Here is a 46,298-nt window from a genome sequence, read left to right on the forward strand (position 1 = left end):
GGGGTCCCGAATGAGTCATTCGCGACCTCCGAGGAGCGCCGGAACTCGCCCACCCGGCCACCACGCCGAGCCGGCGCTAAGCCTTCAGCCGCTCCGCCGCCACCTCGATCGCCCCGGCCAGATCGTTCACCCACACGACGTCCCGGCCGGCGAGGTTCTCCCACCCCGGCCCCGCCAGCACCACGCCGACCCCGCGGCCGCGCAGCCGGCGGACCAGGGCGTCGTCGATCGTGCCCGCCGACATCGACCACAGGAACACCGCCGCCGGGTCGAGTTTGGCCGTGATGGCCGCCGTCGTCTCGGCCGGGACCAGCTGGCCGAGGTACACCGCCGGGATGCCGATCTCCACCAAAGCCGCCCGCAGGACCTCCATCGGCAGGCTGTGCCGCTCGTCCGGGCAGCACGCGAGGACCACCGCCCGGCCGGGCGGGATGTTCGCGAACCGGGCGCTGTAGCGCTGGAGCGCCAGCGAGATCTCGCCGGTCAGCGCCCATTCGGACTCGAAGCAGACGTCGCCGCGCAGCCAGCGGCCGCCCAGGTGCGTCAGCACCGGCACGAGCACGTCCGTCCAGGCCCGCGAGGGGCCCAGCGCGTCGAGCAGCTCGTCCAGCAACGCCGCCAGCGCCGCGAAATCAAGCCCCTCCGCGGCGCCCTCCAGCTCCTCGATGCGGCGGCCGGCCGGGACGTCCGGCAGCGCGTCGGGCAGACCCGAAAAGACCGCCGCGGCGGCCTCGCGGGCGCGCAGGCCCCGGTCGATGAGCCGCTGCATGTGCTGCAGGCGGCGGACGTCGGCGTCGGAGTAGCGCCGGTGGCGCCCGTCGTCGCGCAGCGAGGGACCCACCCCGTAGCGCGCCGCCCAGGTGCGCAGCGTCACCGGCGAGACGCCGAGCAGTTCGGCGACCTTGCCGGGCGTCCACGAACCCCGGCCACCCACCGCCTCGACGTCCATCGACACCACGTCCTGCCAGCCGAACCCCCCGGATCGAAGTTTATCCGGCGCGCATCCGGCGACACCCGGGGTGGAGACCCGGGCGCCGCCGGATGCCGGACCCGCGCCGAGGGGAGGCGGCGGGCCCGGCGGGGCGGCGCGTGGCAACACCACCCCGTCCACAGGAAAGTCGCTTCGATGCGGCAGCGATCGGTTCGGGTCACCGCCGCGTTTTCATTCGTTCAAGTGGACAAGCTACACCCCATATGCAACGGTTGCGAATCGAATAGCCTGAACGAGGGAGGGCGGCGGATGACCGCGACGATGACGCCGGCCGACCGGCTGGACGCCTGGGGCCGGCGTTGCCTGGCCGAGGCGCACGGGTTCGTGACCGAACGGGCGGCCGAGCACTTCGCCGGGCGCAGCGAGGGGGCGCTCGCGGAAACGGCGGTGCCCGAGTTCGTCGCGGGCGGGAAGTGCCTCCGGCCACTGTTCGCCTACGTCGGCTGGCGGTGCGGGCAGCCGGACTCCGACGCCGCCATCCGGGCGGCCGCGGCGCTCGAGCTGCTGCACTGCTTCGCCCTGGTCCAGGACGACGTGATGGACGGTTCCGAACTGCGCCGGGGCCGGCCCGCCCTGCACGTCCGGTTCGCCCGGTGGCACGAAGAGCAGGGCTGGGCCGGCTCGGCCACCCGGTTCGGCGAATCGGCCGCGACGCTGTTCGGCGACCTCTTCCTGGTCTGGTCGGAGCAGCTGCTGCGCGAAAGCGGCCTGGACCCCGCGCGGCTGGCCCGGGCCTGGCCGCACTACGACGCGATGCGGGCCGAACTGGCCGTCGGCCAGCTCGCCGACCTGGTCAACGACGCCCGGGCGCTGCCCAGCTGGGACACCCTGCTCGACGTCCTGCGCCGCAAGTCCGGCAACTACACCGTGCGGCGGCCGCTGGAGTTCGGCGCGGCGCTGGCCGGCTGCGGCCCGGAGCTCACCGCCGGGCTGTCGGAGTTCGGCGGCCTGGTCGGCGAGGCGTTCCAGCTGCGTGACGACCTGCTGGGCGTGTTCGGCGAGCCGGCCGTCACCGGCAAGCCCGCCGGGCAGGACCTGCGCGACCGCAAGGCCTCCAGCGTCGTCGTGCTCGCCGCGGCGATGGCCGGACGGCGCCGCCAGGCCGAACTCGCCGAGCTGCTCGACCTCCCGGTGATCGACGACGAAGCGGTCGAGCGCTGGCGGGACCTGATCGTGGCCACCGGCGCCCGGGACCGCCTGGGCGAGCTGATCCGGGAACGAGCCGACAAGGCCCTGGTCGCGATCGACCCCGCGGTGGTTCCGGAGCCGGCCGCCGACCTGCTCGCCGCGCTCGCGATCCGCTGCACGGACCGCGTCCGATGAAGACCGTGCCCGGACCGGCGGACCGCGTCGTCGTCGTGGGGGCCGGGCTGGCCGGCCTGGCCGCGGCCCTGCACCTGGCCGGACGCGGCCGCGAGGTCACCGTCCTCGAGCGCGACCCGGGCCCGGGCGGCCGCGCGGGCCGCGTCGAGCGCGACGGCTACCTGCTCGACACCGGCCCGACCGTGCTGACCATGCCGTCGATCCTGCGGGACACCTTCGCCGCGGTCGGCGCCCAGCTCACCGAGGAACTGCCGCTGACCCGCCTCGACCCGGCGTACGTGGCGCAGTTCGCCGACGGCAGCACGCTGCCCGTGCACTCCGACGCGGACGCGATGACCGAGGCCGTCCGCGAGTTCGCCGGCCCGGCCGAAGCCGCGGGCTACACCCGCCTGCGCGCCTGGCTGACGAAGCTGTACCGCGCGGAGTTCGGCCGGTTCGTCGACGCGAACATCGACTCCCCGCTCGGCATGCTCCGCCCGGAACTGGCCCGGCTGGTGGCCCTGGGCGGGTTCGGGCGGCTGGACGGCCGGGTCGGGCAGTTCCTCTCCGACGAACGGCTCAAGCGCGTGTTCACCTTCCAGGCGCTCTACGCGGGCGAGTCCCCGATGCGGGCCTTGGCGCTGTACGCGGTGATCTCGTACATGGACACCGTCGGCGGGGTGTACTTCCCCACCGGCGGGATCGCCGCCCTGCCGCGGGCGCTGGCCCGGGTCGCGGCCGACGCCGGGGTCAAGTTCGAGTACGGCGACGCCGTGGCCGAGCTCGAACGCCGGGGCCGCCGCGTCACCGCCGTCCGGACCGCCTCCGGGACCCGGTACCCCTGCGACGCCGTCGTCCTCACCACCGAGCTGCCCGAGAGCTACCGGCTGCTCGGACGGCACCCGCGGCGGCCGGTGCCGCTGCGGGCCGCGCCGTCGGCGCTCGTGGTGCACGCCGGCGGCCCCTCGGCGCACCCGGACGTCGCCCACCACACGATCTCCTTCGGGCACGGGTGGCGGTCGACGTTCGACGAGCTGATCACGCAGGGACGGCGGATGAGCGATCCGTCGCTGCTGATCACCCGGCCGACCGCGTCCGATCCGGGGCTCGCCCCGCCCGGACGTCAGCTCTACTCCGTGCTCGCGCCGGTGCCCAACCTCGACCGCGGCCCGGCGGACTGGGCGGCCGGGAGCGGCGCCTACGCCGAGGAGGTCCTCGACGTCGCCCGGGCCCGGTTGCTGCCCGGCTTCGAACCGGAGTTCACGCACGTGCTCGGCCCGGCCGAGTGGGCCGAGCGCGGGCTGGTCGCCGGGACGCCGTTCAGCTACGCGCACTCCTTCGCCCAGACCGGCCCGTTCCGGCCGCGGAACCTCCCGCGCGGGACGGACAACGCCGTGCTGGCCGGCGGCGCCACCGTGCCCGGCGTCGGGGTGCCGACCGTGCTCATCTCCGGCAGACTGGCCGCCGACCGGATCACCGGAGGGACCCGATGACCCGACGTGAACTCGACGCCGCCGGCATCCGCGCACCGGGCCTGCGCTCGGCCTACACGTGGTGCCGCGAACTCAACGCCCGGCACGGCCGCACGTACTTCCTCGCGACGCGGCTGCTGACCCCGGCCCAGCGGCCGGCGATCCACGCGCTCTACGGCTTCGCCCGCTGGCTCGACGACATCGTCGACGAGCCGGCCGCGGACGCCACCCCCGCCTCGCTCGACACCCGCCTGCGGGAGGTCGAAAAGCGCTTCCTCGCCGACCTCGACGCGGGCGCGAGCGACGACCCGCTGCTCACCGCGGTGATCGACACGGCGGCCCGGTACACCCTCGCCAAGGCGTACTTCGAGGCGTTCTTCACCTCGATGCGGATGGACCTCACCGTCGCCGGCTACGCCACCCGCGCCCAGCTCGACACCTACGTGCACGGCTCGGCCGAGGTGATCGGGCTGCAGGTGCTGCCGGTGCTCGGCACCGTCGCCCCGCGCGAAGAAGCCGAGCCGCGGGCCGCCGCGCTCGGGAAAGCCTTCCAGCTCACCAACTTCCTGCGCGACGTCGCCGAGGACCTGGAGCGCGGCCGTGTCTACCTGCCGGCCGACGAACTGGCCGCGGACGGCGTCGACCGCGACCGGCTGACGTGGTGCGCCCGGCAGGGGCGGGCCGACCGGCCGGTCCGGACCGCGATCCGGAACCAGATCGCCGTCACGCGCGAGGTGTACGCCCAGGCGCGGCCCGGGATCGCCATGCTGCACCCGGTTTCCCGCCCGTGCGTGGCCACGGCCGCGACCCTGTACGGCCGGATCCTCGACCGCATCGAGGCCGCCGGCCACGACGTCTTCGCCGGGCGCGCGGCGGTGTCCCGGGGGCAGCGGCTGCTGGTCGCGTGCGGGGCGGTCGCGCGGACGCAGTGGGCGCGGGTCCGGCACCCGGCGCCGGCGCTCCCGGTGGCGGTGGGCTGAGGTGGGTCAGCTCGAATACCTCGTCGTGCTGGCGGCGTGCGTCCTGGTGACGCTGCCGCTGGAGCTCGCGGGAGCGCGCGTGTACCGGCAGCCGCGGCGGCTGGTCCGCACGGTGCTGCCGGTGGCGCTGGTGTTCCTCGTCTGGGACGCGCTGGCGATCGCGGGCCGCGTCTGGGACTACGCGCCGGGCCGCGTCACCGGGATCCGCGCGCCGTTCGCCGTGCCGCTGGAGGAGGTCCTGTTCTTCGTGGTGATCCCGATCTGCGGGCTGCTGACCTACGAGGCCGTCCAGCTCACCACCGTGTTCGTGCGGCGGCTCGCGAAGAAGGAGGCACGCCGGTGATCCCCTGGGGCTACACCGTGCCCGCGGTCGCCGCGGTGGCCGTCGTCGTGCTGCTCGAGGTCTTCGTGCTGCGCACGGGCCTGTTCCGCCGTCCGGCCTACTGGATCGCGATGGCCATCGTGACCGCCTTCCAGATCCCGGTGGACGGCTGGCTGACCAAGCTGTCCGACCCGATCGTCCGCTATTCCCCCGAGCACATCACCGGCTGGCGCTTCCCCTGGGACATCCCGGTCGAGGACTTCCTCTTCGGCTTCGCGCTGGTGACCGCGGTGCTGCTGGTGTGGGAACGAACCGGCCCCCGCGAGGAGCGCGCATGAACCAGATGGCCAAGGACGGCCTCCCCCGCGGCGCGGTGCCGTCGGCCTTCGACACCGAAGCGCGGTGGTACGACCGGCTGGTCGGCGCCAATCCCGGCTACCACGAACACCTCCGGCTCTCGGCGCGGCGGCTGGAGCTGCCCCGGGCCGGGGCCGGCCTGCGGCTGCTGGACGCCGGCTGCGGCACCGGCGCGTCGACGGCCGCGCTGCGGTCGATCGCACCCGGAGCGGAGATCACCGCGTTCGACGCCTCCGGGGAAATGCTCGCGCGCGCCGAAGCCAAGCCCTGGCCCGGCAACGTCACCTTCGTGCACACGCCGGTGGAGGAACTCGCCGGGATCTCCGGCCCGTTCGACGCGATCCTGGCGGCGTACCTGCTGCGCAACCTCAGCGATCCGACCGCCCAGCTGCGGCGGCTGCGCGGGTTGCTGCGTCCCGGCGGCCGCATCGCGATCCACGAGTACTCGGTTCGCGACTCCCGGCGCGCCCGGTGGGTGTGGAACGCGGTCTGCGCGGGCGTGATCATCCCGCTCGGGAAGGCCACCACCGGGGACGCGACCCTCTACCGCCACCTGCGCCGCAGCGTCCTCGAGTTCGACGGGATCGCCGCGCTGGCCGGCCGGCTCACCGACGCCGGCTTCACCGATGTCCGCACCGGCACGATGCCGGGCTGGCAGCACGGCATCGTGCACACCGTCCTCGGCACCAACCCGCAGGAGCACCCGTGATCCCCGGCACCGACCGCCGCATCGAGACCCGGCCGGCGCCGCCCGGCCTGCCCGACGCCGGGCGGCTCGGCCGGCGCCCGACCGCGGCGGTCGTCGGCGGCGGCATCGCGGGCCTCACCGCGGCCACCGGGCTGGCCGAGCGGGGCGTCGCGGTGACGCTCTTCGAGCGCGACACCCACCTCGGCGGGCGCGTCGGCGGCTGGGCGGACCGGCTGCCGGACGGCACCGGCGTCACCATGAGCCGGGGCTTCCACGCCTTCTTCCGCCAGTACTACAACCTGCGGGCGCTGCTCATGCGCACCGATCCCGGGCTCGACCGGCTGGCCCCGCTGGCCGACTACCCGCTGCTGGACGCCCAAGGCCGCACGGACACCTTCGCGGGGCTCCCCCGGACGCCGCCGTGGAACGCGCTGGCGTTCGCCTGGCGCAGCCCGACGTTCACCCCGCGCGACCTCGTGCGTCTCAACGGCCGCAACGCCCTGCCGCTGGCCACGGTGAGCGTCCCGGAGACCTACCACCGGCTCGACGACATCGACGCCGCGAGCTTCCTCGACGCGATCAACTTCCCCGAAGCGGCCAAGCACCTGGCGTTCGAGGTGTTCTCGCGCAGCTTCTTCGCCGATCCGCGCGAGCTGTCCGCGGCGGAGCTGGCGACCATGTTCCACCTGTACTTCCTGGGCTCCAGCGAAGGTCTGGTGTTCGACGTGCCGACCGAGCCGTTCCCGCAGGCGCTGTGGGATCCCCTGGCCGGCTACCTGGCCGACCGCGGGGTGATGATCCGGACCGGCACACCGGTGGCGTCCCTCGAACGCACGTCGGACGGCTTCGCCGTCACGACGGCCGAGGACACCGCGCAGTTCGACAGCGTCGTGCTCGCGTCTTCGGTGCGCGGGCTGCAGGCGATCGTCGGCTCGTCGCCCACGGTGGGGACACCGGAGTGGCGGGCGGCCGTGGCCGGGTTGCGCACGGCACCGCCGTTCCTCGTCCGCCGGCTCTGGCTCGACCGGCCCGTCGACGCGGCCCGGCCGCCCTTCCTGGGCACCGGGAGCGTGCCGCCGCTGGACAACATCAGCCTGCTGGACCGGTACGAGGGCGAAGCCCGCCGCTGGGCGGCGCGCACCGGTGGCTCGGTCGTGGAGCTGCACGCGTACGCGGCCGAGACCGACGACCGCGAGACGCTGGTGAAGGCCGTGGACGACCGGCTGCACGCGATCTACCCCGAGACGCTGGGTGCGGGGGTGACGGCGTCGATCTCGCTGTGGCGCGAGGATTGCCCGCTGTTCGGCCTGGGCGACTTCGCGCACCGCCCGACGGTCTCGACCCCGGACCCGGCGCTGGTCCTGGCCGGCGACGGCGTGCGGATCGACCTGCCGGTGGCGCTGATGGAACGCGCGGCGACGACCGGCTGGGCCGCGGCCACCACGCTGCTGCAGGGCTGGGGGCTCGCCGGGCACCCGCTGCGGTCGGTGCCCAACCGCGGCCGGATCGGCGTGCTCAACCGGCTCGCCGCGACGAAGTTCTTCAGCCGATGACCGCCGTCATCGTCGGCGCCGGGCTCGCCGGGTTGGCCGCCGCCGTCACCCTGCACCGGGCCGGCGTGCCGTGCACGGTCCTGGAGGCCTCGGACGACGTCGGCGGCCGGGTCCGCACCGACGTCGTCGACGGCTTCCGGCTGGACCGCGGCTTCCAGATCCTCAACCCGGCCTACCCCGCGATCCGGCGCCTGGTCGACGTCGACGCCCTGCAGCTCGGCCGGTTCTGGCGCGCCGTCCGGGTGTCCGACGACGACCGCCTCTCCCTGCTCGGCCACCCTCTCGACACGCCGAAGGCGTTGCGCGACATCGCGGCCCGGCGTTATCTGTCGGCCAAGGACCTGGCGGCGCTCGGCGCGCTGTCGGCCCGCGTCGCCGCGGGACCGGCCCAGGCGATCATCGACCGCGACGACCGCACGACGCTCGCCGAGCTGCGGCACGCGGGGGTGTCCGCGCGAGCGGTGGAGACGGTGTTCCGGCCGTTCCTCTCGGGCGTGTTCCTGGAGGGCGAGCTGACCACGTCGGCCCGGTTCTTCCAGCTGGTGTGGCGCAGTTTCCTGCGCTCGGCCCCGTCGCTGCCGGCGCTGGGCATGGGCGAGCTCCCGAGACAGCTGGCCCGCGGCCTGCCGACATCGGCCGTCCACTTGGAGACACCGGTCGAGGAGATCGGTCCGGGCGAGGTCCGCACGGCCGACGGCACGCGCTGGCCGGCCCGCGCGGTCGTCGTCGCGACGGACGGCTCCACGGCCGCACGGCTCGCCGGAGTGGCGGAGCCGCGCTGGAACAGCGGGACGACGTGGTACTTCGCACCCCCGCGGTCCCCATTGCGCGAGCCGGTGATCGTGATCGACGCGCGCGGCGGGCCGGTGGTCAACACGAGCGTGGTCAGCGAGGTGTGCCCGACGTACGCACCGCCGGGGACGGCCCTGGTGAGCGCGTCGGCGTTGACGGCCCTGCCGGAGGGCGAGGTCCGGCGGGCACTGGGCCGGATGTACCGCACGGACGCGACGCGCTGGCCACTGGTGGCCCGCTACGAGATCACCCACGGCCTGCCGTCGATGCCCCCGCCGCATGCTCTTCGGCGCGATGTCCGGCTGGGCGACGGGATGTATGTGTGTGGTGATCATCGGGACACGAGCTCGCTGCAGGGGGCGCTGGCATCCGGCACCCGGGCGGCGCGGGCGGTGCTCGCGGACCTCGGCCAGGCGGCGCGTCCCGGCCGCTGAGCCGCGCCTCGCGCCAGCCCTGCCCTCCGGCACCCGGGCAGCGCGCGGTGCTCGCGGACCTCGGCCAACCGGCGCACGCGGCGCTCGCCAACCCCGGCCAACCGGCGCGTCCAGGCCGCTGAACCCGCCGCACGAGCGCTGCCGGTCGGCCGGTCCCGCGTAAGGCCGTCCGGAGCACCCCGGGCCGGAAGTCGCGAATGACCCATTGCGGACCCCAGGCGTCGCGAATGAGTCATTCGCGACCCCGGGGATCCCCCGGCCGGGCGCCCGAAGCAGCGCTGCGCGTTACGACATTCGGGCGGAAATTCGCTCCCCGCGCTGCAAAAACCGCCGCGAGGCCCAAGATCACCCGGTACCGGCCGTGCCAGAGCGTCGCTGAACCGAGTGAACCCCGCACCACGGCATTCGGTGCCCCGGCCCATCCGAACCATGGTTTCCGTAGCCCGGAACCGCACCCGTACCCCGTTGAGCGCCTTGACATGCGGCGCTCCGAGTGACGCTTTCCCGGCCTGCTAACGAAATCCCGCGCTTTCCGTCTTCCCGAGGCAACCCGCACCAATCCGGCCTTCGGAAGGGAAGTCATGTCGCGGAGATCCTTGTTCGTCGCACTGACCACGGTCAGTGCCTTGCTCACCCCGGCCGCCGTCGCGGCCGCGGCGCCGCCGGGTGTGGATCCGGCCACCGTCGATCTCACGCTCTCCGCCGGGCAGAGCACCACCGTCACCAAGCACGTCACCACCTCCGCCGTCCCCCCGAACCCCGATCTCGTGCTGCTCGCCGACACGACCGGCAGCATGGCCGGCGCCATCGACAACGTCCGCACGAACGCCGGTGCCATCACCGGGGACGTGCTCGCCGCGCAGCCCACCGCCCAGTTCGGCGTCGCCGAGTACAAGGACTTCACCGACTCCGTGCCCTTCAAGGTCAACCAGGGCATCACCGCGAACACCGCCGCCGTGCAGGCCGGCATCGACCAGTGGTCGGCCAGTGGCGGTGGCGACCTGCCCGAAGCCGACCTCAACGCGCTCTTCGAACTGGCCAGCGGCGCGGTCACCTTCCGCCCGGACGGCACCCGCATCATCGCCTGGTTCGGCGACGCGCCGTCGCACGATCCCAGCGGCGGGCACACCCTCGCCCAGACCATCGACGCGCTCAAGGCGGCGAAGATCCGGGTCGTCGCGGTCAACGTCGGCGCACTGGACGCCGACGGCCAGGCGAGCGCCATCGCCACGGCCACCGGCGGCGTGCTGCTGAACAACGTGCCGTCGAACCAGGTGTCGCAGGCCATCCTCGACGGCATCAAGTCCATCGAGGTCACGGTCACCCCGAAGGTCACCAGCTGCGACCCGCAGCTGACGCTCACCAACGCCCCGGCGAGCGTCAAGGTGCCCAGCGGGGACGTCGCGACGTTCACCGAGACCGTCGCCGCGAAGGCCGACGCCGCGCCCGGCACCTACCACTGCACGGTCGACTACCAGGTCGACGGCGTGTCCCGCGGATACGTCGAGACGACGACCGTGCGGGTGCTCGGCCTGAGCATCAACGACGTCACGGTGAACGAGGGCTCCGGCGGCGCGCCGGTGCCGGCGACCTTCACCGTGTCGCTGCTCGGGGGCGCCAGCCCGAACCCGGTGTCGGTGCACTACGCCACCGCGAACGGCACGGCGACCGCTCCGGCGGACTACCAGGCGGCGAGCGGTGACGTGACCTTCGCGCCCGGCGAGACGACCAAGCCGGTGACCGTCCTGGTCAACCCGGACACCGTCGACGAGCCGGACGAGACGTTCACCGTCACCCTGTCCGCGCCTTCGGGCGCCGGGCTGGTGGACCCGACCGGCGTCGGCACGATCGTCGACGACGACCGCGACGGTATCTTCTCCTGCACCGGCACCGCCGCGAACGTCATCGGCATCACCGCGGCCGTGGCGAACCCGGCGAACCTGCCCTGCGCCGACGACAGCAAGACCGTCCTCGACGCGACCCTCAACGCCGGCCTGATCAAGGTGCAGACGCACGCGCTGACCTCGTCGACCGACCTGGCCCCCGACAACCAGTCGGCGGCTCCGGCGGCCGGTGACCACGCGCAGGCGTCGGCCAAGATCGACAAGACGGTGATCAGCACGGTCGGGCTGACCATCGAACTGGGCGTGATCCAGTCCCAGGCGGCGGCGACCTGCCAGCCGGCCCCGGGCGGGCTCGCCCCGGTGCTGACCGGCAGCTCGAACATCGCGTCGCTGAAGATCAACGGCGTCTCGGTCACGGTGGGCTCGGCGCCGCTGACCATCGCGCTGGTCATCGGCTCGCTGAAGCTGAACGGCCAGACCATCGCGAACGGCGTCGTGAAGCAGCAGGCCGTCGCGCTGGAGACCCCGCTGGCGAAGATCGTGCTCGCGGAGTCCCAGGCCGACGTGCACGGCACCGCCGCGCACCCGGCGGGCAACCCCTGCAAGCGCTGATCCGGTGAACCACCCGGGGCGGGCGGCTGCCGCCCGCCCCGGGCCTCACAGCTCGCGGGACGTCGTCGCGCCGGTCGTCACCAAGAGCGCGCTCCACGCCGCGGCAGGGCTGATGTTGAGCAGCACCGCACGCCCGCCGAACTCCCCGGTTTCCCGGGCGCTGGAGAGGTTGAAGAAGACGTCGTTGGGCCCGAGGTGGCCGAAGCGGGCCAGGTTGTCGAAGCACGCTTTCGCGATCGGGACGCCGATCGCCTCCGACCAGTTCCGGAACGCCGCCGTGGACAGGTTCTGCGCGAGGTAGCACGGGACGTCGGCGGGACTCAGGCCGTTGCGGCCGAGGAGGCGGGTGACCAGGGCCCGCAGCCGGTTGCGGGTCTCCACGGCCAGCCGGAACGAGTAGACCGCCGGGTCGGTGCACTCCTCCCGCCAGCGCGCGAACTCCTCGTCGCGGTACTCGACGCGGAACAGGTCCGCGTAAGCCCCGTTCGTCTCCAGCAGGACGTCCCGGATCCGGAGTTCACCCTCACGCCGCAACAGAAGCGCGCCACCGCTGTCGCCGTTCACCGTGACGGGGTGGCGGTAGCGCCCGGGCGTCGCGGGCTTGCTCCCGTGCAGGACGAGCACGCTCCCCAGCTCCGGATCGGCGCGCAGCAGCCCGCCCGCGGCGAGCAACGCCGGGGTGAGTGACGCACACCCGAGGCCACCGACCGAAAACGCCATCGCCCGCTCCGCGCCCAGCATCGCCTGCAGCCGGGTCGCTTCCGAGCTGACCAGCGTCTGCGGGGCCCGCGGCTCGACCGTCAGGACCACGTCGACGTCGTTCGCGTCGAGGCCCGCGGTGGCCAGCACCCGCTCCCCCGCCCGGGCGGCCAGGTCGGCCGCGGTCAGCGTGTCGTCGGCGGGCACCCGGTCGATGCCGAGCGCGGCGCAGGTCGCGCGTTCGGCGTCGGACAGCGAGGGCAGCTCGGCGACCGGCAGGAAGGTCTCCGGCAGGTACCACGCCGAGGCGGCGAGCGCGATCACGGCAGTTCGGTGAAGGCGCCCAGGATTTCGTCGGCGAGCGCGTCGAGGCGCTCCTGGCCGACGCCACCCGCCACGGCCAGCCGCAGCGCCCCGTCCCGCACCGCGCTGGTGACCACCAGCGGGAACCAGGACGCGACCGCGCGTTTGAGGTTCACCGACAGGTCCCAGCGGGTCCGCAGCAGGCGGACGCCGGAGTCGAACGCGGAGGTGTCGCTCGGCCCGTGCAGCACCAGGACTTCCGGCTCGGGCAGGGCCCGCAACCGGGCGGTCCCGGGTGAGTCCGGCGAGAGGTGGCGCAGCATCCCGTAGCCGACGCCGTCGTTCGGCACCGAGCGCGCGCGGTCGGCGATCTCCGGCAGGCAGTCCCGGGCCGTGGTGCCCGGCCCGACCGGCAGCACCAGCGGGTGCAGCGTGGTGAACCAGCCCACCGACGGGCCGCGCCCGGCCAGCCGGAACGGGTTCGGCGTGGCCTCCCCCTCGGTCATCACGAACGCGCTCGGCGCGCCCTGCCACCGGGCCAGGCCGCAGGACACCGCGCACAGCGCCGCCTCCCGGCCCTGCGCGCCCCCGGCGGCCAGCAGCGTGGCGACGCCCGAGTCGTCCAGGGTCCGGGCGGTGATGCCGTCGCCGGGCGCGCCGCCGATCGCGCCGGCCGCCGCACCCGCCCGCAGGGTCGCCGTCCAGTAGGTCAGTTCGCCGGACAGCTCGTCCGAGGCTGCCATCGCCCGCAGGTGCTCGGCCCATTCCCGCCACCGCGGCGGCCGGGGCGCCGGTGCCGGGAGACGGCCCGCCGCGAGGTCCGCGAGCAGCACGTCGAGGTCGTCGAGGACGACCACAGTGGACATGTTGTCGAAGACGAAGTGGTTGACCAGCAGGACGAGCAGGCCGCCGCGGGCGCGGCCGCGGTCGTAGTGGCGGACGCGGAACAGCGGCCCGCGCGCCGGATCCATCTCCGCCTTCAAGGCCAGGCAGTCGTCCGCGACGATCCCGAGTTCCTCGTCGGTGGTCAGCGGCGGGAGCACCTTGGTGTCGAACACGTCCGCCGCGGTGAGGTCCGCGACTTCGAGCCGGGCGCCCAGTGCGTTGCGCCGCAGCCGGTAGCGCAGCGGTTCGTGCAGGGCGAGGAGGTGCCCGATCGCCGTCCGGATCACCGCGCCGCCGATCTCGGGGGTGGTCTCCACGGTGTGGACGTCGACGAAGTCGCCGACGTCGTCCGGCATCCGGTCCAGGAAGCTGAGCATGATCGGGGTCGGCGGGATCGCGCGCGGCGGCTCGGGGGCCGGTGCCGAGGACGGCGCGACCACCGGTGCCGGGCCGTCGACGACCGCGGCCCGGGCCAGTTCGCCGAGCGTGCGGCACTGCAGCAGCTGCTGCGGGGTGAAGTGGACGCCGTCCTTGGCCGCCCGCGCGGCCACCCGGACGCCGAGGACCGAATCGCCGCCGAGGTCGAAGAAGTTGTCCTTCGGGCCGACCGGGCCGCCGCCGGTCAGCAGCTCCGCGCAGATCGCCGCGAGGACCCGTTCGGCGTGGCCGGCGGTGTCACTGTCCACAAGGGATGGTTTGGTCATGGCGGGCTCCCGGTGGGTGGGGGCGGGGACCGGCTCGCCGTCGACGGCCGGGAGGGCGGCCAGGGGGCGGCCGGGTTCGCGCAGCACGGCGTCGAGCAGGCCGGGCAGGAGGCGGGCGAGCGCGTCGGCCGTCCCGCGGTCGAAGAGGGCGGTCGCGTACTCGAAGTAGCCGTCCATCGGCCCGTCCTGCTGGTCGATGACGCCGACGGTGAGGTCGAACTTCGCGGTACCCGGCGCGATCCCGGCGACGGTGCCGGCGTCGGAGAAGCGCGAGCACTCCAGCCCGCCCAGTTCGGCGGTGTCCTGCGGGACGTTCTGGTAGGTGTAGGCGACGTCGAACAGCGGCTGGCGGCCGGGTTCGCGTGGCCCGCACACCGCCGAGACGATTTTCTCCAGGGGGATTTCCTCGTGGTCGAGGACGTGGGCGACGGTGTCCGCGCAGCGGCGGACCAGGTCGGTGAACGACAGCTCGCCCTCGACCCGGGTGCGGAACGGCGGCAGATTGTTGAAGTACCCCATGAGGTCGTGCGTCGCCGGGTGCGTCCGGCCGGAGGTGGCCACGCCGACGACGACGTCGGTGAAGCCGGCCCAGCGGTGCAGCAGCGCGTCGACCAGCGCGAGCATGGTGACGAACGTCGTCACGCCGTGTTCGCGGCTGAACCGGCGGGCGGCCTCGGCGGCCGGTTCGGCGATGGTGAACTCGACGAGGTCGCCGTCGAAGGACTGGGCGGCCGGGCGGGGCCGGTCCAGCGGCAGCTGCGCGGCGGGCAGGCCGGCCAGCTCGGCGCGCCAGAACCGCAGGCCGCGCTCGAGGGTCTCCCCCGACAGGCGCCGGCGTTGCCAGGCCGCGAAATCGGCGAACTGGAAGGGCAGGTCCGGCAGCTCGGGTGCCCGCCCGGCCAGCCGGGCCCGGTAGAGCTCGGTGAAGTCGCGGAAGAAGATCGTCGGCGACCAGCCGTCGAAGACGATGTGGTGGTAGGTCCAGAGCAGGACGTGGTCGGCTTCGGCCAGGCGCACCAGGGTGATCCGGACCAGCGGGCCGGTGGCCAGGTCGAACGGGCGGACGGCCTCCTCGCCGGCCAGCCGGTGCGCCGCCGCGGCTCGCTCCGCTTCGGGCAGCGTGCTCAGGTCGTGCACGACGAGCCGGGGTCCGGGTTCGGCGAGCCGGGTGAACGGCACGCCGTCGTCGTCGGGGATGCAGGTGCGCAGGATTTCGTGGCGGTCGAGGAGGTCCTGCACGGCCCCGGCGAGCGCGGCTTCGTCCAGGGGGCCGGACAGCCGGAGGTCGTGCGGGATGTTGTAGAGCGCGCTGCCGGGGTTGAGCCGGTCGAGGAACCACAGTTGCTCTTGGCCGAACGACAGCGGCAAGGGGCCGCCGCGCGGCAGCACCGCGATGGCGGGGACGTCGCCGGACGGGCCCCGCTCGGCCCGCACGGCCTCGATGCGGGCGGCGAAGGCCCGCACGGTCGGGTGGCCGTACAGGTCGGCGAAGGTCAGCTCGACGCCGAAGTCGCGTTCCATGCTGCGCAGCGCGGTGATCGCCGCGATCGACGTCCCGCCGAGGGCGAAGTAGTCCGACCCGGGGTCGAGTTCGTCCTCCCCCAGTGCCCGCGCCCAGGCTTCGGCGACCCGGCGTTCGGTGTCCACATCGGACACCACGGCGACCGGTTCCGGCGCCCGGGTCTCGACGGACGGCGAGCCCGGCGGCCGGCACCAGCAGCGGACGCCTTCCAGCGGGTAGGCCGGCGCTTCGATCCGCGGCACCGGCGTCCCGGCGTAGTGGCGGTCCCAGTCGAGCCGGACGCCGAGCCGGTACAGCGTGGCCGCCTGCCGCAGCACCGCTCGCCGTCCGGCCCCGGCGATCAGCTCGACGCAGCCGAGCTCGGGCGCCAGCCGGCGCATCGTCCGCGAGAGCACGCCGCCGGTGCCGAGCTCGACCAGCACCGCGCCGTCCCGGACGAACCCGCGCACCGCTTCGGCCAGCCGGCCCGAGTCGAGCGCCGGCCCGACGGCCCGGCCCGCCGCGGCCGCCAAGCCGTCCTCGATGGACAGTTCGCCGCGCGCGATCCGCACCGACAGGTTGCCCGCGCCGGACCCGACGAGGTGAGTGTCGGGCAGGCCCAGCGACCGGGCCAGCCGGTGCAGCGCGTGGTGGACGGCGACCAGCCGGGGGCCCGGCTCGCCGGGCAGCGGGTCGTCGCCGAGGACCGGCCACGCCGCGCACAGGTCCGCCCAGAGCTCGGGTTCGACCCCGCCGTCCCCGGAGAACAGCAGCACCACGGGTGGGTCGTCCGGGGCGGGCGTGTCCGGGACGGCGGCCGACCTCAGGGCCGTGGCGAGCGCGGCGGGCTCGGCGGCGACCACGGCGATCCGGACGGGGTGGTCGTCGCGGCCGCGGTTCATCGCGTGGCCGATGGCCAGGACGTCGTGCCCGCTCGATTCGGCGAAGTCCGCGAGTTCGTCGCGGTAGCGGGCGAGCGCGGACGCCGTCTTCGCCGAGACGGTCACCAGGTGTTCGGTCCCGTCCGGTTCCGCGGGCTTCGGAGCCTCCGGGGGCTGCTCGACGACGGCGTGCACGTTGGTCCCGGTGAGCCCGAACGAGCTCAGGCCCGCCCGCCGCGGTGTGGCGTCCTCCCAGGGACCGAACGCGGGGTTGACCCGCACCGGGCCGCCGAAGTCGATCAGCGGGTTGGGGGTTTCGAAGTGCGCGGTCGGGTACCGGACGCCGCGCCGCACGCTCAGCAGCACCTTGACCAGCCCGGCGACCCCGGCGGCGTTGTCGAGGTGCCCGATGTTGCCCTTGATCGAGCCGATCGCGCAGGACGGGGTGGTCACCCCGGCGTCGAGGAACGCCTGGCGGAGGGCCTCGACCTCGACGACGTCGCCGAGCGGGGTGGCCGAGCCGTGGCACTCGACGTACCCGACGGTGGCCGGGTCGACGCCGGCGTCCCGCCAGGCCGCGGTGATCACCTCGGTCTGGGCCGCCCGGCTCGGCGCGCTCATGCTGGCCATCCGGTAGCCGTTGTGGTTGACGGCGATGCCCTTCAGCACGGCGTGCACGTGATCGCCGTCGGCGAGCGCGGCGGCCAGCGGCTTGAGCACGACGATCCCGCCGCCTTCGCCGCCGACCGCGCCGGTGGCCTTCTCGTCGAACGGGCGGCACCGGCCCTCGGGGGACTCGACCCCGCGGACCGGGACGTGCCCGGCCTCGCGGATCGGCACCGGCCGCACGCTGATGCCGCCGGCCAGTGCGAGGTCGGCGGCCCCGCTGCGCAGCAGGGCGACGGCGTGGGCGACGGCGACCAGGCTGCCGCTGCAGGCGGTGTCGAGGACGAGCGCGGGCCCGGTGAAGTCGTGGCGGTAGCTGATCCGCGCGGCGAGCGAGGCCGCCAGGATGCCGAGGATCTGCTGCGGGTCTTCCTCGTCGAAGAGGTCTTCGTAGTCACTGCGCGAACTGCCGAGCACGACGGCGGTGCGTGAGCCGCGCAGGGCCTGGGGCGCGTAGCAGGTGTTTTCGAGGGCTTCGTGGGCGAGTTGCAGGATCAGCCGCTGGTGCGGGTCCATCCACGCGGCTTCGGCCGGCGGCACGCCGAAGAAGCGGTGGTCGAAGCGGTCGATCCGGTCGAGGTAGCCCATCGGCAGGTAGCCGGGGCCGGGCGCGAAGCCGTTCTCCCGCAACCGTTCCCCGGCCGGCTGCCCGGTGACGTCGCGCCCCGCGGCGAGCAGGTCGTGGACGGCAGCCAGCCCGTGGGCGCCCGGGAGCAGGGCGGACACCCCGATGATCGCCACGTCGTCGGTGCGCACCGGTTCCGGCCTCCTAGAGTTCGTAGTCCTGCGGCGGGTTCAGGCCGCGATCCACGGCCCGGCCCAGTGCTTCGAGCGTGGGGTGCTCCAGCATCAGGGCGAGAGCGCCGACGGTGGGGTTGTCGAACAGCGCCCGCGGCGGCAGGGCGGCACCGAAGTCGGCCCGCAGCCGCGCGGTGACCCGCAGGCAGAGCAGCGAGTCGCCGCCGAGGGCGAAGAAGTCGTCGTCGACGCCGACGTGGTCGACGGAGAGGACCTCGGCCCAGATCCGGCTGAGAGCCCGTTCGGTGGCGGTACGTGGGGCGAGGTAGGGCGGCTCGCTCTCGGGGGGTGTGGCGGCCGCGTGTTCGCGCGGCGATGCGGCGGCGCCGGCCGGCTCGGCGGCCAAGCCGCTCACCAAGGCCGACTGCCGATCGGCCGGCCCTGCCGGTTCGCGCAGCAGGTCCACGAGTTCTCCCGCCAGAACCTCGACCGTCCCCCGGTCGAACAGCGCCGGGTCATATCCCAGCCGCAAGTTCAGCGGCTCGTCGTCGCGCGCGCTGCCGTGGGCGATCAGCACCAGCGGATAATTCGTGATCTCGACCGCCGTCACCTCCGCCACGTGCAGGCCGCGCTCGGCCAGGGCGTCGCGGTCGAACGGGTAGTTCTCGAAGACCACGATGCTGTCGAACAGCCCCGTCCGGGCCGGCAGCCCGCTCCAGCGGCGCAGCGCCGCCAGTGACACGTGCCCGAAGCGGCGGGCCTCCGCCTGGTCCGCCTGCAACCGCCGGAACCAGCCCGGCCCGTCTTCCGCGACCGTCACCCGGACCGGGACCGTGTTGACGAACATCCCCACCATCCGGTCCACGCCGGGCAGTTCGGGCGGGCGGCCGGACACCACCGCGCCGAAGCAGACGTCCGGATCGCCGCCGTGCCGGGCCAGCAGCCGCGCCCACGAGCCCTGGACGACGGCGTTGACCGTCAGCCGGTGCCGTCGCGCGAAGGCGACCACCCGGCTCGAGTCCACTGTGGACATTAAATGTTCCACTGTGGACGTCGAGCGGGCGCGATGGGCGCGGCCCGGCGGGCGGTCGTACGGCAGCCGGGTGGGAACGAGCCCGGAAAGAGCCTTTCGCCAATGGGTTTCGGCGGCCGCCGGGTCCTGGCGGGCCAGCCAGGCGAGGTGGTCGGCGAACGGGCGGCGGCGTTCGGGGGCCAGGCCGGAGAGGTGCGCGAGGACGTCGGTGAGTACCTCGAAGACGCTCCAGCCGTCGAGAACGACGTGGTGGAACGTCCACAGTGTCCGGACCCGGGTGTCGTCCAGCCGGACCAGGGTGACCCGCATCAGCGGCGCCGCGGTGGGGTCCAGCCCGGCTTCCCGGTCGGCGGCGAGCAGCTCGGCCTCGTCGTACGATCGCCCGTCGTGCACGGTCACCGGCAGGGTGACGGCTCGGTGTACCACCTGCACCGGCTCGCGGACGCCGGTCCAGTGGATCGCCGTCCGAAGGGCGGGGATCTCGTCGACCGCCCGCCGCCAGGCGCGTTCCAGGGCCGCGGGGTCGTCGACGCCGGTCAGGGTGAAGCAGACCTGCTCGAGGTAGGTGCCGGGTTCCGACAGGCTGTGGAACAGCATCCCGGCCTGCATCGGGGTGAGCGGGTAGACGTCCTCGACGTGCCGGCCGTCGCCGAGGACCCGGTCGAGTTCGGCCTGGCTCGCCGCGGTGAGCGGGAAGTCGGACGGCGTGCGGCCGCCGGCGCCCGGCTCGGCGCAGTGGGCGGCGATCTCCCGCAGCGCGGTCAGCGTCTCGCCGGCCAGCCGGGTGACGGGACCGGAGTCGTGCGCGCCCGGGGAGTAGGTCCACTCGAATTCGAGTTCGCCGGCCGCGGTGACGGCCGCGGTGACATCGAGGCGCGAGGTGCCGGTGACGTGCGGCGCACGGCTCAGCCCGATGGCGGAGGGAGCTCCGCGGAACAGCGCGCCGGACTCCGGCTCGGCGTCGAAGCGGCCCAGGTAGTTGAACGCCGCCACCGGACGGGATTCCGGCAGTTCCGCCTCCCCCAGGTACCGCAACGCCCCGTACCCCAGCCCCCGGTCCGGGACCGCGCGCAAACACTCCTTCACCGCCTTCAGCACCGCACCCCACCCACCGTCCCGGGGCACCGCCACCGGGCACGGGTACAGCGCCGTGAACCAGCCCACCGTCCGGGACAGGTCGACGTCCTCGAAGACGTCCTCGCGGCCGTGCCCCTCCAGCTCCAGCAGCACCCGCTCCCGCCCCAGCCAGCCGCCCAGGACCCGGCCGAGCGCGCTCACCAGCACGTCGTCGATGCGCGTGCGGTAGGCGGCGAACGTGTCGCGCAGCAACGCCGCCGTCTCGTCCGCGGCGAGCCGGACCGTCACCGCGCGAGGGGGTAGCGGGTCGCCGTCCGGCCCGGCGCCCGGCGCCGTCCGGCGCCAGAACCCGGCGGCGAACCCGCCCGCCGCCACGTGCCCGGCCAGCCGGCGGGACCAGTCGCCGAACGACGTGGTCCGGGGCGGCAGCTCCACCGGCCGCCCGGCGCGCGCCGCCGCGTACGCCGCGCGCAGGTCCGCCAGGAGGATCCGCCACGAGACGCCGTCGACGACCAGGTGGTGGGCGGCCAGCAGCAGCTGCGAGCCGTCCAGGACCGCGGTGAACAACGGGCCGCCGTCCAGTTCGAAGAAGTCCATGGTGGACACCGGACCGACGCGGAAGGCCGTGAACGGTTCCGTGTACTCCTGCCGCCACTCGCGGCCGGCCCGGCGGAAGCGCAGCCGGAGCGCGTCGTGGTGGTCGACGAGCGCCGCGACCGCGGTCCGCAGCGCCGCCTGGTCGACATCCGCGGCGAGGTCGGCCGACACCCATTGGGTGAAGTGCCCGGGGTGCTCGGTGATCGTCTCGAAGAACCAGTGCTGGATCGGCGACAGCGGCACCGGGCCGGCCGGCCGGGGCGCCTCGCGCGCCGCCGGTTCCTCCCACACCCCCGCCGCGGCCAGCTCGGCCGGGGTCTGCCGGAGGAAGACGTCCTTGGCGCTCAGCCGCAGCCCCAGCTGCCGGGCACGCGCCACGACCTGGATGCCGAGGATCGAATCCCCGCCCAGTTCGAAGAAGTTGTCCCGCGTGCCGACGTGCTCGACGCCGAGCACCTCGGCCCACACGCGCGTCAGCAGCTCCTCGGCCGGGCTGCGGGGCGCCGTGCGGACGCCGGCGGCTCGCGGCCGCGGCGCCGGCAGCGCCCGGCGGTCGACTTTGCCCTGCGGCGTCAACGGGAACCGGTCGAGCAGCACCAGCGCGCCGGGGACCAGGTGGCCCGGCAGGCTCTTCCCCAGGAACTCCCGCACGGCGCCGGGCTCGACCGGACGGCGGGGCACCACGTACCCGGCCAGCCGCTTGTGGCCGGGGGTGTCCTCGCGCGCCACCACGACGGCCTCGGCGACGTCCGGGTGCCGCCGCAGCGCCGCCTCGACCTCGCCCACCTCGATCCGGAAACCGCGGATCTTGACCTGGTCGTCGGACCGGCCGAGGAAGTCGAGGACCCACTCCTCGCCGGCGCGCCAGCGCACGACGTCGCCGGTGCGGTACAGCCGGGTGCCGTCGCCGAAGGGGTCGGCCACGAACCGGTCGGCGGTCAGGCCGGGCCGGTCCAGGTAGCCGCGGGCCAGGCCGCTCCCGCCGACGTACAGCTCGCCGGGCACGCCGGCCGGCACCGGCGCGAGGTGGCTGTCCAGCACCAGGCAGCGCGTCCCGGTGATCGGCCGCCCGATCGGCACCGGCCGCCCGCCGTCGCCCTCGCGGACGCGGTGGCAGGCGGTGAACGTGGTGCCCTCGGTCGGCCCGTAGCCGTTGACCAGCTCCAGGTCCGGGCACCGGCGCAGGACCGCCGCGCACTGCCGCGGCGACAGGACGTCACCGCCGGAGACCAGCCGGCGCAGGCCCGCGAACACGCCGGGGTCGGCCGCCGCCACCTCGTGGAACATCCCCGCGGTCAGCCACAGCGCGGTGACGCCCTCGGCGCGGACGAAGGCGCCGAGAGCCTCGACCGACGGCACGTCTTCCGGGTCGATCGCCAGCCGCGCCCCGGACAGCAGCGCGCCCCAGATTTCCAGGGTCGAGGCGTCGAAGGACAGCGGCGCGTACTGCGTCGAGACGTCGTCAGGCCCCAGCCGGGCGGATTCGTCGGCGCACAACCGGGTCACCGAGCGGTGCTCGATCAGCACGCCCTTGGGCCGGCCCGACGACCCGGAGGTGTAGAGCACGCAGGCCAGGTTCTCCGGCCGGACCCGGCGCGGCGGGGCGTCGCCGGGCCCGCTTCCGTCGTCCGAGAGCAGCACCTGGGCCCCGCGGGGGACCCGGTCGCGTGCCGCACGGGTCGTGACGACCGTCGCGGCGCCGGAGTCGTTCAGCAGCAACGCCAATCGCTCGTCCGGGTAGCGCGGGTCGAGCGGGACGTAGGCGCCGCCGGCCTTCAGGATCGCGAGCATGCCGACGACCGCGTCGATCCCCCGCGGCACGCACAGGCCGATCCGGACGTCCGGGCCGGCGCCGCGGGCGATCAGGGCGTGGGCGAGCCGGTTCGCCCGGCGGTCCAAGTCCCGGTAGGTCAACGCGGTGCCGGCGCAGGTCACGGCGAGGGCGTCCGGGCGTTCGCGGACGCGCACGGCGAAGACGTCGAGGACGGTCCGGCCGGGCCCCTCCACCGGATTGCGGCCGACGGCCAGGAGTTCGTGTCGTTGCGCGGGCGCCGGGAACGGCAGCCGGGACAGCCGCCGGCCCGGGTCGTCGGCGATGCCGGCGAGGAGTGTGCGCAGGTTTTCGGCCAGCCGCCGGATGGTGTCGGCGTCGAAGAGGTCGGTGCTGTATTCGACGGTGGTGCGCAGGCCGCCGTCCCGCGGCTCGAACTCGAGGGTGAGGTCGAACTGGGCCGAGCGCCGGGGCAGGTCGAACTCCTCGACGGCCAGCCCGTCGAGCTCCGGCAGCGCCGAGGGCGCGTTCTGCAGCACGACCATGACGCTGACCAGCGGCGACCGGCTCGCGTCGCGGTCCGGGGCGAGCAGCTCGACCAGGCGGCCGAAGGGGACGTCGTCGTGGGCCATCGCGTCGAGCACGGTCGAGCGGACGCCGGTGAGGAAGTCGGCGAAGGACGGGTCGTCGTCGAGCCGGGAGCGGATCACGACGGTGTTGACGAAGAAGCCCACGAGCCCGGCGAGCTCGTCCCAGGACCGCCCGGCCGTGACCGTGCCGAGCGCGATGTCGCGCTGGCCGGTGTAGCGCGCGAAGAGGACCTGTGCGGCGGCGATGAGGGTCATGAACAGCGTGGCGCCGCGCTGCCGGCCGAGTTCGGCGAGCCGGGTGGTCACGGCCGGGGGAACGGTGAAGCGGTGCGTCGCGCCCGCCGTCCCGCGCACGGCGGGCCGCGGGCGGTCGGTGGGCAGCTCGAGTGCCGAGACGCCGGCGAGCTGCCGTTCCCAGTAGGCGATCCGGTCGTCGAGCTCCGGACCGGCGAGCCGCTCGCGTTGCCAGGCGGCGAAGTCGGTGTAGCGCAACGGCAGCGGGGGCAGCTCGGCGCCCGGGTCCGAGTAGAGCAGGCCGAGCTCGTGGGCGAGCACGCCCATCGACCAGCCGTCGGTGATGATGTGGTGCAGGACCAGGACGAGCAGGTGGTCGTCCTCTCCGAGGCGGAAGACGGTGGCGCGGAAGAGCGGGCCGCGGGCGAGGTCGAAGGGCCGGTGCACCTCGCGTTCGACGCCGTCGGCGGCGCGGACGTCCGGCCGGATCTCCGGCGGCGGCCCGACGACCTGGACCCCCCGCCCGCCGACGGTGGGGAAGGTCGTCCGCAGCGACTCGTGCCGCTCGGCCAGCGTGGTGAGGGCGCTGGCCAGGGCGTCGACGGAGAGGGGGCCGCGCAGGCGGAACCCGGCGCTGGTGTGGTATTCGGCGCTGCCCGGGGCGAGCTGGTCGAGGAACCAGAGCCGTTGCTGCCCGGAGGAGAGGGGAAGAGCGGCGCCGGGTGCGGTGCGGGCGGGCGCGTGCCCGGGGTGCGCGGCGGGGAGGGCCGCGGCGAGCCCGGCAACGGTCCGGTGTTCGAAGACGGCTTGGGCGGGCAGGGCGGTGCCGAGGCGCCGGTTGAGCGTGCCGGCGACGCGCATGGCGAGGATGGAATCGCCGCCGAGCTCGACGAAGTCGTCATCGGTGCCGATGTGGTCCAGGCCGAGCGAGTCCCGCCAGACTTCGGCGACGAGCGCCTCGGCGGGGTTGCGCGGGGAGGTGCCGTCGGGGCGGCCGGGGTCGGGCAGGGCGCGGCGGTCGAGCTTGCCGTTGGCGGTCAGGGGAAGGGCGGCGAGTTCGACGAACCGGGCGGGGATCAGGTGCTCCGGCAGGCGGCTGCGGAGGTAGGAGCGCAGGTCGGTGCCGAGATTCGGCTGGATTTCCGACTCGGCCTCCGCGCCGGACTTCGGCCCAACCTCCGCCCCGATCCCCGCGCCGGACTTCGGCCCTGCCCCGGCCACCAGCGCGGCCCCCTCCCCGCCGGTCTCCGGCGCCGTCCTCCGCACGACGTAGGCGACCAACTGGTCATCGCGGCCGTTGCGGCGAGCCACCACTGCCGCTGCCGCCAGGCCCGGGTGGGTCAGCAGGGTCGCCTCGGTGTGCGCCGGGTCCACTCGGATGCCGCGGATCTTGACCTGGTCGTCGGTGCGGCCGAGGTAGTCCAGCAAACCGTCGTCGCGGTGGCGGACCTGGTCGCCGGTGCGGTACATCCGCGATCCCGGCGGTCCGGCCGGGTCCGCGACGAACGCCGCCGCCGTGGCGCCCGGGCGGCCGAGGTAGCCGCGGGCCAGGCCGGCTCCGGCCAGGCAGAGCTCGCCCGCCCGGGCCGGGCGCAGTGCGGCGTCCCGTACCTCGGCGCGGGTTCCCGCGATCGGGTGCCCCAGCACCGCCCGGCCTTCCGGCACGGTGTCGCACAGCAGACTGTCCACTGTGGTCTCCGTGGTTCCGTAGGCGTTCCAGACCACGACCCCGGCGGCGCGCAGCTCGGCCCCGAGGTCCGGATCGACGGGCTCACCCCCGGCGATGACGAGGCGCGGCCGCGCGGGGCCGTCCAGCAGGCCGGCGAGGATGAGCATCCGGAGGTGGGAGGGGGTCACGTCGAGCACGTCGATCCGCGCGGCCTCCAGCGCGGCGACCGTCTCCCGCGGGTCGAGCCGGTCCAGGACGTGCAGTTCGTGCCCGGCCAGCATCCACAGCAGCGGAACCCACGAGGCATCGAACGACAACGCCGCGGTGTGCGCCACCCGCAGCCGCCCACCGGCGGTCGCGAACAGGCCGTCGCGGTGGGCGGCGAACAGGGCGAGGAGGCCGCCGTGGGTGCCGAGGACGCCTCTCGGGCGGCCGGTGGAGCCGGACGTGTAGAGGACGTAAGCGAGATTGTCCGGCCGGATCCGCGGCGGGGAACCAGCCGGGAAGTCGCCCTCCAGGAACACCGGCACGCACCGGCTCGGCAGCGACGCGGCCAGTTCCGGCTGGGTCAGCACCAGCGTGATCCCCGCGTCCGCGACCAGCTCCGCCCGGTGCCGCGGCGGGTGCGCCGGGTCCAGCGGCACATACGCCGCCCCCGCCTTCAGCGCTCCGAACAGCGCCACCACCAGCTCGGCCCCGCGCTCCAGCAGGAGCCCGACGCGGGTCTCCGGCCCCGCGCCGCACGACGCCAAACGCCAAGCCACTTCGTCGCTGCGGGCCGCCAGTTCCGCGTAACTCAGCCGGGTCCGGCCGCACACCAGCGCGGTTTCCGCCGGCGTGCGCGCCGCCTGGTGGGTCAGCAGATCGCCCACGCTGTTCGATGGTCCAGTCATCCCCAGAATTCCCCGTGCACGATGCCGGAAATCCCGGCGGTGACGAACTCCGGATACTTCCAGCGGCTTCCCGCCGTCGGCAAGCCGCCGATCGAGGGATCGGCCGTCACTGTCCATAATTGCTGCCGATTATCACGGAAATTGATCGTCCAATGAGGACAGAAGGCAATTACGCCGTTCGGCGCCGTCCGCGCACCCGAGACCGTGTTAGCTTCGAATGAGGGGCATCGCTCGAGGGAGGGCGCGTGACAAGCGGTCAGCCGGTGAACGCCGACGACATCCTGGCCGAACTGACCCGGTTCTTCGCCACCGCCACCGCCGGGACCACTCCCGGCCCCGACGAAGACTACTTCGCGCTCGGCCTGGTGAATTCGCTGCTGGCCCTGAAACTGGTCACGCACGTCGAACGCCGCTTCGGCATCGAAGTCGCGACCGAAGACCTCGACCTCGACAATTTCCGGACCATGAACCGCGTCACCGCCTTCGTGCTCCGGAAACGGACCACAATGGACGGCTATCCGGCGGGGTGAGCCGCGGTCGGCAGCAGTTCGAACGTTTCGGCCGCCAGCCGGTCCGCACCTTCGCGGAAATCCGCGTCCAGCTTGCGGAACAACGTCTCGGCCTCGATCGCGGGCCAGTCCCGGGGCAGGTGCCCGGCCGGCAGGTGCGGGTCCCGGCGGACGACGTGCAGCCAATCCGAGTGCAGCACCAGCCGGCGCGTCAGGTCGTCCGGGAACGACGGCTTCCCGCCGTCCCACTTCTCCAGGAAGTCGTGGTAGCGCGAGGCGATCGTCGCGGTGTCGAACGCCTTGCGAACGAGCTCGGCCGCCTCCGTCGGCTTGGCGGGCTGCGCCGTGAAGACCGTGACGTGCCCGTCGACGCCGAGCTGCTCGACGATGGCCGTCACGTCGCGGACGCCGGGAGCGACCCACAACCCGTTCTGCAGCAGGCCGAATCCCGCCCAGGTCAGCTGGCGGCGCAAGTCGTGGCGGTCGCCGCGGCGGGTGTCGGGCAGCGAAAAGCCGACCAGGGTCCAGGCGCCGTCCTCGGCCCGGTTGACCGCGCCCGTCTCCCAGATCCGCCGCCTGCCGTCCTCGAGGACCGCCGCGAGGCGCTCGCTGAGACCGAAGTAGACCTTCCGCCCGTGCCTGTGCCGGGTCAGCAACCCGGTGCCCGCCATCCGGGTCAGCGTCGAGCGGACCGCCTCCTCCGAGACGCCGACGCGGCCGAACACGTCGATCACGCTGCCCGAGTAGATCGCGCTCGCCCGGCCGAGCAGGTGGATGCCCAGGAACGTGAGCATGACGGACTTCGGGCGAGGCCCGGAGCCGGTCTCGGCGGATGACGTCACGAGCGCCAGCGTAACCCGGCCCGGTGACCACTTGATGTTGTGCAGAATATTGACGGCCGTCATGGCCCTGACTAACGTTGAGCTCCGCTCCCCCGTCGTCCGCCCCGGACGAACCTGCCCTCCGCAGTGCCCCGCCCCCGAAGACGAGGGTGAACCCCATGAGCACTCAGCTCCGCAGAGCGGTCGCGTCCAGCTTCCTCGGCAGTCTCATCGAGTACTACGACTTCCTCCTCTACGCCACGGCGAGCGCGGTGGTCTTCGGGAAGGTCTTCTTCGCCGACCTCGATCCGGCACTGGCCACGGTCGCCAGCTTCGGCACGTTCACCACCGGCTACCTCGCCCGCCCGCTCGGCGGCCTGATCTTCGGCCACTTCGGGGATCGCCTGGGCCGCAAGCGGATGCTCGTGCTGACCATGACCCTGATGGGCGTCGCGAGCTTCCTCATCGGCCTCCTGCCCGGCTACGACCAGATCGGCCCGATCGCCCCGATCGGCCTGGTCCTGCTCCGCGTCGTCCAGGGCATCGCGGTCGGCGGCGAGTGGGGCGGCGCGGTGCTGATGTCCGCCGAGCACGCGCGGACGCGCCGCGGCCTGTGGGCCGGGTTCACCAACGCGGGCGCGCCGAGCGGCATGGTGGTCTCGACGCTCGTCATGTCCGCCACCGCCGGGCTGACCTCCGAAGCCGACTTCCTCGCCTGGGGCTGGCGGATCCCGTTCCTGCTCAGCATCGTCCTGCTCGCGATCGGCCTGTTCGTGCGTTCCCGTGTCGACGAGACACCCGCGTTCCTGGCCGCCCGCAAGGAAGAACGCCGGCGGCTGCCGCTCGTGGCCGTGCTGCGCGACCACCCGCGCGTGCTGGCGCTGAGCGTCGGTGTCGGGCTCGCCGCGTTCGTCGTCCAGGCCACGCTGACCACCTTCGTGCTCGCCTACGGCGTCCAGCACGGGCACCCGCGGCAGGAAGTGCTCAACGCGCTCACCCTGTCCTCGGCGTGCGCGGTGGCCGGGATCCTGCTGTGGTCGGCGCTTTCGGACCGGATCGGCCGCCGCCCGGTCGTGCTGGCCGGGGCGGCCGCGATGGCGGTGTTCGGGTTCCTGCTCTTCCCGATGGTCCGCGACGGCAGCGGGTTGCTGCTCGTCCTCGCGCTGGTGATCGGCCAGGGCGTGCTCCACCCGATGATGTACGGGCCGCTGGCCGCGCTGTACTCCGAGCTGTTCGACACCGAAAGCCGGTACACCGGCGCGTCGCTGGGCTACCAGCTCGCCGGGCTCGGCGCCGGGTTCGCCCCGCTGATCTTCGCCGAGCTCCAGCGCGCCAACGGCGGCGGTTCGACCACGCCGGTGTCGTGGACCATCGCCGCCTTCTGCCTCCTGTCGGCCGTCTGCGTGCTGGCGCTGCGGGAGACCCACCGCCGCGACCTGACGCCCGAGCCGAGTGTGCCGGCGGCCGTCCAGCGGGAAGGACACCGAGGATGAGCCGCTGGCTCCGCCGGGCCGGCGCCCTCGTCGCGACGGCGCTGATCGCGTTCGGCCTCACCACGGCGACTCCGGCCCTGGCCGCGACCACCGCGCACTACACCGGGCAGCTGCCCGACGGCGCGAGCTGGGTGGCGGACGTGCCGGCCGCCTGGAACGGCACCGTCATCCTCTACAGCCACGGCTTCGGCCCCCTGGAAGCGCGCAACGCCCCCGACGAGCCGACCGGGCAGGCCCTGCTCTCGGCGGGGTACGCGCTGATCGGCTCGTCCTACAGCGGACCGTCGTGGTGGGCGCTCGCCTCCGCCCCGCGGGACCAGTTCGCCTCGCTCGACGCGCTCGTCCGGAAGATCGGCGAGCCCCGCCGCACGATCGCGTGGGGCACGTCGATGGGCGGACTGGTCAGCGCCCTGGAAGCCGAGTCCGGGAACCGGCGGCTCGACGGCGCGCTGACCACGTGCGGCCTGGTCGCGGGCGCGCTGAACCTGAACAACTACCAGCTCGACGGCGAATACGCGCTCTCACGCCTGCTCGCCCCGGCGCAGCCGGTGAAGCTGGTTCGGTACGCGAGCGCCGACGAAGCGGGAGCGGCGGGCGCGGCGCTGACGAAGCTCGTCACCGACGCGCAGGGCACCGCGGCCGGCCGGGCCCGGATCGCCCTCGGGGCGGCGCTGATGAACACGCCGCCGTGGCTGACCGGTGACGCCCCGCCCGGGCCCGCCGACCACACGGGCCAGGAACAGCAACAGCAGCAAGCCCTCGCGCAGTTCGTGCTCGGGTTCGTGGTGCCCGGCCGCTACCAGATCGAACTGGCGGCCGGCGGGAACAGCGCGGCCAACCGCGGGGTCGACTACCGGGCGCTGCTGTCCGGCAGCCCGCTGGCGCGGCAGGTCCGGGCGCTGTACCGCACCGCGGGCCTCGACCTCGACGCGGACCTGGCCGACCTGACCCGCCACGCGGACGTCACGCCGGATCGGCAGGCCGTCGGCACGCTCGCGCGGACGTCCACGGCGACCGGGCACCTGCGCGTCCCGTCGCTGGCCATCCACACGACCGCGGACCACCTGGTCCCGGTCGAGCAGGAGAACTGGTACGCCCACCGGGTCCGCGCGGCGGGCCGCGAACCGCTGCTGCGGCAGGCGTACGTCGAAGCGGCCGGGCACTGCGCGTTCCGGCCGTCGGAGACCCTGGCGGCGTTGCACGCCCTGGAATCCCGCATCGAGACCGGGCACTGGCCCGACCTCCGGCCGGAGCGCCTCAACGCGGCCGCGGCCGAGCTCGGAGCCCCGGGCCGCTACCTCCGCTACACGCCGGCCCCGCTGACGGGGGCGGACCGCCGCTGAGGCAGGGGGCGGCCGCACTCCTCGGCGGCCGCCCCTTGCGTCACGGTAAATCAATTCTTTTCAAACTTGCATTTGATGTTAAGTGCGAGGGTCCCTAGCGTGGACGGCATGAACCTCACCGTCCTCGCGGCGTCCGGCCGGACCGGACTCGCACTCACCCGGGAAGCGTTGCGGCGCGGGCACACCGTGACCGCCATCGCCCGGGATCCCGGCCGTATCGACCTTCCCGCGTCGGGTCGTCTGCACAAGGTGGCGGGCGACGTCGAAGACCCGGCGAGCATGGCCATCGCCGCCGGCTCGACCGTCCTTTCCGGACTCGGCACGGACCGGGCGGGGGTCCTGCTGGCCGGCGCGAAGGCGGTGGTCGCCGCCGGGCCGTCGCGGATCATCTGGCTCGGCGCGTACGGCACGGGGAAGTCGGCACCGGTGGCCGGGGCCGCCGCGGGGGCGCTCACGAAGCTGCTGGGCGACCGGCTCGGCGACAAGGTCGAGGCCGACGAGACGATCCTCGCGACCGGCGGCACGGTGTTCCACGCGGGCCTCCTCACCGACGGCCCGGAAAGCCCCCACCGGCGCACGGTCGGGCTGGAGGCCGGGCCACCGCTGGACTTCGAGGCGGTGATCAGCCGGGCGACCGTCGCCGCGGCGATGCTCGACGAGGCCGAGACACCCCGCTTCGCGGGCACGATCGCGCTGCCGCTGCCGGAGTGACCGCTAGGCGGTGATCTCTTCCAGGGCTGCCCGCACCTGGCCGCGGAGCCAGGCGTGCGCGGGGTCGGAGTCGTAGCGCTGGTGCCAGGTGCAGCAGATCTCCGCGGCCGGCGACTCCGCCGGGAGCGGGCGGGTGATCAGCCCGAAGGCGTCGATCAGCGGGCGGCCGAGCACCGCCGTGCAGCTGACCAGCGCGTCACTGCGCACCGCCAGCTGCAACGCCGTCGCCAGCGTCGCCACCGAAGCGATCACCTGGCGGCGCAAGCCTTCCGCGGCCAGGACGTCGTCGATCGGCGCCGTGAGCCGGCCGCGGCGGGAGACCAGGACGTGCGGGTGGGCCGCGAACGCCCGCAGGTCCAGGTCGCCGGCCGCCGGGTGACCCGGCCGCATCGCCACCACCAGGGCGTCGTGCCCGAGCACCTCGGAGCGGAACTCGGGCAGGTCCGGCCGGGCGCCACCGAGTTCGACGTCGACGCGGCCGTGCCGGAGGTCGTCCGTGTCGGCGGAGTGCTCGGCCAGTACCCGCAGCCGCACCCCGGGCGCCCGGTCCCGGAGCCGGCCGGCCAGGACCGGGATCACCGACGCCGCGAGCGCGTCGTGGCACTGGATCGTGAACGTGCGGTCCAGACCGGCGAGGTCCAGCTCGCGGGCCGGCTGCAGGACCGCCTGCGCCTGCCGGACCAGCCGGTGCACGTCCTCGCGGACGGCCACCGCGTACGGCGTGGGCACCATCGTGTGACCGGTGCGGACCAGGATGTCGTCGCCGGTCACCGCGCGGAGCCGGCCGAGGGTGCGGCTGACCGCCGGCGACGACAGGTGCAGCCGCTCGGCCGCGCCCATCACGCTGCCCTCTTCGAGCAGCGCGTCGAGCACCGTGAGCAAGTTCAAGTCGAGTTGCACGAACGCAAGACAACCACAGGAGTCCCGATGAGCCAGGACCTGCTCGCCGCCACCACCGCCGCCGTCCGTGCCGCCGGGGCCCGGATGCTGGCGCGCTACTCCCCCGGGGCCCGCCAGCCCGGCTTGCCCGAGCTGCTGGAAAGCCTGCACGACAACGACTCCGCCGTCGCCGAGGTGCTCCGGCCGGCGCTCGCCGCCATCCGGCCGGAGGCGCGCTGGCTCGACGACGAGCACGGCTCCGGGCCGCTGCCCGCCGGCGAGTGGTGGCTCATCGACCCGATGGGCGGCAACGTCAACGCCGTGCACGGCATGCCCGACTGGAACATCGGCGTGAGCCTCGTCCGCGACGGCCGTCCGGTGCTGGCCGTGCTGTACTTCCCGGTGCTCGGCGAGCTGTTCACCGCCACCGAAGGCGGCGGCGCGCACCTCGGCGGCGAGCGGCTGCGGGTCTCCGCCAAGACGGCGCTGGACGGCGCCCTCGCGGGCACCGGCCAGGCCCAGCACGGCCACCGCTTCCTCGAGCGGATGGGCCGGTCGTTCACCGCGATGTCGGAAGCGGCGCTGTACGTGCGGATCTCGGTGCCGGTGACCCACCAGCTCGCCCAGGTCGCCGCGGGCCGGATGGACCTGCACTGGCAGTTCGAAAACGTCCGGTCCCACGCCGCCGGCGTCCTGCTGGTCCGGGAAGCCGGCGGCGTGGTCACGGACCTCGACGGCGGCCCGTGGGACCTGACGAGCGCGGGCTACCTCGCCGCCGCGCCCGGCGTGCACGCCGCCGCGCTGAAGGTCCTCAGCGCCTGAGCGCCCCGCCCGAAGGTCGCGAATGACTCATTCGGGACGTCGGAGGTCCCGAATGAGTCATTCGCGGCACTCACCCGCCCAAGCCGAAGAAGGCGATCGCGGAGGCGGCCATCCCGGCCGAGGGCAGGCTGTGCCCGGCACCCTGGATGCTGTAGGCCTCGACCTTGTCGCCGAAGCGGCGGCGGTTCCAGCCGGCCTGCGGGGTGTCGGCCGACGTCGGCGTCTGGCTCAGGCCGAAGACGTTGGTCCACTGCTCGATTTCCTCCTGCAGCAACGCATACGGCACGAGCGTGTCGGCGGTGCCGTGCCACAGCTGGACGCGCGGGCGGGCGCCGGTGTAGCCGGGGTAGGCCTGGCGGACCGCGTCACCCCACTGCTGGGGGGTGCGGTTCGCGCCGCCGTTGCCAGTGCACTTGCTCGACCACGGCGGGAAGTCCGCGGCGTTCGCGAAGCAGGTGAACGGCACGCCCATGAACGCCGCGCCCGCCTTGAAGACGTCCGGGTAGAGCGCGAGCATCTCGTTGGTCATCATGCCGCCGGAGGACGAGCCGGTGGCGAAGACGCGGTTCGGGTCGCCGCCGTAGCGCTGCTCGGCGTAGGTCACCATCGACACGATCGACACCGGGTCGCTGCCGCCGCCCCGGCGCTTCGCCGCGTCCGACCAGGTGTCGAAGCAGTTCCCGAACCCGGCCTGCTGCTGGGCGCTGGGGTAGATCACGAGGAACCCGTAGCGGTTGGCCAGCGAAGCGAATTCGCTGCCGGAGTAGAACCCGGGCCCCGAGCCGCCGCACCCGTGCATGGCGACCACGATCGCGGGGTTGGCCGGCCGCGTGTCCGGCACGTAGACGTGCATCCGCATCCCGCCCGGGTTGTTCCCGAAGCCGGTCACTTCCACCAGCGAAGCGGCCGACGCCGGGGCCGGGACCACGGCCGAGGTGACGGCCAGCAGCAAGGCACTGGCCATGGTCACGAACGCCGTTCTGAATCCACTCATCGGTGACCTCCGGTCGGCGATCCCCCTCGGGCCTTGAGGTTAGGCAGATTCAGAACGACCGTCAACAATTCATCAAGTATTCTGGGATACCGAAACTTTCGAACTCGGTGATATCCTCGAATTGCCGGACAAACGATTGATGATCGTCGGGAAAACAGCGAGGAACGCATGCTCGAAGCGGCCGATTGGGCGGAGGACGAGGGCGCGCCGGGCGTGCGGCCCGAGGCCCTGCTGCTGACGCTGTTCGGCGACCACGTCCTGGACCGCGGGATCGCCGTGTCGACCGGCGGCGTGATCGCCACGCTCGAGCGCCTGGGCGTCGGCGAACACGCGACGCGGGCGACGCTGAGCCGGATGAGCCGCCGCGACCTGCTCCACACGGTCCGCCGCGGGCGGCAGGCGTTCCTGGGCCTGACGGCGCACGGCACGGCGGTGCTGCGCGACGGCCAGCGCAAGCTCGACGGCGACATCGTCGACCGGCACTGGGACGGCCGGTGGACGCTGCTGACGTTCTCGGTGCCGGAAACCCGCCGCGCGGACCGGTACGCGCTGCGCACCCGCCTGGGCTGGTTCGGGTTCGGGCCGCTGCGCAGCGGCCTGTGGGTCTCGGCGTCGGCGGCCGACATCGCGCCGGCGCTGGCCGAACTCGACCTCCTGGACCACGCGGAGGTGTTCCGCGCGGAGCCGTTCATGTGGACCGACCCGGCCCGGATCGCCCGGGAAGCGTGGGACTTGCCGCGGATCGCGGCCGGCTACGAGCAGTTCCTCCGCCGCTGGAGCGGCCGGGAGCCCGGTTCGTCCGACGGGCTGTCCCTCCGGATCCGGCTGGGGGCGGAGTGGCTCCTGCTGATCCGCCGGGATCCGGTGCTGCCACCGGCGCTCCTGCCGGCGGACTGGCCGGGCACCCGGGCGGCGGCCTTGTTCCGCTCCCTGCGGCAACAGTGGGCGGAGCCGGCCCGGGAGCTGGCGGGCGGACTGCTGGAGTTCCTCGTCGAGGAATGAAACCGACGGCGGTTGCCACGTTGCATGCCACGTTGCAAACTGGGGTTCCCGCTCCCCACCCCGGAGGTCACCGGTGACCGACTTCGATCGACGTGACGTGCTGCGTGCCCTGACCGCGCTGGGCGTGACCGGCGTGACCGCGAGCCTGTTCGGCGGCACCGCCGAAGCCGCCGGCACGGGCCCGCTGGACCTGGAGTTCTCCGTCGCCGAGCAGTTCCGGCCGTTCGACCTGATCGCGCGCAACTTCGTCCAGCTCGACACCCCCGCCCGGCCCGGCGCGCTCGTCACGACCGGCATCCGGCCAAAGGCGCCCTACGGGACCGTGACCGTGCAGGTGCTCGAAGACCGCGCGCCCGTCGTCGCCGGGCTGGCCGGGGCCGGGGTTTCGGTGCTCGGCACCTACCACGCCGGCCAGGCGGCCATCGAGATCACCACGGCCGCGGGCACCGCCGTGGTCAAGACCGCGCCCGCGCAGCTGCGGGCACCGTTCGGCTTCGCCGTGGTGGTCAACGAAAACGCGGTCACCGTCCTGGCCGACCAGGGCACCGGCTGGCGGCCGCTGCTGACCGAGCGCGACCAGGTCCGGGCCCGGATCGACCTGCGCGACCCGGCGGTCCTGGGCCGGCTGGGCTACGCCTACGGCAGCCGCGGTCCGGCGCGGCTGGGCCGGGTCCGGGCCGGGTACTACGGCCAGGCCGGCGTCCGCGACCCGCACGTCGTCCAGTACGCCGACGGCCGCCCCGTCATCCGCCACGGCAAGCTCTACCTGACCATGACCAACGCCGGTCTCGGGTTCTTCCAGCAGGCGCACTGGGCGGTCTGGACGCTCGACCTGGCGGATCCCACCAAGCTCGAGCAGGTGGCGACGCTGTTCTTCGCGCGCGACGGCGTGGTGCTCGGCGACCACGCGGGCCAGATCGTCGTCGACGGCGACCGGTTCATCCTGCTGATGAGCTCCTGGGGCGACTTCTCGTTCAACGGCGTCCACGTGCGCCACACGGTCACCCGCAAGGACGTGCTGTCGGGCGTGCACGTGCTGCCGACCTCGCCGCTCCCGCTGCCCACGACGGTGAGTTCCTGGGACCCGGCCCTGACGAAGATCGACGGCCGCTGGCACATCGCGTTCGTCGAAAGCCCGGCCCAGCAACCGGCGTTCGTGTTCCACCCGGCCCTGGCGGCGGCCCCGCGCGGCGCGGACTACGACGAGGGGCTGACGCTGCTGGGCGCCGACGTGTCGGTGAAGCAGACGGAGGGCACGATCCTGCAGCGCGTGGGCGGCCGCTGGTACCTATTCGCCAGCGACGGCGACGCGCGCGAATACCCGGTGTACGACTTGAGTTTGCGGAAGCTGGGGACGCTGAACGCGCCGTACGGGACGAACATCCCGCACCCGATGCTGGTGAAGATCGGCAACCGCTGGTGGCTCCCGACGTTCGACGGAACCCAGTACGCGGAGGACGTCCTCGGCTACGGCGGCCACGGCAACTTCATCCTGATGCGGTCGAGCTAAAGCACGAATTCGGCCACCGTGCGCCAGGAATCCGGGCGCGTGTTCCCGGCGATCAGGCGCGCCCGGTCGACGGCGGCCCGGATGGGGAGTGCCCCTTCCACCTCGGCGGCTGCCTTCCGCAACGCGGCGACGTCGGCGCGGCGGGTGCTGCCGATCGTCAGGTGCGGGACCACGTCGGGGTGTTCACCGCCGTACGGCGGGCACTCGGGGAACGCGCGCCACACCCGGTGGGTCAGCGCCCGGAACGGTTCGGCCGGGTCGGGAGCCAGCCAGAGCACGTCCTCCCCGAACCAGGCGACCCGGGAGAACACGCACTCGAAAGCGTCGTGCTCGGCGACCGCGGCCTTCAGGTCGCCGAGAACCGCCGAGGTGATCCAGGCCGGCGGGAGGAACGGGTAGAGGACCGTGACGTGGGCCGGGACGCCCCAGGCCGCGGAGTGGTCCAGCTCCTGCCGGTAGAGCCCCACCACCGCGTCGGCGGCGGGAACCGGCACGATCACGGCTGTTTCGGTCGGCCCGGCCAGATTCCTCACCACCGCATGCTCGCACGGCGTGCCCGAAGGTTCAGCTGCTTTCCTCGGGTTTGTGCCGCAGCCGCGTCCACAGGTCCGTTCGCCGTGGCGGCCGGCGGTGCCTGCTCCGCGCCCGGACGCTCGGGCCCGGGCGCGGAGCGGGGGGATTCACCGGTTGGACGCGATGAAATACACGACGACCCCGATCAACGCGAGGACTTCGCTCAGCACGAACGTCGAGTAGCCCATCGTCTGCAGTTTCCCGCGCGCTTCCGGCTGCCGCGCGGTACCATTGATGACGGCGGCGAAGATCAGGCCGACGCCGATTCCGGGGCCGATCGCCCCGAGTCCGTACCCGATGGCGGCGAGGCCGGGGTTGATGTTGGCGGTCTGGGCCAGAACTGTGTCACTCATGGACATTCCCCTTCACATCGGTCCACGCGCACGCTCGCGTGGAACAGCGGGCTCGTGCGTCACACCGGGCATGGTTCAGGGTCGAGCGAAGGCGGCGGAAATCGCAGAAGGGACGTCGGATCGAGGCAGATCTCGCCGGCCGGGCGGGATTGTCGGTAAACGAGTGGTCCGAACACCGACAGGATATCACGGGAAATCGGACGGCGCCGCCGGACAATCGGGCGGCAGCCACCCGAAACGTCCATTGTGGCCGGTCGAGCGCACCCGGCCACGCGTGAGTCGGCCCGGCCGATACGCCGGCCGCCCCCGAGAGTCGCCCACCGCGTCGCACACGGAGAGTGATCGAGCGAGCGCAAGTTCGCCCGCCTCACCAGAAGGCTTTGTCCGAATCGTTCGCCGTTCACCCGGCGCGGTCGAGAAGGCCCCGCGGACCCCGGCTTGTTTCGAAACTCGGTGTACACCGTTAACCAAAGCCGGAAAGCCTCCGGACAAACCCCGGCGGACGCCGAACCCGGCCCCACGCCCGCCTAATTTATCAGCCGGAGAGAAATAGGATTCATGTTTGTGCACTCATTGCCGAGAGCCTCCACCCGGCCCGTCGGCCGGGCTCTCCGGGCTCCCCTCCGCACCCGGCGTCCGAGGCGGTCCCGAGCACCCGGCCGCCACCCGCGCACCCCACGGTCAGCGCGGGTTTCGCGGCGTAATGACCCCTTCGCCGTTCGTGCAACCGGACGGGGCGCCAGCACCACCCGCGGGGACCCTACCAGCGGAGATCAGCTCGGCCTCCCGGTGTGCTGCCACCACCATTAATGGTGGTGCTAACACCACCATCCCCGGGTATGTCCGAATACATCCCGAGTCAAACTGTCCACGAACTGATACTACTGGCGAGTTAGGCGTTTCACTGGTCCGAACGGAGGTACCTAAGCCACCGGCCCTCTGCCACTATCTTGCGCAAAATACATCTTCGGATGGTCCGCGATGAGCGGCGGGCTGCCCGAATCTGGGGGTCGATCAAAGTGGAAATCGAACTACTAGGCGCCATGGAAATAAGATCGAATGGGAGAATTTACTCGATACGCGCGAAGAAAGTCCGGACCTTGCTGGCGATGCTGGCGCTGTCGCCGGGACGTCCGGTGTCCTACGAGCAACTGGCGGACGAGCTGTGGGGCCCGCGGTCGCTCGCCAACTCCCGCAACGCACTGCAAGCGAACATCGCACGGCTGCGCCGGCTGTTCAAGCCGATCACCGACGCGAGCGGGGAGGAGATCGTCCGGACCACCTACAGCGGCTACCAGCTGGAGGTGCCCGCCGAGGCGATCGACTCGCACCGGTTCCTCGAACTCGCGCGCCGCGGCACTTCCCTGGTCTCCACCGCACCGCAGGAAGCCGTCGGCATCCTGCGGGAGGCCTTGGTGCAGTGGCGCGGGCCGGCCCTGATGGACGTGCAGGAGGGGGTGCGCTGCCGGGCCGCGGCCACGCACCTCAACGAGCGGCGGCTGGCCGTGCAGGAAGACCTCATCGCCGCCCGGCTGGCGGTGGGGCAGCAGCACGACATCGTGCACGAACTGCGGCAGCTGGCCACCGAGAACCCGGGCCGGGAACGGCTCAGCGAACTGCTGATGCTCGCCCTCTACCGCACCGGCCAGCAAAGCGAGGCGCTGTCGGTGTTCCACCACACCAGCAAGTGGCTCGGCAGCGAGCTCGGCCTCTCGCCGGGCCGCGCGTTGCGGCAGCTGTACCAGGCCATCCTGGTCCAGGACTGCATGCTCGACTGAACACCGGTTCCCCTTTCGCAGCAGGGACGGCGATCTTCGCCGTCCCTGCTGTCGTTTCGCTGTCACGGACACGGTCCGGGCTCATCCACTCTCCTTCCGTGATCGACGGCCATGATCGTGGCGCACCCGGATGACGGACGGCTGACGGTTTGCCGACGCCGTCCTTCGTCAGCGGTCGGTCAGAGGGCCGTCATCTGCGCTGGCTAGTTTCCGGCCAGGCCGAAGTTCGTCCGAAAACCGGTACAGGAGTGGTCATGACAGCGGCAGTGTCCGAGCGCAGGGAACAGATCCGCGCGATCGTCCGCGAGCACCTCGAGCTCGAGGACGGCGAACTTTCCGAGACGAGCAACTTCATCGAGGACCACGAAGCCGACTCGCTCACGCTGATGGACGTCCTCGCCGCGCTGGAGAAGCAGTTCGGCGTCACGATCGACCAGGCGCAGTTCCGCCGGATGGTCGACCTGGACAGCGCCTACGAGGTCGTCGCGGAATCCGCCGGCTGGTAAGGGAAATCCGATGAGCGAGCACTCCACCGCACCCGGCAGGCGGGTGGTGATCACCGGCTGCGGGGTGGTTTCCAGCCTGGGCACGGGCATCGCCGAGTTCACGGCGGCCCTGCGCGCCGGGCGCAGCAACGTCCGGCCGATCAGCGTCTTCGACACGACCGGCTTCGAGCACAACAACGGCTGCGAGGTCATCGGCTTCGAACCCGAACGCTGGATCGAAAACGTCGACATCGAGTCGCTCGGCCGCGCCAGCCGGTTCTCCACCGCCGCGGCCCGGCTGGCCGTGGCGGACTCCGGCATCGACCTCGACGTGCTGCGCGAGGCGCGCTGCCTGCTGTCGATCGGCACGACCGACGGCGAGTCGCACGAGCTCGACAGCATGGTCTCGCTGGAGATCGCGGCCGGTCCGGAGGCGATGAGCCCGCGGCTGGCCCGGCGCACGTCGGCCGGCCGGCTCGCCACCTCGATCGCGCACGAGCTGCGGCTGTCCAATGTGGAGGTCGGCAGCATCGCGACCGCCTGCTCGGCCGGCAACTACGCGATCGGCCACTCGTTCGACGCGATCCGGCTCGGGGAAGCCGACTTCGCGTTGTGCGGTGGCGCGGACGCCGTCTGCCGCAAGACGTTCACCTCCTTCTACCGGCTGCGCAGCATCGCCCCGGACTACTGCCGCCCGTTCGACAAGAACCGGCTGGGCATCCTGACCGGCGAGGGCGCCGGCATCCTGATGCTGGAGAGCCTGGAGTCGGCGACCGCGCGCGGCGCCCGCATCTACGGCGAAGTGCTCGGGTACGGCCTGTCCTGCGACGCCCACCACCCGGTGGCCCCGCACCAGGGCGGCATCGCCCGCTGCATGGAGCTGGCCCTGGCGAACGCCGGCGTCAAGCCCGCGGAGGTCGACCTGATCTCCGCGCACGGCACGGGTACCCACGCCAACGACAAGACCGAGGCCGCGGCGATCCGCGAGCTGTTCGGCGACGACACCCCGCGCGTGGTCTCGATGAAGTCGATGCTCGGCCACTCGATGGGCGCGGCGAGCGCACTGGCCGCGATCGGCTGCTCGGTCGCCATCACCGAAGGGTTCATCCCACCGACGATCAACCACGTCGAGACCGACCCCGAGTGCGCCGTCGACTGCGTGCCCAACGTGGCGGTCGAGGCGGACCTGCGGATCGTGCAGAACAACGGCTGGGCCTTCGGCGGCAACAACTCGGTCGTGCTGATCGGCCGCTACGACGGCCCGCGGGAGGCGGTCGCATGAGCACGAGCTCTCCGGCCGCCCCGGTCATCTCGGCGTGGACGGCGATCTCGCCGTTCGGCCACGACCGCGCGGCCTTCGCCGACGGCGTCCGCACCCGGACGTCCCCGGTGTCCACAATAGATGAACAACGCTGGGCGCGGGGACCGGCGGGAACGGCGGCCACCGTCCCGGGCTTCGAGCCGCGGGAGTACCTCGGCACGAAGGGCACCCGGGCGATGAACCGGGTCAGCGGCCTGGCCGTCGCCGCGGCGAAGCACCTGCTCGCCGACATCGGCGTCGAGCCGGGCGACGAGCGCGACGACATCGGGTTCGTGCTGGGCACCACGACCGGCAGCTTGCAGAGCATGATGGACCTGACCCGCGCGTCGCTCACCGGCGACAAGCCCGACCACGTCGAACCGGCCGCGGTCCCCGGCTGCGTGATGAACTGCGCCGCCGGGCAGGCCGCGATCTGGCACGGGCTCAAGGGCCCGAACGCGACGATCGCCGCGGGCCGGACCACCGGCCCGCACGCGCTGAACTACGCGCGGCGGCTGCTGCGGACCGGCCGGGCGACCCGGGTGCTCTGCGGCGCCGCCGAGGAGTACTCCCCCGCCCGCGCCTGGGTCGAGCACCACCGCCGCGGCGGGGACGACCCGGTGGTCATCGGCGAGGGCTGCGCGATGTTCCTCCTCGAGCCCGCGGACCTGCGGCCGCCCGGCCGCCGGGTGCTGGGCACCCTGGAGGGGTTCGAGTCCCGGGTGTGCCTGGACGGCGATCTCGCCGGGACGGTCACCGTCGCCGTGCGCGCGCTGCTGGCCTCGGCCGGGGTCGCGCCCGAGCAGGTGTGGGCCGCGACCGGCAGCGGCTTCACCGACCAGCGCGGCGAACCGGTCGAGACCACGGCGCTGCGGGCCCTGTTCGGGGACGCGGCCGTCGACCGGGTGCCGTCGGCGGACCTCCTGGGCGACACGGCGTCGGCGAGCGCGATGTTCCAGCTCGCCGCGGTCCTCAGCGTCGCGGAATCCGCCGAGCGGGCGGGCGCCGACCACACGGTCGTCACCACCTGCGACGACGACGGTGCGGTGGCGTGCACGCTGCTGCGGCTCGGCGAGCCGGTCCGATGAGCGCGGGCAAGGTCGCGCTGGTCAGCGGCGGGTCGCGGGGCATCGGCCGCGCGGTCGTGCTGAGCCTGGCCGGAAGCGGCCACGACATCGCGTTCTGCTACCGCTCGGACGAGCAGTCCGCCGACGTGCTCGCCAAGGAGGTGCACGGCCTCGGGCGGCGGGCGGTCGCCACGCGGGTCGACGTCACCGACCGGGAGGCGGCCGGTGAGTGGGTGGCCGCCACGGCCGCCGACCTCGGCGTCCCGGACACCGTGGTGACGTCGGCGGGCATCACCCGCGACGGCGCGTTCGTGACGATGACCGAGGACCGCTGGACCGACGTGCTGCGGACCAACCTCGACGGCGTCTACAACGTCTGCCAGCCGGCCGTGTTCCTCATGCTCAAGCAGCGCCGGGGCAGCGTGATCACGCTGTCCTCGGTGTCCGGGGTGTACGGCAACCCGACGCAGGTCAACTACTCGGCGTCGAAGAGCGGCGTGATCGGCTTCGCCAAGGCACTGGCCAAGGAGGTCGGCCGGTTCGGCATCCGGGTCAACGCGGTCGCGCCGGGCCTGATCGAGACCGACATGACCGCGCAGATGACGGACAAGGCGCGCGAGAAGCTGCGCGCGGCCATCCCGCTGGGCCGGTTCGGCACCGCGGGCGAGGTCGCCGACCTGGTGGCCTACCTGGCGTCGGACCGCGCCGCCTACATCACCGGAAGCGTATTCGAGATCGACGGCGGCCTGGTCGTCTGAGGGGAAGGTCCACAGTGGACTCCGATAGCCCGAACTTCATCGCGCGGTTGAAGACCGCCGCGCTCGGCTCGGCCGAGCACCCGCTGGTCTTCCTCGGCAACTTCGAGGTCGAGGAGCTGTGGGCGGCCGACGAGCTCGGCCTGCCGCGGGTGTCCGCCGCGGGCAGCACCGCGGTGGTCAACAGCATGGACGAGTTCGCGCTGCTGCTCGGCGGCAAGGGCGACCACGTCGTGCTGAAGCACGCGCCCGACCCGGACTACCACCGCTACCTGCTCGACCTCGGCTTCGAGCTGCCCGAAGTGCACGTCGTGGCGGCACCGGACCCGGCGCGCAACGTCAGCCAGGACGCGCTCGCCGACCCCGCGCTCGTCGCGGCGCTCACCGAGCTGGCCACCGACGGCGCGCACCTGCTGCCGCACGGCGCGTCGGCCGTCGAAGAGGAACTGGCGGCCCGCACCGGGGTTCCGCTGGCCACGCCGCCGGCCGCGCTCTGCAAGGCCGTCAACAGCAAGGTCTACAGCCGGCAGCTGGCCGACGAGCTCGGGCTGCGGCAACCGCCGGGCTGGATCTGCGACACGCCCGAGCAGCTGGCCGACGCCGTGCCGGAGGCCGCCAAGGTGCTCGTCGAGGGCGGCACGGTCGTGGTGAAGGAGGCGTTCGGCGTGTCGGGGAAGGGCATCGCCGTCGTCACCAGCGAGCAGCGGCTGCTGCGCCTGCAGCGGATGATCGAGCGGTCCGCGCGGAAGGCGGGCCGCGACCGGATCGCGCTGGTCACCGAGACCTGGGTCGACAAGCGCGCCGACCTGAACTACCAGTTCACCGTCGGCCGGGACGGCTCGGTGCGGTTCGACTTCGTCAAGGAGGCGATCACCGAGAACGGCGTCCACAAGGGACACCGGATGCCGCCGCGCCTCGACGGGGCCCAGCACGCGGTGATCCGGCACGCGGCGGACGTTCTCGGGGCCCGGCTGGCCCGGGACGGCTACTACGGTGTCGTCGGCGTCGACGCGCTGGTCGAGCCGGACGGCGGGATCTTCCCGGTGCTGGAGATCAACGCCCGCAACAACATGTCGACCTACCAGGTGCCGCTGCAGGAGCGGTTCGTGCCCGAGGGCGCCGTCGCGATGGCGCGGCACTACCCGGTGCGCCTGGCCGCTCCCCTGCCCTTCGCGCGGCTGCGCGAGACGCTCGGCGACCTGCTGTTCGCCGGGTCCGGGAGCGGGCTGCTGGTCAACAACTTCGCCACGGTCAACGCGGGCGCCGGCGTCGCCGCCGCGGGGGAACCGTTCGCCGGCCGCCTCTACGGCGTGCTCATCGGCCCGTCCGTGGAGACGCTCGACGAACTGGACCGCCGCATCACCGACCGCCTCAGGAGGCTGCCAGCATGAGCACCAGCACGTCCGTCCCGGAGTTCGCCGTGATCTCCGGGGCGCAGGTCCACGAAGTCCTCGGCGGACAGGAAAAACTCGTCATCGACCTGATCGAGTCCGCCTACCGCCTGCATGGCGCCGGCGACACGGTCAACCCGCCGTCCTACTTCCTGCGCTTCCCGGACCGGCCGTCGTCGCGGATCATCGCGCTGCCGGCGTCGGTCGGCGGCGACATCGCGGTCGACGGGCTGAAGTGGATCTCGAGCTTCCCGGAGAACGTCGCGAGCGGGCTGCCGCGCGCGTCGGCGATCCTCGTCCTCAACGACCGGCGGACCGGGTATCCGCTGGCCTGCCTGGAAAGCTCCATCATCAGCGCCACCCGCACCGCCGCGTCGGCCGCGCTCGCCGCCGACTGGCTGACCCGGGACCGGGCGCGGCCCGCCCGGCTCGGCATCGTCGGCACCGGCCTGATCGCCCGGTACATCCACACCTACCTGGCCGCCGGGGGCTGGGACTTCGACGACGTGGGCGTGTTCGACCTGAGCACCGCGCACGCCGAGGGGTTCCGCGGCTACCTGACCGCGGCCGGGCAGGCGTCGGTGACCGTGCACGAGTCAGCCGAGGACCTGATCCGCGGCAGCGACCTGGTCGTGTTCGCCACGGTCGCCGGGGAGCCGCACGTCCACGACCCGGCGTGGTTCGACCACAACCCGCTGGTCCTGCACGTCTCGCTGCGCGACCTCTCGCCGGAGGTGATCCTCGCCTCGGCCAACGTCGTCGACGACGTCGAGCACTGCCTGAAGGCGAACACCTCGGTGCACCTGGCCGAGCAGCGGACCGGGGACCGGGAGTTCCTGTCCGGGACGCTGAACGACGTCATGACCGGCACGGTGGCGCTGGCGAAGGACCGGCCGCTGGTCTTCTCGCCGTTCGGGCTCGGGGTGCTCGACCTCGCCGTCGGCAAGCACGTCTACGACCAGCTGCACACCGCCGGCGACCTGCGGACCGTGCCCGAGTTCTTCTTCGAACTCGACCGGTACGGGAAGAAGTGACGGGAGCCCCCGCGTGCCGATCATCACCGCCCCGCAGGACTTCAACACCGACGACCTGTTCGTCGACCTCCGCCGGTTCGCCGGCCACCCGCTGTACCTCAAGTGCGAAGGCTTCAACTTCGCCGGGTCGATCAAGATCAAGGCGGCCCGGTCGATGGTCGCCGCGGCCGAGCGCCGCGGCGACCTGCGGCCCGGCTCGACGCTCGTCGAGAGCTCGTCCGGCAACCTCGGCGTGGCGCTGAGCCTGGTCGCCGCCAGCTCCGGCTACCGGTTCGTGTGCGTCACCGACTCGCGGTGCACGCTCGGGGCCCGGCAGCTGATGGAGACCCTCGGCGCCGAAGTCCGCATCGTCACCGAGCCGCACCCCGAGCACGGCCTGCTGGGCGCGCGCATCGAACTCGTGCGGCGGCTGTGCGCCGAGCACGGCCACGTGTGGCTCAACCAGTACGAGAACGCCGGGAACTGGCGCGCCCACTACGAAACGACCGGACCACAGATCGCCGCCGCCTTCCCCGACGCAGGCGTCGTCTTCATCGGGGCGGGCACCACCGGGACGTTGATGGGGTGCGCGCGGTACCTGCGCGAGCACCGGCCCGGCACCCGGGTGGTCGCGATCGACACGGTCGGCTCGGTCACCTTCGGCACGCCACCGGCCCGGCGGATGATTCCCGGGCTGGGCACCGGAATCCGGCCGCCGCTGCTCGACCCGTCGTACGTCGACGACGTCCTGCACGTCGAAGAAGCGGACACCGTGCGCACCTGCCGGGCCCTCACCCGGGAGGGGTTCTGCTTCGGCGGCTCCACCGGAACCGTCGTCAGCGGCGCCCTGCGCTGGCTTTCCGAGCACGAGGACGTCGGCACGGCCGTGGCGATCGCGCCCGATCTCGGCGACCGCTACCTCGACACCGTCTACCACGACCAGTGGGTGGCCGACCTCTACGGGGAGGACCTGCTCGAAGAGCGGGTGCACGCTCTGTGATCCACCACACACGGCCTAGCACCACCGCGGATCCGGGAGTCACCCCCCGTGAACGAATGATCACGGTTCACTAGACTCGAACACATGCGCGGGCAGCCGAAACCGCGAACGCGCCATGCCCGTCGGGTCGAAGGGGACGATCGTGAAGCCTTCATTGGCCGTCCGCGCTTCCTGCTGGTCCGCCGGCCACGCCGGCGCGGTCATCGCCCTCTGGCTGGTCTTCGTGGGCCTGGCCCAGCTGCCGGGCCTCACCGGCGGGCACCGGCTGGGCGACGGCTCGCTCTCCGACCCCGACGTGGCGGCGAACTGGTGGCCGGTGGTCGCCGCGCCCGTCGCGGTGCTGCTGAGCGTCCCGTTCTCCCGGCTGCTGCTGCTCGTGTCCGCGCTGTTCACCAGCGTGGTCACGGCGGCGTCGGCGGCGATGCTCGACACGGTCTCGGAATCCGTCGCGATGTCCCCGCTCACCGGCAACGCGGCACTGCTGGTCGTCATCACGGTTTCGGTGCAGCACATGCTGTTCACCTTCTGCCGGCGGCGCGAAGCACTGGCCGGCGGGAACGACACGTCCCAGGCCGCGCGGATCGTCGCGAGCACGGCGGGCAACGCCGCCCTCGTCTCCGGCAGCGGGGTGGCCGCGGCGCTGGCCGCGGTGGCGCTCGCCGGATCGGCGAACCTGGTGCCGCTGGCCACCGCGGTCCTGGTGGCGGTGCTGGTGTCGACGGTCGCCGCGCTGAGCCTGCTGCCCGCCTTGAACGACCGCGTGCTCACCTCGCCGCGCGAGCTGCCGCCCCCGAGGTTGTCCGTCGGCGACCTGCCCCGCTTCGTGCGGCCGGCGGCGATCGCGCTCGGCCTGCTTTCCCTCGGCGCCGCCGCGGTGTACGGGTCGCTGCGCGTGTTCTCCCCCGGCTGCC

34 protein-coding genes are annotated in these 46,298 nt (G+C 73.2%); 25 read left to right on the forward strand and 9 right to left on the reverse strand.

Going from position 1 to position 46,298, the window contains the following annotated elements:
• Window positions 1-76: 76 nt before the first annotated feature.
• Window positions 77-949: a MerR family transcriptional regulator gene (locus ACWDN5_RS25945; protein WP_310969911.1), complete on the reverse strand. Its 873-nt coding sequence runs from the start codon at window positions 947-949 to the stop codon at window positions 77-79.
• A gap of 291 nt (window positions 950-1,240) precedes the next feature.
• Here ACWDN5_RS25945 and ACWDN5_RS25950 point away from each other — a divergent pair, with 291 nt between their 5' ends.
• From ACWDN5_RS25950 to ACWDN5_RS25990, 9 genes are all read left to right on the forward strand, one after another.
• A complete protein-coding gene (locus ACWDN5_RS25950; RefSeq protein ID WP_449678087.1) occupies window positions 1,241-2,314 on the forward strand; it encodes a polyprenyl synthetase family protein in 1,074 nt (357 codons plus the stop codon).
• Window positions 2,311-3,786, forward strand: a complete 1,476-nt coding sequence (gene crtI / locus ACWDN5_RS25955; protein ID WP_449678088.1) for a phytoene desaturase family protein — start codon at window positions 2,311-2,313, stop codon at window positions 3,784-3,786. The genes ACWDN5_RS25950 and crtI overlap by 4 nt, the downstream gene beginning before the upstream one ends.
• Window positions 3,783-4,745: a phytoene/squalene synthase family protein gene (locus ACWDN5_RS25960; RefSeq protein WP_310969908.1), complete on the forward strand. Its 963-nt coding sequence runs from the start codon at window positions 3,783-3,785 to the stop codon at window positions 4,743-4,745. The genes crtI and ACWDN5_RS25960 overlap by 4 nt, the downstream gene beginning before the upstream one ends.
• 1 nt (window position 4,746) lies before the next feature.
• Window positions 4,747-5,088, forward strand: a complete 342-nt coding sequence (locus tag ACWDN5_RS25965) for a lycopene cyclase domain-containing protein (RefSeq protein ID WP_310969907.1) — start codon at window positions 4,747-4,749, stop codon at window positions 5,086-5,088.
• On the forward strand, window positions 5,085-5,405 hold the full coding sequence (locus ACWDN5_RS25970) for a lycopene cyclase domain-containing protein (RefSeq protein ID WP_310969906.1): 321 nt from the start codon (window positions 5,085-5,087) through the stop codon (window positions 5,403-5,405). Before ACWDN5_RS25965 ends, ACWDN5_RS25970 begins: the two co-directional genes overlap by 4 nt.
• Window positions 5,402-6,133 (forward strand): class I SAM-dependent methyltransferase, encoded by a 732-nt coding sequence (locus tag ACWDN5_RS25975; protein ID WP_449678089.1) that lies wholly within the window; start codon window positions 5,402-5,404, stop codon window positions 6,131-6,133. The genes ACWDN5_RS25970 and ACWDN5_RS25975 overlap by 4 nt, the downstream gene beginning before the upstream one ends.
• On the forward strand, window positions 6,130-7,665 hold the full coding sequence (locus tag ACWDN5_RS25980) for an FAD-dependent oxidoreductase (RefSeq protein WP_449678090.1): 1,536 nt from the start codon (window positions 6,130-6,132) through the stop codon (window positions 7,663-7,665). The genes ACWDN5_RS25975 and ACWDN5_RS25980 overlap by 4 nt, the downstream gene beginning before the upstream one ends.
• Window positions 7,662-8,891 carry an NAD(P)/FAD-dependent oxidoreductase gene (locus ACWDN5_RS25985; RefSeq protein WP_449678091.1) on the forward strand — a complete coding sequence of 410 codons (1,230 nt, stop codon included), beginning with the start codon at window positions 7,662-7,664 and terminating at the stop codon, window positions 8,889-8,891. Before ACWDN5_RS25980 ends, ACWDN5_RS25985 begins: the two co-directional genes overlap by 4 nt.
• 581 nt (window positions 8,892-9,472) lie before the next feature.
• Window positions 9,473-11,347, forward strand: coding sequence for a Calx-beta domain-containing protein (locus ACWDN5_RS25990; RefSeq protein ID WP_449678092.1), 1,875 nt, complete (start codon window positions 9,473-9,475; stop codon window positions 11,345-11,347).
• Between the two features lie 45 nt (window positions 11,348-11,392).
• Here the strand turns inward: ACWDN5_RS25990 and ACWDN5_RS25995 are convergent, their stop codons facing one another.
• From ACWDN5_RS25995 to ACWDN5_RS26005, 3 genes are read right to left on the reverse strand one after another with little or no spacing between them, the layout of a single operon-like run.
• Complete coding sequence (locus tag ACWDN5_RS25995; RefSeq protein ID WP_449678093.1) at window positions 11,393-12,370, reverse strand: 3-oxoacyl-ACP synthase; 978 nt, start codon at window positions 12,368-12,370, stop codon at window positions 11,393-11,395.
• A complete protein-coding gene (locus ACWDN5_RS26000) occupies window positions 12,367-17,742 on the reverse strand; it encodes a condensation domain-containing protein (RefSeq protein ID WP_449678094.1) in 5,376 nt (1,791 codons plus the stop codon). The genes ACWDN5_RS25995 and ACWDN5_RS26000 overlap by 4 nt, the downstream gene beginning before the upstream one ends.
• A 13-nt stretch (window positions 17,743-17,755) precedes the next feature.
• Complete coding sequence (locus ACWDN5_RS26005; protein WP_449678095.1) at window positions 17,756-25,567, reverse strand: amino acid adenylation domain-containing protein; 7,812 nt, start codon at window positions 25,565-25,567, stop codon at window positions 17,756-17,758.
• Between the two features lie 266 nt (window positions 25,568-25,833).
• On the opposite strand from ACWDN5_RS26005, the gene ACWDN5_RS26010 reads away from it, so the two are divergent.
• A complete protein-coding gene (locus ACWDN5_RS26010) occupies window positions 25,834-26,118 on the forward strand; it encodes an acyl carrier protein (protein ID WP_310969898.1) in 285 nt (94 codons plus the stop codon).
• On the opposite strand, the gene ACWDN5_RS26015 is transcribed toward ACWDN5_RS26010, so the two are convergent.
• Window positions 26,103-26,939: a PaaX family transcriptional regulator gene (locus tag ACWDN5_RS26015; RefSeq protein ID WP_310969897.1), complete on the reverse strand. Its 837-nt coding sequence runs from the start codon at window positions 26,937-26,939 to the stop codon at window positions 26,103-26,105. The two genes, ACWDN5_RS26010 and ACWDN5_RS26015, sit on opposite strands and share 16 nt — an antisense overlap.
• Window positions 26,940-27,097: 158 nt before the next feature.
• Between ACWDN5_RS26015 and ACWDN5_RS26020 the strand changes: the two genes are divergently transcribed.
• The 3 genes from ACWDN5_RS26020 to ACWDN5_RS26030 all read left to right on the forward strand — a co-directional run bounded on the left by ACWDN5_RS26020 (window position 27,098) and on the right by ACWDN5_RS26030 (window position 30,465).
• Entirely contained in the window at window positions 27,098-28,411 is a 1,314-nt protein-coding gene (locus ACWDN5_RS26020; RefSeq protein WP_449678096.1) for an MFS transporter, read from the forward strand.
• Window positions 28,408-29,754 carry an alpha/beta hydrolase gene (locus ACWDN5_RS26025; protein ID WP_449678097.1) on the forward strand — a complete coding sequence of 449 codons (1,347 nt, stop codon included), beginning with the start codon at window positions 28,408-28,410 and terminating at the stop codon, window positions 29,752-29,754. The genes ACWDN5_RS26020 and ACWDN5_RS26025 overlap by 4 nt, the downstream gene beginning before the upstream one ends.
• A 108-nt stretch (window positions 29,755-29,862) precedes the next feature.
• Window positions 29,863-30,465 carry an NAD(P)-dependent oxidoreductase gene (locus ACWDN5_RS26030; protein WP_449678098.1) on the forward strand — a complete coding sequence of 201 codons (603 nt, stop codon included), beginning with the start codon at window positions 29,863-29,865 and terminating at the stop codon, window positions 30,463-30,465.
• A 3-nt stretch (window positions 30,466-30,468) separates the two neighbouring features.
• On the opposite strand, the gene ACWDN5_RS26035 is transcribed toward ACWDN5_RS26030, so the two are convergent.
• Window positions 30,469-31,365, reverse strand: a complete 897-nt coding sequence (locus ACWDN5_RS26035) for a LysR family transcriptional regulator (RefSeq protein ID WP_449678099.1) — start codon at window positions 31,363-31,365, stop codon at window positions 30,469-30,471.
• Between the two features lie 27 nt (window positions 31,366-31,392).
• On the opposite strand from ACWDN5_RS26035, the gene ACWDN5_RS26040 reads away from it, so the two are divergent.
• A complete protein-coding gene (locus ACWDN5_RS26040; protein ID WP_449678100.1) occupies window positions 31,393-32,166 on the forward strand; it encodes an inositol monophosphatase family protein in 774 nt (257 codons plus the stop codon).
• Window positions 32,167-32,236: 70 nt separating this feature from the next.
• Here the strand turns inward: ACWDN5_RS26040 and ACWDN5_RS26045 are convergent, their stop codons facing one another.
• On the reverse strand, window positions 32,237-33,160 hold the full coding sequence (locus tag ACWDN5_RS26045; protein ID WP_449678101.1) for an extracellular catalytic domain type 1 short-chain-length polyhydroxyalkanoate depolymerase: 924 nt from the start codon (window positions 33,158-33,160) through the stop codon (window positions 32,237-32,239).
• A gap of 168 nt (window positions 33,161-33,328) precedes the next feature.
• On the opposite strand from ACWDN5_RS26045, the gene ACWDN5_RS26050 reads away from it, so the two are divergent.
• Window positions 33,329-34,162, forward strand: a complete 834-nt coding sequence (locus ACWDN5_RS26050) for a PaaX family transcriptional regulator (protein WP_449678102.1) — start codon at window positions 33,329-33,331, stop codon at window positions 34,160-34,162.
• Between the two features lie 73 nt (window positions 34,163-34,235).
• The gene (locus tag ACWDN5_RS26055) at window positions 34,236-35,672 is read left to right on the forward strand and encodes a hypothetical protein (protein WP_449678103.1); all 1,437 of its coding nucleotides are present in this window, start codon (window positions 34,236-34,238) and stop codon (window positions 35,670-35,672) included.
• Here ACWDN5_RS26055 and ACWDN5_RS26060 read toward each other — a convergent pair.
• Both ACWDN5_RS26060 and ACWDN5_RS26065 read right to left on the reverse strand, forming a co-directional pair.
• Entirely contained in the window at window positions 35,669-36,205 is a 537-nt protein-coding gene (locus tag ACWDN5_RS26060) for a 2'-5' RNA ligase family protein (protein WP_449678104.1), read from the reverse strand. The genes ACWDN5_RS26055 and ACWDN5_RS26060 overlap by 4 nt on opposite strands.
• A gap of 147 nt (window positions 36,206-36,352) precedes the next feature.
• Window positions 36,353-36,598, reverse strand: a complete 246-nt coding sequence (locus ACWDN5_RS26065) for an ATP F0F1 synthase subunit C (protein WP_449678105.1) — start codon at window positions 36,596-36,598, stop codon at window positions 36,353-36,355.
• A 1,043-nt stretch (window positions 36,599-37,641) separates the two neighbouring features.
• Between ACWDN5_RS26065 and ACWDN5_RS26070 the strand changes: the two genes are divergently transcribed.
• From ACWDN5_RS26070 to ACWDN5_RS26110, 9 genes are all read left to right on the forward strand, one after another.
• Window positions 37,642-38,376 (forward strand): AfsR/SARP family transcriptional regulator, encoded by a 735-nt coding sequence (locus ACWDN5_RS26070; RefSeq protein WP_449678111.1) that lies wholly within the window; start codon window positions 37,642-37,644, stop codon window positions 38,374-38,376.
• A 254-nt stretch (window positions 38,377-38,630) separates the two neighbouring features.
• Window positions 38,631-38,882, forward strand: coding sequence for an acyl carrier protein (locus ACWDN5_RS26075; protein WP_244210629.1), 252 nt, complete (start codon window positions 38,631-38,633; stop codon window positions 38,880-38,882).
• Window positions 38,883-38,892: 10 nt separating this feature from the next.
• Entirely contained in the window at window positions 38,893-40,143 is a 1,251-nt protein-coding gene (locus ACWDN5_RS26080; protein ID WP_310969884.1) for a beta-ketoacyl-[acyl-carrier-protein] synthase family protein, read from the forward strand.
• Window positions 40,140-41,249: a beta-ketoacyl synthase N-terminal-like domain-containing protein gene (locus tag ACWDN5_RS26085; protein WP_449678106.1), complete on the forward strand. Its 1,110-nt coding sequence runs from the start codon at window positions 40,140-40,142 to the stop codon at window positions 41,247-41,249. The genes ACWDN5_RS26080 and ACWDN5_RS26085 overlap by 4 nt, the downstream gene beginning before the upstream one ends.
• Window positions 41,246-41,986, forward strand: coding sequence for a 3-oxoacyl-ACP reductase FabG (gene fabG / locus ACWDN5_RS26090; RefSeq protein WP_449678107.1), 741 nt, complete (start codon window positions 41,246-41,248; stop codon window positions 41,984-41,986). Before ACWDN5_RS26085 ends, fabG begins: the two co-directional genes overlap by 4 nt.
• Window positions 41,987-42,000: 14 nt before the next feature.
• Complete coding sequence (locus ACWDN5_RS26095; protein ID WP_449678108.1) at window positions 42,001-43,374, forward strand: preATP grasp domain-containing protein; 1,374 nt, start codon at window positions 42,001-42,003, stop codon at window positions 43,372-43,374.
• Window positions 43,371-44,408 carry a 2,3-diaminopropionate biosynthesis protein SbnB gene (gene sbnB, locus ACWDN5_RS26100; RefSeq protein ID WP_449678109.1) on the forward strand — a complete coding sequence of 346 codons (1,038 nt, stop codon included), beginning with the start codon at window positions 43,371-43,373 and terminating at the stop codon, window positions 44,406-44,408. The genes ACWDN5_RS26095 and sbnB overlap by 4 nt, the downstream gene beginning before the upstream one ends.
• A 13-nt stretch (window positions 44,409-44,421) precedes the next feature.
• A complete protein-coding gene (gene sbnA, locus ACWDN5_RS26105; RefSeq protein WP_310969879.1) occupies window positions 44,422-45,387 on the forward strand; it encodes a 2,3-diaminopropionate biosynthesis protein SbnA in 966 nt (321 codons plus the stop codon).
• Between the two features lie 142 nt (window positions 45,388-45,529).
• The coding region (locus ACWDN5_RS26110; RefSeq protein WP_449678110.1) for an MMPL family transporter at window positions 45,530-46,298 on the forward strand (769 nt) is incomplete at its 3' end.

The sequence above is a fragment of the Amycolatopsis sp. NPDC003731 genome, assembly GCF_053586895.1.

Bases quoted from the DNA above. Each gene is read 5' to 3' on its own strand.
- crtI (WP_449678088.1), top strand. From the start codon at position 2,311: ATGAAGACCGTGCCCGGACCGGCGGACCGCGTCGTCGTCGTGGGGGCC.
- ACWDN5_RS26080 (WP_310969884.1), top strand. From the start codon at position 38,893: ATGAGCGAGCACTCCACCGCACCCGGCAGGCGGGTGGTGATCACCGGC.
- ACWDN5_RS25960 (WP_310969908.1), top strand. From the start codon at position 3,783: ATGACCCGACGTGAACTCGACGCCGCCGGCATCCGCGCACCGGGCCTG.
- ACWDN5_RS26085 (WP_449678106.1), top strand. From the start codon at position 40,140: ATGAGCACGAGCTCTCCGGCCGCCCCGGTCATCTCGGCGTGGACGGCG.
- ACWDN5_RS25950 (WP_449678087.1), top strand. From the start codon at position 1,241: ATGACCGCGACGATGACGCCGGCCGACCGGCTGGACGCCTGGGGCCGG.
- ACWDN5_RS25985 (WP_449678091.1), top strand. From the start codon at position 7,662: ATGACCGCCGTCATCGTCGGCGCCGGGCTCGCCGGGTTGGCCGCCGCC.
- ACWDN5_RS25990 (WP_449678092.1), top strand. From the start codon at position 9,473: ATGTCGCGGAGATCCTTGTTCGTCGCACTGACCACGGTCAGTGCCTTG.
- ACWDN5_RS26070 (WP_449678111.1), top strand. From the start codon at position 37,642: ATGGAAATAAGATCGAATGGGAGAATTTACTCGATACGCGCGAAGAAA.
- fabG (WP_449678107.1), top strand. From the start codon at position 41,246: ATGAGCGCGGGCAAGGTCGCGCTGGTCAGCGGCGGGTCGCGGGGCATC.
- ACWDN5_RS26020 (WP_449678096.1), top strand. From the start codon at position 27,098: ATGAGCACTCAGCTCCGCAGAGCGGTCGCGTCCAGCTTCCTCGGCAGT.
- ACWDN5_RS26040 (WP_449678100.1), top strand. From the start codon at position 31,393: ATGAGCCAGGACCTGCTCGCCGCCACCACCGCCGCCGTCCGTGCCGCC.
- ACWDN5_RS26075 (WP_244210629.1), top strand. From the start codon at position 38,631: ATGACAGCGGCAGTGTCCGAGCGCAGGGAACAGATCCGCGCGATCGTC.
- ACWDN5_RS26030 (WP_449678098.1), top strand. From the start codon at position 29,863: ATGAACCTCACCGTCCTCGCGGCGTCCGGCCGGACCGGACTCGCACTC.
- ACWDN5_RS25975 (WP_449678089.1), top strand. From the start codon at position 5,402: ATGAACCAGATGGCCAAGGACGGCCTCCCCCGCGGCGCGGTGCCGTCG.
- sbnB (WP_449678109.1), top strand. From the start codon at position 43,371: ATGAGCACCAGCACGTCCGTCCCGGAGTTCGCCGTGATCTCCGGGGCG.
- ACWDN5_RS26045 (WP_449678101.1), bottom strand. From the start codon at position 33,160: ATGAGTGGATTCAGAACGGCGTTCGTGACCATGGCCAGTGCCTTGCTG.
- ACWDN5_RS25945 (WP_310969911.1), bottom strand. From the start codon at position 949: ATGGACGTCGAGGCGGTGGGTGGCCGGGGTTCGTGGACGCCCGGCAAG.
- ACWDN5_RS26050 (WP_449678102.1), top strand. From the start codon at position 33,329: ATGCTCGAAGCGGCCGATTGGGCGGAGGACGAGGGCGCGCCGGGCGTG.
- ACWDN5_RS26025 (WP_449678097.1), top strand. From the start codon at position 28,408: ATGAGCCGCTGGCTCCGCCGGGCCGGCGCCCTCGTCGCGACGGCGCTG.
- ACWDN5_RS26065 (WP_449678105.1), bottom strand. From the start codon at position 36,598: ATGAGTGACACAGTTCTGGCCCAGACCGCCAACATCAACCCCGGCCTC.